General features: G+C 69.7%; 50 protein-coding genes, 1 tRNA gene and 2 pseudogenes. 30 read left to right on the forward strand and 23 right to left on the reverse strand.

Going from position 1 to position 55,883, the window contains the following annotated elements:
* The first annotated feature begins 928 nt into the window (after positions 1–928).
* Positions 929–1,396, forward strand: coding sequence for a hypothetical protein (locus ACZ63D_RS40655; RefSeq protein ID WP_465359666.1), 468 nt, complete (start codon positions 929–931; stop codon positions 1,394–1,396).
* A gap of 706 nt (positions 1,397–2,102) precedes the next feature.
* Complete coding sequence (locus ACZ63D_RS40660) at positions 2,103–2,549, forward strand: hypothetical protein (RefSeq protein ID WP_465359667.1); 447 nt, start codon at positions 2,103–2,105, stop codon at positions 2,547–2,549.
* A 937-nt stretch (positions 2,550–3,486) separates the two neighbouring features.
* On the opposite strand, the gene ACZ63D_RS40665 is transcribed toward ACZ63D_RS40660, so the two are convergent.
* Positions 3,487–4,236 carry an SDR family NAD(P)-dependent oxidoreductase gene (locus ACZ63D_RS40665; protein ID WP_465359668.1) on the reverse strand — a complete coding sequence of 250 codons (750 nt, stop codon included), beginning with the start codon at positions 4,234–4,236 and terminating at the stop codon, positions 3,487–3,489.
* Positions 4,237–4,333: 97 nt separating this feature from the next.
* Between ACZ63D_RS40665 and ACZ63D_RS40670 the strand changes: the two genes are divergently transcribed.
* The 4 genes and pseudogenes from ACZ63D_RS40670 (at position 4,334) to ACZ63D_RS40685 (ending at position 8,144) form a co-directional block, all read left to right on the forward strand.
* Positions 4,334–4,756, forward strand: a complete 423-nt coding sequence (locus tag ACZ63D_RS40670; protein WP_465359669.1) for a winged helix-turn-helix transcriptional regulator — start codon at positions 4,334–4,336, stop codon at positions 4,754–4,756.
* A gap of 650 nt (positions 4,757–5,406) precedes the next feature.
* Positions 5,407–5,679: pseudogene (locus ACZ63D_RS40675) on the forward strand (DNA ligase-like domain-containing protein); the annotation flags it as partial.
* A 133-nt stretch (positions 5,680–5,812) separates the two neighbouring features.
* Positions 5,813–6,016: a site-specific integrase gene (locus ACZ63D_RS40680; RefSeq protein WP_465359731.1), complete on the forward strand. Its 204-nt coding sequence runs from the start codon at positions 5,813–5,815 to the stop codon at positions 6,014–6,016.
* 379 nt (positions 6,017–6,395) lie between these two features.
* Positions 6,396–8,144, forward strand: coding sequence for an ABC transporter substrate-binding protein (locus ACZ63D_RS40685; protein WP_465359670.1), 1,749 nt, complete (start codon positions 6,396–6,398; stop codon positions 8,142–8,144).
* A 9-nt stretch (positions 8,145–8,153) separates the two neighbouring features.
* On the opposite strand, the gene ACZ63D_RS40690 is transcribed toward ACZ63D_RS40685, so the two are convergent.
* On the reverse strand, positions 8,154–10,955 hold the full coding sequence (locus tag ACZ63D_RS40690) for an AfsR/SARP family transcriptional regulator (protein WP_465359671.1): 2,802 nt from the start codon (positions 10,953–10,955) through the stop codon (positions 8,154–8,156).
* Positions 10,956–11,193: 238 nt separating this feature from the next.
* Between ACZ63D_RS40690 and ACZ63D_RS40695 the strand changes: the two genes are divergently transcribed.
* Complete coding sequence (locus ACZ63D_RS40695) at positions 11,194–11,535, forward strand: hypothetical protein (protein WP_465359672.1); 342 nt, start codon at positions 11,194–11,196, stop codon at positions 11,533–11,535.
* Positions 11,536–12,181: 646 nt separating this feature from the next.
* A complete protein-coding gene (locus tag ACZ63D_RS40700; protein ID WP_465359673.1) occupies positions 12,182–12,364 on the forward strand; it encodes a hypothetical protein in 183 nt (60 codons plus the stop codon).
* A 497-nt stretch (positions 12,365–12,861) separates the two neighbouring features.
* On the opposite strand, the gene ACZ63D_RS40705 is transcribed toward ACZ63D_RS40700, so the two are convergent.
* The 5 genes and pseudogenes from ACZ63D_RS40705 to ACZ63D_RS40725 all read right to left on the reverse strand — a co-directional run bounded on the left by ACZ63D_RS40705 (position 12,862) and on the right by ACZ63D_RS40725 (position 17,052).
* Entirely contained in the window at positions 12,862–13,341 is a 480-nt protein-coding gene (locus ACZ63D_RS40705; RefSeq protein ID WP_465359674.1) for a hypothetical protein, read from the reverse strand.
* Between the two features lie 1,435 nt (positions 13,342–14,776).
* Positions 14,777–15,106, reverse strand: a pseudogene (locus ACZ63D_RS40710) (hypothetical protein); the annotation flags it as partial.
* A 48-nt stretch (positions 15,107–15,154) separates the two neighbouring features.
* Positions 15,155–15,228: transfer RNA gene (locus tag ACZ63D_RS40715), tRNA-Pro, on the reverse strand.
* A gap of 166 nt (positions 15,229–15,394) precedes the next feature.
* Positions 15,395–16,165: an enoyl-CoA hydratase/isomerase family protein gene (locus tag ACZ63D_RS40720; RefSeq protein ID WP_465359675.1), complete on the reverse strand. Its 771-nt coding sequence runs from the start codon at positions 16,163–16,165 to the stop codon at positions 15,395–15,397.
* The gene (locus ACZ63D_RS40725; RefSeq protein ID WP_465359676.1) at positions 16,162–17,052 is read right to left on the reverse strand and encodes a PaaX family transcriptional regulator; all 891 of its coding nucleotides are present in this window, start codon (positions 17,050–17,052) and stop codon (positions 16,162–16,164) included. Before ACZ63D_RS40725 ends, ACZ63D_RS40720 begins: the two co-directional genes overlap by 4 nt.
* A gap of 120 nt (positions 17,053–17,172) precedes the next feature.
* Here ACZ63D_RS40725 and ACZ63D_RS40730 point away from each other — a divergent pair, with 120 nt between their 5' ends.
* Entirely contained in the window at positions 17,173–18,810 is a 1,638-nt protein-coding gene (locus ACZ63D_RS40730) for an ABC-F family ATP-binding cassette domain-containing protein (protein WP_465359677.1), read from the forward strand.
* Positions 18,811–18,891: 81 nt separating this feature from the next.
* On the opposite strand, the gene ACZ63D_RS40735 is transcribed toward ACZ63D_RS40730, so the two are convergent.
* Positions 18,892–21,132, reverse strand: coding sequence for an ATP-binding protein (locus ACZ63D_RS40735; protein ID WP_465359678.1), 2,241 nt, complete (start codon positions 21,130–21,132; stop codon positions 18,892–18,894).
* 153 nt (positions 21,133–21,285) lie between these two features.
* On the opposite strand from ACZ63D_RS40735, the gene ACZ63D_RS40740 reads away from it, so the two are divergent.
* Complete coding sequence (locus ACZ63D_RS40740) at positions 21,286–21,768, forward strand: hypothetical protein (protein WP_465359679.1); 483 nt, start codon at positions 21,286–21,288, stop codon at positions 21,766–21,768.
* Between the two features lie 129 nt (positions 21,769–21,897).
* On the opposite strand, the gene ACZ63D_RS40745 is transcribed toward ACZ63D_RS40740, so the two are convergent.
* Complete coding sequence (locus ACZ63D_RS40745; protein ID WP_465359680.1) at positions 21,898–22,845, reverse strand: methionyl-tRNA formyltransferase; 948 nt, start codon at positions 22,843–22,845, stop codon at positions 21,898–21,900.
* A gap of 136 nt (positions 22,846–22,981) precedes the next feature.
* Here ACZ63D_RS40745 and ACZ63D_RS40750 point away from each other — a divergent pair, with 136 nt between their 5' ends.
* Together ACZ63D_RS40750 and ACZ63D_RS40755 are read left to right on the forward strand one after the other, a co-directional pair.
* Positions 22,982–24,319, forward strand: coding sequence for a lysine N(6)-hydroxylase/L-ornithine N(5)-oxygenase family protein (locus ACZ63D_RS40750; RefSeq protein ID WP_465359681.1), 1,338 nt, complete (start codon positions 22,982–22,984; stop codon positions 24,317–24,319).
* Positions 24,320–24,339: 20 nt separating this feature from the next.
* Entirely contained in the window at positions 24,340–24,543 is a 204-nt protein-coding gene (locus ACZ63D_RS40755) for an MbtH family protein (protein ID WP_465359682.1), read from the forward strand.
* Positions 24,544–24,591: 48 nt separating this feature from the next.
* Here the strand turns inward: ACZ63D_RS40755 and ACZ63D_RS40760 are convergent, their stop codons facing one another.
* Positions 24,592–26,355 carry an ABC transporter ATP-binding protein gene (locus tag ACZ63D_RS40760; RefSeq protein ID WP_465359683.1) on the reverse strand — a complete coding sequence of 588 codons (1,764 nt, stop codon included), beginning with the start codon at positions 26,353–26,355 and terminating at the stop codon, positions 24,592–24,594.
* Positions 26,352–28,028 (reverse strand): ABC transporter ATP-binding protein, encoded by a 1,677-nt coding sequence (locus tag ACZ63D_RS40765; RefSeq protein ID WP_465359684.1) that lies wholly within the window; start codon positions 28,026–28,028, stop codon positions 26,352–26,354. The genes ACZ63D_RS40760 and ACZ63D_RS40765 overlap by 4 nt, the downstream gene beginning before the upstream one ends.
* Before the next feature lie 81 nt (positions 28,029–28,109).
* Here ACZ63D_RS40765 and ACZ63D_RS40770 point away from each other — a divergent pair, with 81 nt between their 5' ends.
* Entirely contained in the window at positions 28,110–28,262 is a 153-nt protein-coding gene (locus tag ACZ63D_RS40770) for a hypothetical protein (protein WP_465359685.1), read from the forward strand.
* A 363-nt stretch (positions 28,263–28,625) separates the two neighbouring features.
* Here the strand turns inward: ACZ63D_RS40770 and ACZ63D_RS40775 are convergent, their stop codons facing one another.
* A complete protein-coding gene (locus ACZ63D_RS40775) occupies positions 28,626–29,516 on the reverse strand; it encodes a DMT family transporter (RefSeq protein WP_465359686.1) in 891 nt (296 codons plus the stop codon).
* Positions 29,517–29,559: 43 nt separating this feature from the next.
* Between ACZ63D_RS40775 and ACZ63D_RS40780 the strand changes: the two genes are divergently transcribed.
* The 6 genes from ACZ63D_RS40780 (at position 29,560) to ACZ63D_RS40805 (ending at position 34,923) form a co-directional block, all read left to right on the forward strand.
* The gene (locus ACZ63D_RS40780) at positions 29,560–30,060 is read left to right on the forward strand and encodes a mycothiol transferase (protein WP_465359687.1); all 501 of its coding nucleotides are present in this window, start codon (positions 29,560–29,562) and stop codon (positions 30,058–30,060) included.
* Between the two features lie 24 nt (positions 30,061–30,084).
* Positions 30,085–30,795: an MBL fold metallo-hydrolase gene (locus ACZ63D_RS40785; RefSeq protein WP_465359688.1), complete on the forward strand. Its 711-nt coding sequence runs from the start codon at positions 30,085–30,087 to the stop codon at positions 30,793–30,795.
* A 475-nt stretch (positions 30,796–31,270) separates the two neighbouring features.
* Positions 31,271–32,086, forward strand: a complete 816-nt coding sequence (locus ACZ63D_RS40790; RefSeq protein WP_465359689.1) for an ABC transporter permease — start codon at positions 31,271–31,273, stop codon at positions 32,084–32,086.
* The gene (locus tag ACZ63D_RS40795; protein ID WP_465359690.1) at positions 32,071–32,775 is read left to right on the forward strand and encodes an ABC transporter ATP-binding protein; all 705 of its coding nucleotides are present in this window, start codon (positions 32,071–32,073) and stop codon (positions 32,773–32,775) included. Before ACZ63D_RS40790 ends, ACZ63D_RS40795 begins: the two co-directional genes overlap by 16 nt.
* The gene (locus tag ACZ63D_RS40800) at positions 32,762–33,772 is read left to right on the forward strand and encodes an ABC transporter substrate-binding protein (protein WP_465359691.1); all 1,011 of its coding nucleotides are present in this window, start codon (positions 32,762–32,764) and stop codon (positions 33,770–33,772) included. The genes ACZ63D_RS40795 and ACZ63D_RS40800 overlap by 14 nt, the downstream gene beginning before the upstream one ends.
* Positions 33,769–34,923: an LLM class flavin-dependent oxidoreductase gene (locus tag ACZ63D_RS40805; RefSeq protein ID WP_465359692.1), complete on the forward strand. Its 1,155-nt coding sequence runs from the start codon at positions 33,769–33,771 to the stop codon at positions 34,921–34,923. Before ACZ63D_RS40800 ends, ACZ63D_RS40805 begins: the two co-directional genes overlap by 4 nt.
* 37 nt (positions 34,924–34,960) lie before the next feature.
* On the opposite strand, the gene ACZ63D_RS40810 is transcribed toward ACZ63D_RS40805, so the two are convergent.
* Positions 34,961–35,917 (reverse strand): helix-turn-helix transcriptional regulator, encoded by a 957-nt coding sequence (locus tag ACZ63D_RS40810; RefSeq protein ID WP_465359693.1) that lies wholly within the window; start codon positions 35,915–35,917, stop codon positions 34,961–34,963.
* 153 nt (positions 35,918–36,070) lie between these two features.
* Here ACZ63D_RS40810 and ACZ63D_RS40815 point away from each other — a divergent pair, with 153 nt between their 5' ends.
* Positions 36,071–37,519 (forward strand): amidase, encoded by a 1,449-nt coding sequence (locus ACZ63D_RS40815; RefSeq protein ID WP_465359694.1) that lies wholly within the window; start codon positions 36,071–36,073, stop codon positions 37,517–37,519.
* Here ACZ63D_RS40815 and ACZ63D_RS40820 read toward each other — a convergent pair.
* Both ACZ63D_RS40820 and ACZ63D_RS40825 read right to left on the reverse strand, forming a co-directional pair.
* Entirely contained in the window at positions 37,497–38,351 is an 855-nt protein-coding gene (locus ACZ63D_RS40820; RefSeq protein WP_465359695.1) for an alpha/beta hydrolase, read from the reverse strand. The genes ACZ63D_RS40815 and ACZ63D_RS40820 overlap by 23 nt on opposite strands.
* Complete coding sequence (locus ACZ63D_RS40825; RefSeq protein WP_465359696.1) at positions 38,348–39,574, reverse strand: metal-dependent hydrolase family protein; 1,227 nt, start codon at positions 39,572–39,574, stop codon at positions 38,348–38,350. Before ACZ63D_RS40825 ends, ACZ63D_RS40820 begins: the two co-directional genes overlap by 4 nt.
* A 52-nt stretch (positions 39,575–39,626) precedes the next feature.
* Between ACZ63D_RS40825 and ACZ63D_RS40830 the strand changes: the two genes are divergently transcribed.
* The gene (locus tag ACZ63D_RS40830; RefSeq protein WP_465359697.1) at positions 39,627–40,193 is read left to right on the forward strand and encodes a TetR/AcrR family transcriptional regulator; all 567 of its coding nucleotides are present in this window, start codon (positions 39,627–39,629) and stop codon (positions 40,191–40,193) included.
* Here the strand turns inward: ACZ63D_RS40830 and ACZ63D_RS40835 are convergent, their stop codons facing one another.
* Positions 40,194–40,949, reverse strand: coding sequence for an IclR family transcriptional regulator (locus tag ACZ63D_RS40835; protein ID WP_465359698.1), 756 nt, complete (start codon positions 40,947–40,949; stop codon positions 40,194–40,196). It lies immediately after the preceding gene.
* A 39-nt stretch (positions 40,950–40,988) separates the two neighbouring features.
* Between ACZ63D_RS40835 and ACZ63D_RS40840 the strand changes: the two genes are divergently transcribed.
* The gene (locus ACZ63D_RS40840; protein ID WP_465359699.1) at positions 40,989–41,891 is read left to right on the forward strand and encodes an acetaldehyde dehydrogenase (acetylating); all 903 of its coding nucleotides are present in this window, start codon (positions 40,989–40,991) and stop codon (positions 41,889–41,891) included.
* Positions 41,888–42,913 carry a 4-hydroxy-2-oxovalerate aldolase gene (dmpG, locus tag ACZ63D_RS40845; RefSeq protein WP_465359700.1) on the forward strand — a complete coding sequence of 342 codons (1,026 nt, stop codon included), beginning with the start codon at positions 41,888–41,890 and terminating at the stop codon, positions 42,911–42,913. Before ACZ63D_RS40840 ends, dmpG begins: the two co-directional genes overlap by 4 nt.
* Here the strand turns inward: dmpG and ACZ63D_RS40850 are convergent.
* Positions 42,907–43,512 carry a TetR/AcrR family transcriptional regulator gene (locus ACZ63D_RS40850; RefSeq protein WP_465359701.1) on the reverse strand — a complete coding sequence of 202 codons (606 nt, stop codon included), beginning with the start codon at positions 43,510–43,512 and terminating at the stop codon, positions 42,907–42,909. The genes dmpG and ACZ63D_RS40850 overlap by 7 nt on opposite strands.
* A gap of 91 nt (positions 43,513–43,603) precedes the next feature.
* Here ACZ63D_RS40850 and ACZ63D_RS40855 point away from each other — a divergent pair, with 91 nt between their 5' ends.
* The 6 genes from ACZ63D_RS40855 (at position 43,604) to ACZ63D_RS40880 (ending at position 49,308) form a co-directional block, all read left to right on the forward strand.
* Positions 43,604–44,533, forward strand: coding sequence for an oxygenase MpaB family protein (locus ACZ63D_RS40855; protein WP_465359702.1), 930 nt, complete (start codon positions 43,604–43,606; stop codon positions 44,531–44,533).
* Positions 44,534–44,564: 31 nt separating this feature from the next.
* Positions 44,565–45,590, forward strand: a complete 1,026-nt coding sequence (locus tag ACZ63D_RS40860) for an LLM class F420-dependent oxidoreductase (RefSeq protein WP_465359703.1) — start codon at positions 44,565–44,567, stop codon at positions 45,588–45,590.
* Between the two features lie 191 nt (positions 45,591–45,781).
* Entirely contained in the window at positions 45,782–45,922 is a 141-nt protein-coding gene (locus ACZ63D_RS40865) for a hypothetical protein (protein ID WP_465359704.1), read from the forward strand.
* A 35-nt stretch (positions 45,923–45,957) separates the two neighbouring features.
* Entirely contained in the window at positions 45,958–47,265 is a 1,308-nt protein-coding gene (locus ACZ63D_RS40870; protein ID WP_465359705.1) for an MFS transporter, read from the forward strand.
* On the forward strand, positions 47,262–48,677 hold the full coding sequence (locus tag ACZ63D_RS40875; protein WP_465359706.1) for a pyridoxal phosphate-dependent decarboxylase family protein: 1,416 nt from the start codon (positions 47,262–47,264) through the stop codon (positions 48,675–48,677). The genes ACZ63D_RS40870 and ACZ63D_RS40875 overlap by 4 nt, the downstream gene beginning before the upstream one ends.
* An 82-nt stretch (positions 48,678–48,759) precedes the next feature.
* Entirely contained in the window at positions 48,760–49,308 is a 549-nt protein-coding gene (locus ACZ63D_RS40880) for a hypothetical protein (RefSeq protein WP_465359707.1), read from the forward strand.
* 11 nt (positions 49,309–49,319) lie between these two features.
* On the opposite strand, the gene ACZ63D_RS40885 is transcribed toward ACZ63D_RS40880, so the two are convergent.
* Both ACZ63D_RS40885 and ACZ63D_RS40890 read right to left on the reverse strand, forming a co-directional pair.
* On the reverse strand, positions 49,320–50,054 hold the full coding sequence (locus tag ACZ63D_RS40885; RefSeq protein WP_465359708.1) for a dienelactone hydrolase family protein: 735 nt from the start codon (positions 50,052–50,054) through the stop codon (positions 49,320–49,322).
* Positions 50,055–50,205: 151 nt separating this feature from the next.
* Positions 50,206–51,894 carry an MFS transporter gene (locus ACZ63D_RS40890; RefSeq protein ID WP_465359709.1) on the reverse strand — a complete coding sequence of 563 codons (1,689 nt, stop codon included), beginning with the start codon at positions 51,892–51,894 and terminating at the stop codon, positions 50,206–50,208.
* Positions 51,895–52,033: 139 nt separating this feature from the next.
* Here ACZ63D_RS40890 and ACZ63D_RS40895 point away from each other — a divergent pair, with 139 nt between their 5' ends.
* Positions 52,034–53,098, forward strand: a complete 1,065-nt coding sequence (locus ACZ63D_RS40895) for a zinc-binding dehydrogenase (protein ID WP_465359710.1) — start codon at positions 52,034–52,036, stop codon at positions 53,096–53,098.
* 13 nt (positions 53,099–53,111) lie between these two features.
* On the opposite strand, the gene ACZ63D_RS40900 is transcribed toward ACZ63D_RS40895, so the two are convergent.
* The 4 genes from ACZ63D_RS40900 to mrf are packed head-to-tail and all read right to left on the reverse strand — an operon-like array spanning position 53,112 to position 55,877.
* The gene (locus ACZ63D_RS40900) at positions 53,112–54,221 is read right to left on the reverse strand and encodes a GTP-binding protein (RefSeq protein WP_465359711.1); all 1,110 of its coding nucleotides are present in this window, start codon (positions 54,219–54,221) and stop codon (positions 53,112–53,114) included.
* The gene (rpmF, locus tag ACZ63D_RS40905; protein ID WP_409180170.1) at positions 54,218–54,376 is read right to left on the reverse strand and encodes a 50S ribosomal protein L32; all 159 of its coding nucleotides are present in this window, start codon (positions 54,374–54,376) and stop codon (positions 54,218–54,220) included. The genes ACZ63D_RS40900 and rpmF overlap by 4 nt, the downstream gene beginning before the upstream one ends.
* Positions 54,376–54,639, reverse strand: coding sequence for a type B 50S ribosomal protein L31 (locus ACZ63D_RS40910; protein ID WP_465359712.1), 264 nt, complete (start codon positions 54,637–54,639; stop codon positions 54,376–54,378). The genes rpmF and ACZ63D_RS40910 overlap by 1 nt, the downstream gene beginning before the upstream one ends.
* Positions 54,636–55,877 carry a ribosome hibernation factor-recruiting GTPase MRF gene (gene mrf, locus ACZ63D_RS40915; RefSeq protein WP_465359713.1) on the reverse strand — a complete coding sequence of 414 codons (1,242 nt, stop codon included), beginning with the start codon at positions 55,875–55,877 and terminating at the stop codon, positions 54,636–54,638. The genes ACZ63D_RS40910 and mrf overlap by 4 nt, the downstream gene beginning before the upstream one ends.
* Positions 55,878–55,883: the final 6 nt, after the last annotated feature.

Genomic DNA, 55,883 nt, shown 5'->3' on the forward strand with positions numbered 1-55,883 from the left:
CCCCCCCCCCCCCCCCCCCCCCCCCCCCCCCCCCCCCCCCCCCCCCCCCCCCCCCCCCCCCCCCCCCCCCCCCCCCCCCCCCCCCCCCCCCCGCGCCGACATCCAGGAAAAACCCGAATGCCAGCCGTTCACCTGATCGGCCCGCGCCGCGGCGACCTTCTCGTGCACCAGTCCGTTCGCTGACCGGCCGTCCTTCGCCGCGGCCGGCGTGACGGCGGGCAGTCGCGAGGACGCGCCTGGCCTTCAGTGGGTGTCGGCTGCTGGACGTATGTCCTGGCCGACCTGAAGAACCGCGGCGTCCGGGACGCGCTTTCTCCTGCCTGCGACGGCGTGAAGGGTTTCCGGAGGCGTCAGGGAGCGCATGGCAGCACGCCTTCGTTCAGCCAAGCGCCGTCCACGCCCATCTCGTAGGGAAACGGAGCACGAAGCAGTGGGCAATAATTCGGCCCTGGTGCAACGCCTGGGGTGTGCCTGATCAATTTCTCGTCTGCGGCATCGAAATCCGCGAAATGATCTAGTCGAAAATCGCGATCGAGTCGCTGAGCACCCGCTCCGACGGGCTATCCGCGCAAGCTGGCGTTCCCCGCGGAATCGCACCGGAAGTCATTGATCAGCATATTCGTCATCCCGCCTCGCTCCTGACTATGAGACAATTGCGTGACCGGCGTTTCGATCTTGCTTGGTTGCTCAGCACGACGTTCACTCTTTTGGTTCTGGTGACGGATGCGCGGTCGCGGCAGAGTTGTGGTGCTGCACCCGTCTCGGACGCTCGCAGGCGATTCAGGTCCGGCCGCGCCGCTCCATTCCTTTCCTCTCCCGTCCGGGACCAGGGCGGCGCGGTGCGCAACGCGAAGAAAGCCGATTTCTCGACGCTTTCCCTGAACAGCAAACAGTCGGTTCCGTGATCGGTCTGAACAGGAGGAGTCCTATGTCATTCCCGCGCCGCACCCGATCGTTGCTGGTGTCCGGTCTGCTCGCCTCGGTCGCGGTCGCCATACCGGTCGTGACCGCCTCTGCCGGTGCCGCCCCGGCGACGACGACACCGCAATGCGGCAACGCCACCCTGAAAGGCACCTACACGTTCGCCGAGGACGGCTGGACCGTCTCCGGTACCGGCACCGTGCCCTTCGCCCTGGCCGGAGTCCAAACCTACGACGGAGCCGGCGGAGCCACCGGTGTCGTCACCACCAGCGCGAACGGCGTCATCACCCCCGCCACCCACAACACGGCCACCTACCACGTCAACCCGGACTGCACCGGAACCGTCGCCTACCACAACACCGCCGCCACCCTCCACTTCGATCTCTACCTCGCCCCCAGCGGCGACTCGTTCCACTTCGTCGAAACCGACCCCGGCGCGGTCAGCTCCGGCGTCGAAACCCGGGTTTCGCGATAACGAAACCCCGAAGTGCGCGACCAGACCCCGGGCAGGCGCAGCCGGACGGCATGCGCCCGCCCGGACTCCGCAGTGCTTCGCGTGCTCGCACGCCACAACGCCCGGGAGACGCTCCTGCGACGCGTCGAGAGCGACGACGAGCTGGCGGCAGCCCCGACGGGTGACGCATGGGCCGGGCGACGAAGGATCTCGCGGCCGGTTTTGCTCAGGAGGCCGGCTACCTGGACGGTGATCTTCTCGCTCGATGGCTCCGTCGGTCTGGCCGCCGTGCCTCCTCTCGGGGGATCCCAGCCGCGGCTGCAAGTCGTGGCGTTCGCGGTCGGACATTCCCGTGTCCACGTCCCCGATGTACAGCAGATCCCCGCTGCTGGAATCGTGCGCGCCGAGGAAAAGACCGCCGACCGCCCCGGCGACGCGTCCCTGTCCGGGTGCTGGCAGGCCGAAATGTTCGACTCCGGCGAATGGCCGCCGAAACCCCGCTCCTTGATTGCGGGGTGTCCGCGGTGGGCAAGGTTGCTGCGGCATTCGGCGCATGCGGCGAATGAAGCTGGCGCTTCTTCTTCCGGAAATGTCTGGCACGGTCCTCGCCGCGTAGTCGGGGGTTTCCGCCGAACAGCGGAGAACGATCCGCTGCCTTCACAGCTGTGGTGTTCACTGATGCGGCGATCAGCAGTCTTCATCTGGATCGGGGCGTGGTGGTGCCGCGATGTATGAGATTCCGCCGACCGCGGCGATGCGGCGATGGACAGTCGTGATCGAGGGCGAGTGTGCCGCGTTCCGGTGCTCGCCGAGGAGCGAAGGCCCCTCCGGGCTCAGGATGTTGCCGCGGGTGTGGCCGGGACGGGGACTTGGTGTCGGTGACGCTGAGCTCGGCGGACTCGCGGCTGCGGTGGCCGAGGCGATGAAGACGCCGGGCTACTGGATCGCGCGCTGTCGGGCGGGCCGTCCGTGGGAGGAGCAGCCGTGGGGTGCGGCGCATTGGGACGCTGAGGAAGGGTTCGTCTACGTGCCCGGGCCGTGCGGCACTCCGGGCCGGTCGGCCGGGTACCGTCCCGTGCGCTGCTTTCCGGTGGCGTTGCGGGATTTGCGCGGCCTCCGGATCCGGCTCGCGGCCTACCTGAACGCGTCGGTGCCCGTAGTACCCCAACCCTGAACCGTCCGAAAACCCGACGGGTCGAACGGAGGACCCAGGACTGGAGAAAACCAGCCTCCGGGACACCGCGGCGCGAGCGCAGACCGCATTTGATCCGGTCGCGGCCGACGGCCTTGCCGATACTCGACGCACGAAATTCGCTCTGCCCGAGGTGAATGCCCGGCTTTTCCGCAGCGCTGAGCCTGAGAGGGGAAATTCGGGATCAGATCGCTTTCTGCTCCGATTTGGTTCGTTCGCAAGCTCGGTCACCAGCACATCCTGCCAGTTCAGAGCGCCCCCGCCGGACCGGTCCGCGGCCAGGCATGCGGTGCCGGTTATCGGCCGTTCCCGTTCGGTCACGGTCGCTCCAGAGAGCGCCGCGACGCCGAGTTTCGGCCTCACTGGGTGGCGGACACGGCGGCGATCGGATTTCTTGGACTCATCGGGGTGCTGGCCGGGCAGTTCGCGTCGGCAACAGACTTCGCTGGGTGCCGCATGAACCGCCGAGGGGGTGCGCGATCGCCGTTGAGCCCGGTGATCCGGCGAGACTTGCCGCAGTGCGCGCAGACGGTTCTGTGGGCACTCCGGACATGTTCTCGACTGCGCGGTTCCGGGTGGGCGGCATCGTCAGCTTTTCTTGTCCGCGCTCCAGATGGCAGAGGGGGTCTCAGCATCGGTTTGATTCCGTCAGCCCCGCGCCGGGCACCGGTCCCGCTCCAGGAAGAAATGCGCGGGGAGGGCGGATGATGCAGCCGGTCCCGGCATCGAGCTCGTGACGGGCTGCGGGATCGAGCCGTGGGCGGCGCTTGCCGGTGTCCGAGGCCTATGCGCTGCAGAATTGCCAGCACGAGGCGGTCAGGCGAACAGCCGTCGGCTCGGAGGTAGATCGTGGCCGGGCTAATGTCTTCGGCCCGTACCTCGAAGTCGTCCATGAGCACCGGAAGAATGGCCGCCGAGGTCAGCGCAAGCCGCCCGAGGCGAAGAGGACGTCGCCGGTGATCCAGGCGGCGTCCGTGGAGGCGAGGAAGGCGACCACCTTGCCGATGTCGGCGGGCTGCCCGAGGCGGCCCAGCGGCGTGCTGGTGACGACCCGTGCGACGTTCTCATCGTTGATGAGGCCGAGATTTCGGGCGCCTTCGGTATCGGTGGCGCCCGGTGCGACGGCGTTGACCCGGATGTTCCGCGGTCCGAGTTCGTTGGCCAAAACCTTGGTCAGGCTGGTCAGGGCCCCCTTGGTCGAGGTGTAGAGGGCTGAGCCGGGCGTGTTGCTCGAGACGTCGGAGGTCGAAATGTTTACGATCGACCCGCCGTCATCGGGCGCTTGCCTGGCGAAGGCCTGGCAAGCGAGGAACACGCCGAGCACATTCGTCCGGTACAGCCGGTCGAACTCCTCCGGCGTGATCTCTTCGAGCGGCTGGAAAGAGAAACGCGCGGCGTTCTTCACCAGTGTGTCGACCGGGCCAAGGGCGGCACTGGCTTCGTCGAACAGTCGCTCGACACCGGCGGGGCTGCCGACGTCCCCGGCCCCGGCCACGGCCCTCCCGCCGCTGCCGACGATGTCGGCGACGGTCCGTTCGGCGGTCGAGCGGTCCGTGGCGTAGTTGACCGCGACCGCGGCGCCCGCGGCGGCGAGCGCCGAGGAAATGCCCCGGCCTATGCCCTTGCCGCCTCCCGTCACCAGAGCGGTACGCCCGTGCAGATCGATCATGAAGTCACTCCTCGTCGCGGCATTGATCGGTAACGAAGGCGACAGTAGCCAGCTGGCTTACCACTGGTAAGTACATACCTTGAGGTAAGCTCACGCTGTGGAGCAGCCACTAGAGACGATCTTCGGCGGGCGGAACGTCTTCGCCGCCGATTGCCTGGTTCGGCCGATCTTCGATGACATCACCAGCCGTTGGGCGACCTTGGTTCTCGCCCTGTTGACAACCCGGCCGCACCGCTTCTCGGAACTCGCCTCCAGGATCGGAGGCATCAGCGAAAAAATGCTCTCCCAAACCTTGAAAGCCCTTGCCCGCGACGGGCTCGTCAACCGCATCGTGACCCCGACTGTGCCCATCCAGGTCACCTATTCCCTGACGGCCTTGGGAACAGATCTGGCCGCGCACCTGATCGGCCTGGTCGCCTGGGTCGACCAGCACACCGACAAGATCCAGGCAGCCCAGGCCGCCTACGACGAAGACAGGCCAATCCCTCCCGCTGTGGCGAACCGGAAACTCAAGTTCTGACCGGCGGCACCGGTATCGGCGACCGCGTCCGGCGAACAACCCCTGCGTCGGCGGCCGGGTCATTCGCTGTACTGCGAGAGCCTCCGGGTTGCGACGCGCCATATACCGTCCACGTGACGCACGGGCGTCCGCGTGAAGCGGACTGGATCCGTCGTGCTCGACGACACCCGGACCCCGACCCGGCCGCATTCCTGCTGCACGCGGCCCCGCCGATCTCGCCCTGGCCGAATCGACGCGGGTCAGGTTGCGATCGGGGTGGCTCGGGCCCGGTCACCGACGAGGACTACGGCGAGCCGCCGAAGAATGCGAGGGCGGAGAGCGGAGCGAGCGCGAACAGCGAGTCGACCACGAGCGCCAGCCTGGCAAGGACTGCCAGGCCCGACGGTCTCGGGGCGCGGGAAACAGTCGATCCCGTGGGCCGCCGCTTACCAGCCATCCTGAGGAGCGTGCCAGGAAGGCGGACAGGATGCTGCCCTGCCCGAAGCGGCGCATAATATCCACATTGGACAGTTGCCCGACACGGTGGACTCGATGCTCGGGATCACTGGTTCGCTTCCGAGGCGGGTGACTGCGTCGGGTGGCCGGGTGGGTGACCGCGTTGCGGCCGCCGGTGCCGCTGGCCCTGGCGGTGTCTGTTGCGCGAGGTGCCGGTGTCCAAGCCGGGCCGGATTTGGGCGCTGGAAGCTAAGTTCGACGGCTGGAGGGCAGCGCTGTTCGCGGCGGCAGGCGTCTTGCAGCCGCGTCGGGACAACGACCTGAGCCCGCGGTTCCCGGAGATCGGCTGGGCGGCGGCGCAGTGGGGCGACGTGGTGCTCGACGGAGAGATCGTCGCCCTGCGCGAGGGCCGGTTGGACTTCGGAGCGCTGACCTCGAACCCGCGGACGCGGGCGACGCCGGGCATCGGCGTGTACTTCGTGGCGTTCGACCTGCTCGCCGAAGCGCGGTCGGAATCGAAAGCGTGGTGGCAAAACTTATCGACACGCCCTATCGCACGGGGCCTAGCAGTGCCTGGGTCGCCCTATAGGAGCAGCGGTATCCGCGGCGTTGACAGGGCAGGTGCTGCGCTACCAATTGCCAGTGTTCTTCCGCTGGTTTGCCGGACGTGGCAAACGGTGGAACGGTGCCACCACACAAGATTTCGCCGCGTACGAGGCACACCGAACGCGCGCACAGCGAGTCGCAGAAACGACTTGGAACAGAACCATTGGGCCTTGGCACGGTTCTACAGTTGGGCGGAGCGCGAACAACTGGTCACGGTGAACCCGATCCCTCCTCGGCAGACCCAGAGGATGCGGTCGTCCGCGATTGCAGGGTCGCATCGAAGACGGGGCGGTCTCCGACCCACGCGGCATAAACCTGGTGTCCGGTCCGGGGGACCTCAAGCTGCATTTACGCCGTACCTGCCGATGACGATCCAGTCTATTTGCGCGACAGTTATGGCGTGATCGCCCGCACGCGGCACAAACTCCGGCGTGGGAGATGGTACGGAATCAGACGGTTGCGCGTTCCGGCCATTCTGCGGAACGCTGAGACGCGGTGGCGCCGATGTCGGCCGGGGAACCGCCGACAACCGACTGGGCAACCCGGGGATGTGCGGATGACGAGTTTACGTGCGGCGATGGGTGTTTTGATCTTGGTCATGGCTGCCGGAACGGCGGGTCCGCCTGCCGGAGCGCAGCAGACGCGGGTATTGCGGGTGGCGATGGTGCAGTCCGTTGATTCGCTGAACCCGTTCTTGTCGACCTCGCTCGCGGGTACTGAGATCGGCCGGTTGCTCTACGAAAATCTCACCACGTACGGGGCGCGGGATTTCGGGGTGGGGCCTGGCCTCGCGGAGAGTTGGCGGGTCGATCCCGATGGCCGCACGTGGAGGTTCGTCATCCGGTCTGGCGCGCAGTGGTCGGACGGCGCGCCGATCACGGCGAGGGACCCGGCGTTCACGTTCAACCTGATGCTCGCCAATGAGGTCGCGCGGACCGCGAACGGGAGTTTCGTCGCGAATTTCGAGTCGGTGACCGCGGCGGACGACCGGACGTTCGTGATCAGGACGAAGCGCCCGCAGGCGACGATGCTGGCGCTGGACGTCCCGGTGGTGCCTGAGCACGTGTGGTCGAAGATCGGCGACCTGCAGCATTTCGCGAACGACCAGGCCCCGACGGTGGCGAGCGGTCCTTTCGTGCTCGTGGAGCATCGGGAGGGCCAGTTCGTGCGGTTGCGGGCCAACGATCGGTTCTGGCGGGGCCGCCCGAAGGTCGACGAGGTGCAGTTGCAGCGGTACTACACCGTGGCCGCGGCGGTCGAGGCCGTGCGGCGCGGGGAGGTCGACCTGATCGGCAAAGGGCTTGCTGGTTCGGCGACCCCGGAAATGGTCGACGGCGTACGCGACGAACCCGGTGTGTCGGTGAACTCGGCGCCTGGCAGCCGTTTCTACGAACTGGCGATGAATCCGGGTGCGGCCACCCGGGCCGGGAGGCCCATCGGGGACGGGCATCCCGCGCTCGCCGATGTCCGGGTGCGTCAGGCGATCGCGTTAGCGATAGATCGCAAGAAGCTGGTCGACACCGTTCTCCTCGGGCACGGCGTGCCCGGCGACGCCTATCTGCCTCCGGTGCTGGCCGAGTTCCGGTGGGAGATCCCCGCGGCTGAGCGACGGCCGTTCGACCCCGCGCGGGCGAACCGGATTCTGGACGAAGCCGGGTATGCCCGCGGCGAGGGCGGCATGCGCCGGACTGCCGGGGGACGCCCGTTGACCTTCCGTCTCTACGGTCGAGCGGACCGCTACGTGGACGCACGGGTCGGCGCCTTCGTCAAGGGCTGGCTCGCCGACCTGGGCATCGGTGTGGAGGTATGGAACATGGACGGCGGGCGGCTCGGCGATCTGGTGAGTGCCGGCGAGTTCGATCTGACCTTCAGCAGCTGGGGGGTCAGTCCTGATCCGGATTACGTGCTCGCGATCCAGACGTGCGCACGCCGTCCCGGCGAGAACGGCACCGGTGGCAGCACCGACACGTTCTTCTGTGATCCGCGATTCGACGAGCTCTACGCACAGCAGGCCGCCGAACTGGACCGGGGGCGCCGCGCGGATCTGATCAGGCAGGCTCAGCGTCGCTGGCACGAACTCGCGCCGGCGGTGACGCTTTACTATCCCGATTCGCTGGAGATCTACCGCAGCGACCGATTCCGCCCGTTCCAGACTCAGCCCCAGCCGCGAGGTTCGATCACCGGCCAGAGCGGCTACTGGGGCTACCTCAGCGCCGACCCTCTCCCGCCGCCCGCGCCACGGGAGACCTACGTCGGGTACGTCGCCGCGTTCATCGCGATCGCAGCCGCGGCCGCGGGGTGGGTGTTCATTTACCGTCGCCGCCGGGGAATCGACTCACGGGAGTGACGCCGGGGATCAGGTGTTCAGCAGGATGACCTCGGGAGTGTCCGGGTGTTCCTGGCCCAGCAGCCGCTCGGCCTCGTCCTCGTCGAGCGACTGGATGTCGCGGAGCATCACGATCGCGGTGTCCCAGTTGCGGCGTGCGCCTGCGTGATCGCCGAGGGCATGCGCGGCTTCCCCTAGTCCCCAGTACTGCTCGGCTTCGTTGTAGGCGTCCCCGAGCTCGTGGAAGATTTGCCGGCTCCGCTGGTGGTAGGCGATCGCGTCCCGCGGCTGACCCGAGCGTTGGTGCGCCCAGGCCAGATTGGCCAGGGCGATGCCTTCGCCAAGCCGGCTGCCCACTTCGCGGCTGAGGTGGGCACTGCGCTCGAGGTGGCCGATGGCCGCCGCGAAGTCGCCGCGATCCTGGCAGACCAGCCCGAGGAAATTGCGCGCAGATGCCTCACCGGCCCTGTTGCCGCGCTCGGCAGCGAGCGCCAGGCTTCGGGTCAGGTAGCCGGTCGCCGCGTCGTAGTCGCGGTGCTGGCGGGAAAGGTTGCCCAGGTCGATCAGGCAGGCCTGCTGACCGACCGCATCACCCAGCTCTCGCCAGAGCGTCAGTGCTCGGCGGCTGTTGCCGGCGGCCTCGTCGAACTGGCCGGCCTGGCAGCGCAGCGTGCCGAGATCTTCGTAAGCTTGCGCCTCCGCTCGGCGGTCGCCGAGCCGATGCGCCACCCGCGCGGCGAGTTCGTTGAGCTCGATGCGATCGGCGGTGTGGCCCCGGTTGGCCAGCGGCCGGTACAGCGCGGCTACGAACCTGACCGCCAGCGTCGCTCCCGCACCTGGCACATCGGCGATTCGGTGCGCGGTGGCGACCAGGTTCTCGTACTCGTCCTCCGCCCACGACACCGCCTCGACGGCGGAGGGCCACGGACATTCCCCGACCGAGCCTGAGACCCGCCTGGTCTCAGCGGGATGAATGATCAGCGTCGCGTGCTCAGCGAGACGGAGATAGTGGCGAGACAGCCGCACGAGCGCGGCGTTTCGCTCGGTCTCGGAGTCGTGCCGGACAGCTTGCTCACGGGCGAAGGCCCGGACAAGGTCGTGCATGCGGTATCGGCCCGTGGCGGTCTGCGACAGCAGATGTTCGTCGAGTAGCACGTCCAGCCCTTCCTGGGAGTCCGGCTCGGCAAGCCCGGTCAGCGCCGCTGCCGATGCGGCAGCGAAATCCTGTCCGGGATGCACAGCGAGCAGCCGGAAGAGGCGCTGGTGCGCCGGTTGTAGCGATCGGCAGGAAAGCTCGAAGGTCATCCGCACAGCGCGAGCATGCGGAGCGAGCTGGCTGAGATGCTGCCCGGCGGTATCGAGACGGCTGGCCAGGTCGCTGAGCCGCGAGCGGGGGCGAGCGCGCAGGTGGCGAGCGGTCAGCGCGACGGCGATCGGCAAACGCCCGCACAGCTCGGCGATGCGTTGCGCGGCTGCGGGTTCGGCGGCGACGCGGCCCTCACCCGCGTGCCGGCCGAGCAATCTGACGGCTTCCGCGGGCTGGAAAGGCTCCAGGAGCAGGGAGTGGGTCCCGTCGATCCCGGTGAGAGCGCGTCGGCTGGTAGCCACGACGAGGCAGTTGGGCATGCCGGGCAGCAATGGCCGGAGTTGCGTCTCGTCCGCGGCGTCGTCCAGCAGGACCAGAGCCCGGCGCTTGCTGAGCCGGTCGCGGTAGAGCGCGGCGCAGGCGTCCAGATCATCGGGCACCTGCTGGGCAGGAACCTCGAGCAGTCGGAGAAAGTTCCGCAGCACAGTGGCCGGCCGGGCGGGCGGCTGATCAGGGTGGAAGCCGCGCAGGTCCGCCCACAGCTGGATCTCGTCGAACAGCCGGCGTCGCCGCAGCTGGTGCGCGAACCGCACGGCCAGGCGCGTCTTCCCGACACCGGCCATGCCTTCGATCGCGCAGAAGGTGACAGCGGTGTCCGCAGGGTGTTTCCCCGCTTGGGATGCGAGCTCATGCAGGCGGCACAACTCCGTGTCGCGGCCGGTGAAGTCCGCGACATCGGCGGGAAGCTGGTGATGGGACACGAAGCGAGCGACGGCCGTCTCGCGGGGCGTTAGCGCGGGATCGGCGATGAGGATCCGCTGGTGCAGTTGTTGCAGGGCGGGGCCGGGGTCGACGCCCAGTTCTTCGGCCAGCCGGGTGCGCAGTTGCCGGTAGCGGTCCAGGGCGTCGGCCTGGCGGCCGCTTCGGTACAACGCGACCATGTACTGGCCCGCGACCTGCTCGTCCAGCGGGTGCTGCGTCGTCAGGGCTGAAAGCCGTGCCACCAGTTCCTCGCCTTGGCCGGCGCGCAGCTGGGCGTCAACCAGGTCGTGCTCGACAGCCGTTCGCTCCTGCTGCCACCGGTCGCGCTCGCTTTCCGCCCACTCTCCCCTCAGCCCGGTCAACGGCTCCCCGCGCCACAGCGCCAACGCCTCGGTAAGTAACGCCACCTGGCGAGTGTCGTCGCCGTCGCGGGCGCGGTCGCGCAGACCGCGAAACCGCAACAGGTCCACCGCTTGGTCCGTCTGGGCCACCGTCAGTGTGTAGCCGCCGGAGCGGTGCGCGATGCCCACCGAGCGACCCAACGCCGAGCGCAGCCGTGAGATGTGGCTGTGCAGGGTGGCGCGTCCACGCCGGGGTGTGTCCGCTCCCCAGACTCGTTCAACCAGGCAGTCTGCCGGCACGAGACGGCCGGCGTCCACCGCGAGCGCGGCCAGCACACACCGCTGCCGGGCGGGCCCGAGCTCCACTGGCCGCCCGTCGATATGCGCAGTCACCTCTCCCAGCAGTGCGATCGCCACCGCCACGTCCGCTCTCCCCGTGCTCGATGCCTCCCTAAGGACAGGAATAGCGCGATGAGCAGGGCAATGCAGAAATCTGGCAAGAAATTCACACGGACAGCCGTCCATCGTGGCATTCGAGGCGGTCCAGGAAGACCGCTCAGGGATGGAACCCACCGCCGCGTCGGCCTGCGAAACGCGGACCGAGGCTTTACCGCGGCGAATGGCGACCGTCTCGCCAAGCGAGAACAGGAAGGAAACACAGATGACTAGGATGGCGCAGCGTTCGGCGATGATCCTCGCCGGATTCGCGATCGTTGGTGGTGCGTCCCTCGCCGGGGCGTCCACCGCTGCCGCCCAAATCGGTACATCCGACCACTCGGCCACCACGCGAAGTGTGGACTCCGAAACCGTCCTGAGGAACTGCTCGGCATGGAAGGCCAGCAAAACGTTGGGCGCGGGTTGGTGCCAGGGCGGCAAGTGGTGGCGGGTGGGTGTGCAGTGCACCGACGGGCAGCACTACTACAGCCCCTGGTCGCGGGACACCGGCACGATGTATGCCAAGTGCGGCAAGGGCACGATCACTAACGTGTGGGTGGACAACTGAGGTGTTCGCGTCAGCGACACCCGCCCCTGCGGTATGAAGCGGTGAATCTCCAAGGCGGGCGGCATCGTCGGACATCCTGGCGATGCCGCCGGCTTTTCACCGAGATGCCAACCTGCGTGGGAGCGCTGCCGCGCCCGGCAGGCGTTCTCGCACGCTGTGCGTGCTCTAACGTGGTGGCGCGTGCCGGACAGTCGAGCCGGGGCGGTATGCGGACATGCCCAGGCCCGGGGGAGGGGGCGGACGACTGCAGCTCAATGCCGACGACTGCCCGCCGCGCGCGTTCACCGGCAAGCGATTGCTGTCACTTCGGCAACAGGGCCGAGGCTGGGACTCGTCGGGTGCCGCACAGTGCTTCGCCGTCATCTGTTCATGCTCCGGCGTGCTGGCCGAACGCCAGTAAGCCCACCGTGCGCGAGGCGGAACTGGGAACCGTCGCGACGCGCTGCTCGCGCCATCCTCGGGCCTCCCGTCCACTCGGACACTGAATGCCGTCGGTTCCATGGTGACCCGAACGTTCGCGCCCTGCTCGGTGACTGTCCACAACCGACAGATGAGCGCCGTAACTTGATCGCGCCGGTCGACAGGGAGCCCGTTGACGGGAATTGTCGGCGACTTGCGCGGCGAGGACATCGGATCGAGTTAGGCCATGTTGGCGGCGCATGAACTGTCGGCTCGGGATTCTCCGCTCACTTTCGGGCTGAAGCCGACCGCCAGCGTCGTATCCCTCCGGGACTGGTACCGGCTGCTCGGCGTCGACGACGCCACCCGCGCGTCCTCTTGGGTAAGCAACGGCGCCGCCGTCGAAATCGGCAACGGATTCACCTTCTGACGGCCATCCGGCGTCCGGTCTGGCAAGACTGTTGAGGACGCTATCGTAGGGGGAGCTCGTAGTGAAAGTCGCTGACCACGAATAAATAATTCTGCGAGACGACGTTGGCGGAACGGCGGCGGGCGTGTCCGACGCCTTGTCGTCGCGAGCTGACGGCCGGAATGGTACTACCGATCCGGCGGTGGATGAAACGCCTGTGCTCTTCACTGGTCGCCAGCGTGCAGCGTGCCAGCACGACCGGGCGCAACGCGGTGAGGATCACCGCGGCGCGACCCTCGATCAGGACAGTCAGGCTGTCGCTCCAGCCTTCTATTGTCGAAGGCTCGGTTCAGGAGACAGGGGAGCTTCCCTGGCCGGTGCCGCCAGCGGTGACCACGGGGTCTCCGGCATCCATCGATTGTCTTGGTCGAGAACCGATCTGCCGGAGACCCCGCCTATTCAACCAACGGCATGCCGCGATCCGGGCTACACGTCAGCCTTTGGCAGTGGAACACGGTCTAGTAGAGGCTGCATCCGTACGGCACTCCGTTCAGCCAGCCCTGGTCGACGATGCGAATCTTCGACCAGGAGAAATGGTAATTGTCGAACGTGGCCGGGCTGGTGATCCACATCTTGACGCCGTTGCTGACCAGGAAGATGGCGTCGGTGTTGGGGCCTTTCACCAGAGCGGCGCCGTCGGACAGGTCGACGTCACGCGGGATGTCGTTCACATTGGTGGTCACTATTCCATTCCAGTCGACGAAAAGAGCCTCGTAGGTGGCCGGCCCCGGAATCCATCTCCGTGAACCGCACAGCACCAGGTACACTGCCGGATCGTCGGCCGCTTTGACTCGATATCCGTCCCATCCCGAGTAAACTCCAGGCGACGAGTGACCGGATGCTGCTGCGCCTTGTGCTGGTCCGGTGGATACGGCGATCGCGCCGAGCAGCGTCAATGCGAGTGCGCCGAAACGAACTATTCGACCAAATGTGACCATGATACTCCTTTGAATCATCTTACTGGGACCGAAATTGATCTGATTGGTCCACGCCCCGCGTAGACAGGTCCTGGACGTTGGCGCCAGATCGGCCGATGGTCTTGTGCAAATGCGAAACACGGGTGCTGGCTGAGTGAAGATCTTGCTTTGCGGTGTCGACGCTGTTTCACCTGCGATGGCCTTTGCCCAGCGCGCGGCCACCGCTGTGCCTGGCGTCAAAAATCCCGGACGCCAAACGCGCCGGTCACCGCGACCAGATCCACGGGCACTGGAGGTCGACGCAGTGGTTGTAGTACGCCCTGCCTGAAGGGCCGTCCGGGTCCCAGCGGACGCCACCGCTGGTGCGACGACCGCGGGAGAGTGGCGACCGAGAGCGTTGCCGCTCCCAGCAAGGCACGCATGCCGACCTTTGACATGTTTCCTTCCCTTGCTGGCGATTTCTCGTAGTGTTCGGATCTTGTGCACGGCAGACGGAGACCCGGCTGGCAACAGCACGTGCGCAATCTGGCGAGCGTTACGTTTCGGTAGGGGTTCTTCGTTCTCTGGCGCCCTTCACCCCTTGATCCCCGATTTTCTGGACGTGGCCTCCATGTATCTCGGGTGTAGCGCATCCGGGTTGTTCACCGTCGAGCGCTGGACGTTTGAACAACAACGTCTGAACAATGACTTGCCCGGGGAGGGGATGAGTCGTGCCGAGTCCGGAACGTCCGCTGTCTGGCGACGACACACCGCTGCTGCGGCTCGTCGCCGATTTACGGCGGTTGCGGCCGAGTACGGGAGCCTGACCTACCGCGAACTGGGTGCCCAGACGCGCTATTCGGCGGCCAGCCTGGCCGCGGCGGCGGCAGGCCGGAAGCTGGGCGGGTCTGGCGGCTGGGGGACGGGTTCAGACGCGGCCGGGTGTCGCGGGGCGCGCAGGTGGACAGTGAGCCGGATGCGAAGCCCTCAGAGGTCGGGGAGCACGATCGGCAAGCGGTAGGCGGGCCGGTGTCCGGCGGTGCGGTCGGGCTGTCCGCAGAGGTCGGCGAAGTAAAGAAACCGGTCGTCGGGATCGAAGCGGGGGTGGTGCCCACGGCTGGTCCTGCCACGGGCGGTCAGTCCGGTGGCTGGCGTTCCAGCAAGCCGGGGTCTTCATCGTTTCGGCGACCACGCGCGGGCGGAAAGTCGTGGGTGGATGGCCTTCTGGAGTACAGCGTGCGGCCTGGTGTGCCTGGCGAATTTGGTCCGGTGCAGCCGCAAGAGACGGGTATAGCAGGAGAAGTGCCAGTGGCCGAGGTCAGCTGGTGCAGGGCGGTCGGTAGTCGACGTTGGGCAGGTAGTGCGACCATTCCGCTTCGGTGATCGATGGTGACGTGTGGGCGCAGATTTTTGCCGCGGCGCGTTCGGAGTTCATGTCCCAAAGTCTGGCGGTTCCGTCGCAGCCCGCGGTCGCCAGTCTTGCGCTATCTGGGCTGAAGGCGACGGCGAGGACGCCCTTGGCGTGTCGTCGGTGGCGTCCCTCCCGGCCTCGGCGAGGAACCGGGGGAGGTCCTCGCCGCCGAGGAAGTCGGCGAACTGGGCGACGGCGAGTTCGTAGTTGTAGCGGGTGGTGTGGAGTTTGTTGTCGGCGCGGAGGCTGTGGCCCCACTCCTCGACGTAGGAGCGCCACAGGTCGCTGGCCGGGCGGGGCAGACCCTGTTTGGTCAAAGTGGTCGGCATGAGGAGAGCCTCCAGTCAAGGTGTCACCGAGCGCTGTGCTAGACCGGAAGGACACCTGCGACCACATGAAAAAACGGGCTCCCGCTGCTCTGAGCTGCGGAAACCCGTCGTCCGGTCGGGCTGACAGGATTTGAACCTGCGACCCCTTGACCCCCAGTCAAGTGCGCTACCAAACTGCGCCACAGCCCGGACTCCTCACTCCCCGAGGAACCCCTCGTGGAGTGCGATGCGACTACTCTAGCGGGTCCCCCAACCGGCCCTGCAACGAGGTCTCCATTACCCCCTGACCTGCACAAACCCCGCAAAACAAGGCAACCCCGCCCCATCCCGGATCAGGGCCCGGCCGGAAACCCGTTCAGCGGCCGGTAAACCGGGCCTTTCCCGGTCCCTCGGCCAGGAACGACTTCACCGCACCCCGCAGATCCTCGGTGTTGTACAGCTCCGCGGCGATAGCCGTGACGTGTTCGTTCGCCTCCGGTACCCCGCCGTGCTCGAAGTGGGCCAAGATCCGCTTCGTCGCGGCATGAGCCTGTGTGGGGCCCTCGGCCAGCTCGCGGGTGAACTCCCGGGCAGCCGCGTCGAAGTCCTCGTCCGGGAGGACCCGGTTCACGACGTTCCATCGTTCGAGCGTGGCGGCGTCGAAGGGAGTTCCGGTGAAGACGAACTCCTTCGCGCGAGCGACCCCGGCCCGCGCGGCTAGGCGCTGGGTTCCGCCCATCGTGGGCGTCAGGCCGACGACCTTCTCGACCAACCCGAACTTCGCGCGCGAGGAAGCCAGCAGCAGATCGCACGCCAGCGCGACCTCGAACGCCCACGTCAGGCACAGGCCGTGCGCGGCGAAAACCGTCGGAAACGGCAGGGCGGCAAGGCGATCCGGGATTGTCAGCAGCTCGTCGAAGAGCACCTTGGCCTCGGCCGCGGACGACTGCGCGTCGAACAGCGCCACGTCGACGCCCCCGCTCACCACCCGGCCTTCGGCGCGGATCAGCAGGGCTCGGGCGGGGGTTTCCTCCAGCGCGGAAATCGCGTCCGCGAGCGCGTCCTGCAACGGCTTCGTGTACAGGTTGAGCGGCGGCTCGTCGATGGTGAGGACGGCGAGGCCGCCGTCGCGTTCCAGTTTCGTCATGCTTGCTCCTCGTTCGCGGTGAGCTGGTCCCAGTACGCCTGCGCGGCCGGCCGCCATTCCACGTGCTTGCGGTGGAACAGTTCGGCCGCCTTGGCTCCGCTCCAGCCCGGCGGCAGCAACTCGGCGGGCAGCTGCGGGTCGAGGAACGGGAACCGGCGCCATTCGTGCACCAGTTCGGTCTGCGCGCGCAGCACCGCCTGCGCGCCGGAGGGCGAGACGCCGGTGAACCGGTCGATGAAGTCCTCGTACCGGTCGGTCAGCTCGGACAGGTCCCACGACCGCGCGACCATGCTTTCCTGGTCGCCGATCGCGCCGTACTCCGCGGTGAACGACATCGCCTGCGCTTCGAGGCCGAGTTCGGCGACGATCTTCTGCGCCTCGGGTTCGCGCCGCGGGTCGGGGCTCACCCAGACGCCCGCCACCGGCGAGCCGAAACCGGCCCAGGTCAGCCTGGTGCGCAGGCGGTGCCGCAGGTCGCGTTTCGCTTCCGGCACCGAGACGATCAGCATCAGCCAGCGGTTCTCCCAGACGTGCGCGTCGCGGCCGAAGGCGTATATGCGCTCGGCGCCCTCGGTGAGCAGCCGCCTGCCCGGAGGGGTCAGCGACCACCGGACGCGGCGGCCGACGCGTTCCGACACCAGCCAGCCCTCGCCCGCGGACCGGGCCAGCGCCTGCCGCGCGGACTTCTCCTCGATGTCGAGCATGCCGAGGGATTCGACCAGCATCGACGTCCACACCGGACGGTCGCGGGGCAGCACGTATTCGCCCAGCACGGTCATCAGCAGCGACCGCGCGCTCGCGTGGCTCACCTCGCGCCGTCTGCTGACGGTCGGCCGGGGAGCCCGCTGCTTCCCCCGTCCGAACGGGACCGGGGCGGGTTCCGCCATGCCTTTCACCGACCTCACTGCTCTTGTTGGACCCGGCAACCCGCCCAGAGTACCCACTCGGAGTGACGGAGCCGACACGCGGCACGCGGCGCGCGGGCTCCCCGTAAACTCGGCTCCGATATGAGCGCCACACTCGTCGCGAAGGACCTGGCCGCCGGCCACGGTGACCGCGTCCTCTTCTCCGGTCTCGATCTCGTCGTCGCCCCGGGGGAGGTGATCGGACTGGTCGGCGTCAACGGCGCCGGGAAGTCCACCCTGCTGCGCACGCTGGCCGGGCTGGCCCGCCCGGAATCCGGCGAGGTCCGGCTGAACCCGCCGGCCGCCACCGTCGGGCATCTGCCACAGGAGCCGGAGCGGCGCGGGGGAGAGTCGGTGCGCGCGTTCCTCGCGCGACGCACCGGAGTCGCGGCCGCGCAAACCGCGCTCGATGCGGCGACCGATGCGCTTGCCGCGGGCGAGGACGGCGCCGACGACGCATACGCCACCGCGCTGGACCGCTGGCTCGCGCTCGGCGGAGCGGACCTGGACGACCGGGCCGGGGAGGTCGCCGCGGATCTCGGGCTGGCTGTCGACCTCGACCAGCCGATGGTTTCGCTGTCGGGCGGGCAGGCCGCGCGCGCCGGGCTGGCGTCGCTGCTGCTCAGCCGCTACGACATCTTCCTGCTCGACGAGCCGACGAACGACCTCGACCTCGACGGGCTCGCCCGGCTGGAGCGGTTCGTCACCGGGCTGCGCGCGGGCACCGTGCTGGTGAGCCACGACCGCGAGTTCCTGGCCCGCACCGTCGACCGCGTCGTGGAACTGGACCTCGCGCAGCAGCAGGTGAAGACGTACGGCGGCGGGTATGAGTCCTATTTGGAGGAACGGGCGGTCGCGCGGCGGCACGCGCGCGAGGACTACGAGGAATACGCCAATACCCGCGCGGCGCTCGAAGCCCGGGCGGGCATGCAGCGCGCGTGGATGGAGAAGGGCGTCAAGAACGCCCGCCGCAAGGCGACCGACAACGACAAGGTCGGCCGCAAATTCCGCAGCGAGGCCACCGAAAAGCAGGCCTCGAAGGCGCGTCAGACAGACCGGATGATCGAGCGGCTCGAGGTCGTCGAGGAGCCCCGCAAGGAGTGGGAGCTGCGGATGGAGATCGCCGCCGCCCCGCGCGCGGGAGCGGTGGTGGCGACGCTGCGGGGTGCGGTCGTGCGGCGCGGCGGCTTCACGCTCGGGCCGGTGGACCTGCAGATCGACTGGGCCGACAAGGTCGCCATCACCGGCGCGAACGGCGCGGGCAAATCCACGCTGCTGGCGGCGCTGCTCGGCCGGATCCCGCTGGACGAGGGCGCCGCCGCGCTCGGGCCGGGCGTGGTGGTCGGCGAGGTCGACCAGGCCCGCCGGCTGTTCCTCGGCGACCTCCCGCTGGCGGACGCGTTCGCGCGGGAGGTGCCGTCGTTCGCCGACGCGGAAGTCCGTACCCTGCTGGCGAAATTCGGGCTCAAGGCCGCGCACGTGCTGCGCCCGGCGGCGACGCTTTCGCCCGGCGAGCGCACCCGCGCGGCGCTGGCGCTGCTGCAGGCGCGCGGGGTGAACCTGCTGGTGCTGGACGAGCCGACCAACCACCTGGACCTGCCCGCGATCGAACAGCTCGAGTCCGCTTTGGACGATTACCCCGGCACGCTGCTGCTGGTGACGCACGACCGCCGGATGCTGGACGCGGTTGCGGTGACGCGGCGGCTGGAAGTGGACGGGGGCAAGGTTTCCGAGCGCTAGCCGGTTGTCAGTGCCGCCGATTGGAGCCAGCCCGCGGCACTGACACCGCCCGGCAGCTCGCGCGGCGGACGGGGCTCGCGTTCAGGCGAGAGCGCTGAGGAAGGCGCGAACGGCCGCCGCCGGTTCCTTCCGATGCTGGGCTTCCAGCATCGCCAGCGAATGTCTCCAGCTGCGCCGCGCGCCGCGGACGTCGCCCAAAGCCCGGTAGCTGCGTCCCAGGTGGTCCCACATCTCGGCTTCCAGGTAGGCGTTGCCGAGAAGCTGGCAGAGTTCCACGGTTTCGCGGCAATACCCGGCGGACTCCTCGAAATTCCCGGTGTGGAAGGCGATGTAGCTCAGGACGCCGAGGTTCTCGGCCTGGCCCGCGACGTCGCCCTGCGCGCGGAACCGCGCCAGCGCGCGTTCGCAGGCCTCCCGGGCCGGTGCGAATTCGCCTGCTTGAGCGCGGGCCCAGCCGATCAGGGTGAGCGCTCGGGCGTGCCACGCCGGGTTGCCCAGTTCGGCGAAGAGGGCGGCGGCCCGCTCGGCGTGCGGGCGGACCAGACCGGCGTCGCCGAGCTGGTGCCGCGTCCAGCCGAGCACGTAATGAGCCATGGCCAGGCCGTGCCGGTCCCCGTGCGCCTCGGCGATCGCCCGGGCTCGTTCGAGATAGCGCAGGGCTTCTTCCGGCTCGCCGAGGTGCGCGGACGCACGGCCGAGCCGGCGCAGGGCCTGTGCCTCGTGTTCCGGGTCGCCCAGCCGCCCGGCGGCGGTCAGGGCCAGCCGCCAGGTCTGGGCTTCGTCGGCGAAGCGGCCGCGCAGTTCGTGGAACGGGAAGAGCAGCCGGGCGATCCCGAACACCGGCAGCCAGGATTCCTGGTCGGCGGCGAAGTGCTGGAGGGCGAGCAGGTTGTGCCGCTCGGTCTCGAACCACTCGGCCGCCGCCGCGGCGTCCGGGAAGGTCAGCGGGCGGGCGTCCGGGACGCAGGCGTCCAGGGCCAGCGCGGGAAGATGCGGGGTGAACAACCGCTCGCCCGCGTACGCGCTGTGCAGGAAATGGTCCACCAGACGGCGATCCGCCGCGGCTCGCCCGCCCGGCACGCGGCGGGTCGAGGCGTATTCGGTGCCGTACAACCGGACCAGGTCGTGCATCCGGTAGCGGCCGGGGGTCGAGATGACTACCAGGTGCGCGGCTTCCAGCGCGTTCACGGCGGCGACGGTCCGGGGCAGGGGCCACCCGGCCAGTGCGGCGGCGGCCGGAATCGAGGCGTCGTCCAGCGGCGCGGGGCTCAGCAGGGCGAACAGATCCGCCGCATCGGCGGGCAAGGCCGCCACTGAGGAACCGAAAACCGCGCGCAGATCGGTCAGCTGGTCGCCGGTGGCCAGCCCGTCGAGCCGGGTTTCCCGGTCGCGCAGTTCCTTGGCCAGCGCGGCGATCGGGAAATGCGGGACGACGTGCGCGCGGGCGGTCACGATCGACAGCGCGAGCGGGAGGCCCGCGCACTGCCGGACGATTTCCCGCACCGCCGCCGGTTCGGCGTCGGCTCGTTCCGGCCCGATCCGGTCGCGCACGATCACGCCGGCCGTCGCCTCGTCGAGCGGCTGAACGGTGATCAGCCGCGCCTCCCGGGCCACCGCGAGACCGGTGAGGCGATGCCTGCTGGTGATCAGCACCAGGCTGCCCGCGCCGTCCGGAAGCAGGGGAAGCACCTGCGCCGCGTCGCGGACGTTGTCCAGCACGATCAGCATCCGGCGATCCGCCAGGAGACTGCGGAACAGCACGGTTTGCGAGTCCAGGTGATGGGGGATGGCCCGCAGGTCGACTCCGAGCGCCTCGAGGAATCCGCTGAGCACCGCACCGGGTTCCGAGGGAGCCGCGCTCGGGTCGAAGCTGTGCAGGTCCCGGTAGAGCTGGCCGTCGGGGAACCGGTCGCGGCGGGTGCCCGCCCAGCGCAGCGCCAGCGCGGTCTTGCCGATCCCGCCCGCCCCGCACAGCACGACCACCGACATCCGGCTGCCGCGGCTCGCTACGAGATCCAGTTCGGCGAGCTCCGCGTCGCGGCCGGTGAACTGCTCCGGCACGGCGGGCAGCTGCCGCGGCAGCACCCGGGGACCGGCCGCGGGCGCCGGGTCGAGAAGCTGCTCGCGTTCCCCGGGATCCAGTCCGAGGACCTCGGCCAACCGCCGGACCGAGGTCAGCTGCGGATTGCGGCGCTTGCCGGTTTCCAGGCCGCGGATGGTGGACACCGAAATCCCCGACCGCTCGGCGAGTTCCTCCTGCGTCAGCCCGGCCCGGAGCCGAAACGCGCGCAGGGCGGCCACGACGTCGGCTTTCTCCGGCACGCGCTGCTCCCCCCGGAACCCGGCACCGGTCACAGGTGGCCGGTCGATGCACTGTTTCCCATATTACCGGCGGACGAGACTTCGAGTACGCGTCGTCCGCCACAAGTGTTCCGGGACGAGGCATTCACACTGGTTATGACGTGGGGAGAAACAATGCGATTCAACCGCGTGGTCTCGGCGGCCCTGTGCGCCGGGATCCTGGGAGCCGGCTCGCTGGCCCTGACCGCACCGGCCCAGGCGGCCCCGGCCGCTCCGGCGGCCCATTCCGTGTCCGCCAAGTCGATCCTCGGCGAGGCCTACATCTACCGTCCGGCCGCTTGGCGGCCCGGCTCCACCGTGGGCACCAGCGACAAGATCAACTGGATCTTCCAGGATGACGGCAACCTGGTGGCCTACGACGAGCACCGCAATGCCCCGTGGTCGACCGGGACCGACCACAAAGGGGCACAGGAACTGCGTTTCCAGGCCGACGGGAACCTGGTGATCTACGGGCAGGGCGGCGTCGTGCTCTGGGCGTCCAACACGACCGGGCACAACGACCCTTACATCATCGTCCAGGACGACGGCAACATCGTGATGTACAACCAGCGCGCCTGGCCGCGGTACGCGGTCTGGTCCACCGGCACCAACCACTGATCCCCGGCGCTGATTCCGTGCGGAACCGGGGCGTTGCTTCCCGGTTCCGCACGGACGCCGTTCCGGGCGCCGCAGTTCATTCCGCGAATTCCGCCGGAAGAATTGCGGTGCCCGGAATCCGGATATCGCCTACGGGCGGTCGGTGAGATATCCGCCCATGGTCGTGAAGTACTCCGCCGCGGGCAATTCCCGGTCGTCAGCCGTGCGGACGCGTTCGATGCGCAGTCCCGGCGACTGACCTTGTCGTGCCTCGCGACCCGCGACGACCACCACCCCCTCGCCTTCGCGGATGAAGATGCGGCCCGGCGTTCCGCCGTAGTGCCCCTCCGAGACCGAAGCACGCACGATGCGCAGCTGCTCGCCGCGGTGGTAGGTGAACGCGTTGGGGTACGGGTCCGATTGGGCGCGCACCAGACGGTCCAGTTCCTCCGCCGACCACGTCCAGTCGATGAGGCTGTCGCGCGGGGCGCGCTTGTGGAAGAAACTCGCCTTCGTCCGGTCCTGCGGGATCGGGACCACGGTGCCGGATTCGATGCGGCGCAAGGCTTCCGTGACGAGCGGTTCGATGAGGTCCACGGTGCGGTGGAACAGATCCGTGGCGGTGTCGCGCGGGCCGACCTCGACCGCGCGCTGCGCGACGATGTCGCCGGCGTCGAGTTCGTCGTTCATCATGTGCGCGGTGACGCCGACCTCCGGCTCGCCGTTGATCAGCGCCCAGATGATGGGGGAGAAGCCGGCGTAGGCGGGCAGCAGCGAGTCGTGCACGTTGAGCGTGCCGTGGCGCGGGAGGGCGAAGATCTCCGGCGGCAGCCAGGTGCGCCAGTTGTTCGCGACGATCAGGTCCAGGTCCGCGGTTTTGAGCTCGGCGAGCAGCTCCCCGTCGTCCGGGCGCGTGCGCAGCAGCGTGCGGATCCCGTTCTCCTGCGCCAGCTCGGCGACCGAATCGCTCCAGATCCGTTCGTAGGCGTGGTCGCTCGGCGGGTGGGTGACCACCAGCCGCACGTCGTGGCCCGCGTCGAGGAGGGCTTTGAGGGTGCGGTGTCCCCAGGTCTGGTAGCCGAACATGGCCACGCGCATCGGCGGTGCACCTTTCGTGGTCGGGACGAACATCACTCCGACAGTACTAGTTGAGGCTTACCTAAGTTAGGTTAGGGTTCCTTGAGCATGGTCAGTCGGGAACGGTGATGCGGCAGTGCCGCGCTAGGGGACTTTCATGTCACGAGCAGGGGCCGAGGACAGCCAGGTGCCGGTGTACGACGTGGTCGGAGTCGGGTTCGGGCCGTCCAACCTCGCGCTCGCGATCGCCCTCGCCGAGCACAACGCGGGCTCGGGGGAGACGGTCACGGCGCACTTCCTGGAGCGCCAGCCCCGTTTCGGCTGGCATCGCGGGATGCTGATCGACACCGCGACCATGCAGGTGTCGTTCCTCAAGGACCTGGTGACGATGCGGAACCCGGCCAGCGCGTTCACTTTCCTGAACTACCTGCACGAGAAGGGCAGGCTGGTCGATTTCATCAACCACAAGACCCTGTTCCCGCTGCGCGTCGAGTTCCACGACTACTTCGAATGGGCCGCGGCGAAGGTCGACGACCTGGTGTCCTACGGCAGCGAGGTCGTCTCGATCGAACCGGTGCGCGACGGCGGGGAGATCGCGTTCTTCGACGTGCGCGCCGAGGTCGACGGCGAGGTCGCCGAGCTGCGGGCGCGGAACCTGGTGCTGGGCACCGGATTGCGCGCGAAACTGCCGGACGGGGTCGTCGCCGGGGAACGGATCTGGCACAACAGCGAGCTGCTGCATCGCGTGGAATCGTTGCGCGGCACGGACCCGCGCCGGTTCGTGGTGATCGGCGCCGGGCAGAGCGCGGCCGAGGTCGCCGCGTTGCTGCACGAGGAGTTCCCGCGAGCCGAAGTGTGCGTGGTGTTCGCTCGCTACGGCTACAGCCCCGCTGACGACAGTGCGTTCGCCAACCGGATTTTCGACCCAGAGGCGGTCGATTCCTTCTACGCGGCAAGCGAACCGGTCAAAGACCGCCTGATGCGTTACCACGGCGCGACGAACTACTCGGCTGTCGACCTGGACCTCATCGATGAGCTTTACCGGCGGCGGTACCAGGAAAAGGTGCTTGGCGTGGAACGGTTGCGGCTGTTCAACGTTTCGCGCCCGGTCGAGGTCGACGATCAAGGCGCCTGCGTGCGCGCGACCGTCGAATCGCTGGCGACCGGCGAACGTTCGGTGCTGGAGGCCGACGCGGTCGTTTACGCGACCGGCTACCTGCCCGCGGATCCGACGCCTCTGCTCGGCGGGCTGGCCAGCCAGTGCCGCCGCGACGCCGAAGGCCGGTTGAAGGTCGAACGCGACTACCGGATCACCACCGGCCCGGCCGTGCGCGGCGGCCTCTACCTGCAGGGCGGCACCGAACATACGCACGGGATCACGTCCTCGCTGCTGTCGAACACCGCGGTGCGGGTGGGCGAGATCCTGCAGTCCATTGTGGACCGGCGGGCGGCCGCGGCCGACCCGGCGGAGTACGCGGTGAGCGGGATCCGCTGAGCGAGGGAAAGGACCGAGCTGTGACGAATCCGTTCGAGGACGCCGACGGCGTTTACCGGGTGCTGGTGAACGACGAGGGCCAGCACAGCCTGTGGCCGGACTTCGTCGCCGTGCCGGAAGGCTGGCGGACGACCTTCGGCCCGGACGCGCGCCAAGCCTGCCTGGACCACATCGAGCGAACCTGGACCGATCTGCGCCCGCTGTCGCTGATCAAGGAATCCTGAGATCCGTGAGGGGAACTTTGAGGGAATCTGATTCCCTCAAAGTTCCCCTCACGGACGGTGGCTGCGCAGGCCGGACCAGGCGCTCCAGAGCGTGGCGTACCGGCCGCCAGCGGCGACCAGTTCCTCGTGCGTGCCGGATTCGACGATCGCTCCAGCGTCCAGGACGATGATGCGGTCCGAAGCGGCCGCTTGGGTCAGGCGGTGCGCCACGATCAGGCCGGTGCGCCCGTCGAGCGCGGCGGCCGCGGCGGCTTCCAGCGTTTTCGCCCCAGCGCTGCCCGCTTCGGCCGTGGCCTCGTCGAGGATCGCGACCGGCGGATCGGCAAGCACCAACCGGACGAGCGCCAGCTGCTGAGCCTGCGTGACGGTCAGCCGATGCCCGCCCTCGCCGACGACCGTCGCGAGCCCGTCCGGCAGCGCGGCCACCCATTCGGCGGCGCCGGCTTTGGCCAGTGCGGCGTGGAGATCGGCGTCGCTGGCCTCGGGAGCGGCCAGCCGGAGATCGTCGGCCAGCGGGCCGCTGAAAACGTGCACTTCCTGGCTGATCAACGCCACCGCGCGCCGGGTGGCGGCCGGGCCGAGCTGGTCCAGCGGAACGCCGCCGATCGACACCGTGCCGATGCCGGCCTGGTGGATCCCGGCGATCAGCTTCGCCAAGGTCGTCTTCCCGGCCCCGCTCGCGCCGACCAGCGCGACGCGCTCGCCCGGCGCGACTTCGAGATCGACGTCGCGCAGTACCGGATGGCCGTCCACATAGGAGTGTCCAAGGCCGGCCGCCTTCACTGACGCGTCGACGGGACGGCCGACCCGCGTCGGTTCGGCAGGTGCCGGAAGATCCGCGACACCGATCAGCCGGGACAGGCTGGCGGTCGCCGCCTGAGCGTCGTCCACGAGCGCGAGTGCGGTGTTGATCGGGCCGAAGAGGCTGTGGAAGTACAACGCGGCGGCGGTCGCGACCCCGACTGTCGCGAGATTCGCGCCCACCAAGAGGAAACCGGCCGCGAGCACCGCCGACAGACCGACGAACTCGGCGAGATTCAGCCGCCCGTAGAACCGGGTGGCGAGGCGGACCCCGCGCAACGCCAGGTCCACCGCCCCCTTCGACCGTTCGCGCACGCGCTCGACGTGTGCGTCCCCGAGACGGAACGCGCGGACGGTCTTGGCGCCGCCGATGGTGCCGAGAAGTTGTTGCTGCTGAGCGCCGACGGCGGTGCGCTGGGCGGCGTAAAGCGGGGTCGCGCGGCGGACGTACCAGCGGACGGTGTGCAGCTGGATCGGGACGGCCAGCAGGGCCGCGGCGAGGAAACGCCAGTCGAGGATCGCCATCGCGACCAGAGTCAGCACGATCGTCAGCACCGAACGGGCCAGCGCGGGCAGCGCTTGCCGGACCGCTTCGGCGACGACCGAGACGTCGTTGGTGACGCGGGTGGTCAAGTCGCCGGAACCGGCCTTTTCGACCTGCTCCAGCGGCAGGCCGAGAGCCCGGTCGATGAACCGTTCGCGCAGGTCGGCCAGCATCGTTTCGCCGAGCGCGGCGAGCATCGAGACCCCGATGGCGGTGGCGATCGCGGACGTCGCGGCGACCAGCACGAGGCCGGCCACCGGGAAGACGAGGGCGGAGGCGGCCTGCCGGGTGGCGACGAGGTCGACGACCCGGCCGAGCAGGGGAGCGGCGAGCAGGCTGATCGCGGTCGCGCCGACCACGAAGGCGAACGCCCCGGTCGCGCGGCCTTTCGCTTGCCGCAGCAGGTCGGCCAGGACAGCCCTGATGCGCGGGCCGCTGGCGGCGGGCAGGAGTTCGCGTTCGGTCATGAGAGCACCGCCGCTCGGTAAGCCGCTTCGGTGCGGACCAGGTCGGCGTGGCTGCCTTCGGCGACGACCCGGCCGTCTTCGAGCAGCACGACCCGGTCGGTCGCGGTGAGCAGCGCTGGGCTGGTGGTGACCACGATCGTGGTCCGGTTCCGGCGAAGCTCCGCGACTCCGGCGGCGACGCGGGCTTCGGTGACCGTGTCCACGGCGGTGGTCGGATCGTGCAGCACCAGGACCGGTGCCTCGGTGGCGAGGGCGCGGGCCAAGGCGACCCGTTGCCGTTGCCCGCCGGACAGCGATCGCCCGCGTTCGGTGACGGCGGTGGCGGTGCCGGACGGGAGAGTCGCGGCGACCTCGTCGGCGGCGGAGGCGGCGAGCACTCCGTCGGGGACGGCGGGCATTCCGCCGCGAACATTGTCTTCCACCGTGCCCTCGAACAGATCTGTGTCGTGTGCGGCGACGAGTACGACCGCACGGACGAGCTCCGGATCCACAGTGGACAGATCCACCGCGTCGACGCGAACGGTCCCCTCGCTAGGGTCGGCGAACCGGCCGAGGCAGTCGAGAAGATCGGTGGCCGCGGCGGGGTCGGCGGCGACGACGCCGAGCAGTTCGCCGGGCGGGACGGTGAGGTCGAGTTCCCGGAGTTTTCCGTGCGATACCGCGGAAAACTCCACGCTTCCGCGCGCCGGAGCAGGCAGCTCGCCGGTGCCTTCCGGGACCGCGGGCGGGGCGCTGAGCACCGCGGCGACGCGCCCGGCGGAGGCCCGGCCCTGGGCGAGCTGGCCGTTGACCCAGGCGAAAATGGCGAACGGAGTCTGCAGGAACTGGGCCAGCCCGACCGCCGCGACGAGGTCGCCGACGGAGATGTCGCCGCTCGCCGCGAGCGACCCGCCGACGAGGGCGACGATCGCGATGAAGACCCCGGTGAGCGCGAGCAGCGCGCCGTTGTGCCACGCCTGGGCGCGAGCCGCGCGGATGGTCGCCCGCAGCGAATCCCGGCTGGTGCGCCGATACCGCGCCGTCGCCACCGGTTCCGCGCCGATGCCTTTGAGCACGCGCAGCCCGCTGACGAGGTCGGCCGCGACACCGGAAGCGTGCGCGGCGCGTTCCTGTTCCAATTCGCTGCGCTTCTCCAGCGGCTTGCCGATCAGGTGGGCGAGGAACAGCAGCGGCGGGGTGCCGAGGAGGACGAGCAGGCCGAGCGGGACAGACATCCGGAGCAGCACGACGGCGCTGACCAGCAGCCCGGCGAGCGCGGCGATGCCGAACGGAAGGACCGCGTTGACCATCCCGACGCGGCGGGCGTCCGAGGACCCGACGCTCGCCAGCTCCCCGGCGAGGGCTCCGTTCTCCGCGCCGCCGCGAGGATGCAGGACGCGCCGGCTGACCGCGAGCCGGATCTCGTGCGCGGCCCGTTCGGAAGCGCGCTCGGCGGCTCGTGCGCCGAAGCGGTAGCTGGTGGAGAGCACGAGGAAGACGGCGGCGAGGACGGCGAGCCAGCCGAGGAGGGTGAGGGCTGAACTGTCGGCGACGGCGCGGTCTAGGACTACGCCGATCACTACCGGCACGAGCGCTTCGCCGCCTTGGTGGCCCGCGGCGAGGACGGACGCGGCGAGGACGGATTTCCGCTGTCCGGCGATCGCGGCGCGCAGGACGTTCCGGCCGGTGGTCATCGGGGCCTCGGTGCCGGGGGAGTGGGGGCTGGGTGTTGTCGCGTGGCTCGCGTGGTGGCGGCTTGTCGGGCTAGGAGTGCGGTGATTGTTGGCGGGGACTGGGTGCTGGGGTTGCGGAAGGCGGGCGAGGAAAGCGGGCGAGTGGTCGTGGCGGGGATGGTGTTTTCTTTGGCTGGGGGTTTGCCGGTGGGCTCCGGCATCTGCGTGCCGGGTGCGTGGAAGATCGGCGGGTAACGCGGCTGAGCGGTCGCACCGGGCAGCGTGTTCTCTCCGGCTGCTAGCGCGAGGGTCCGCGGTGTGCCGGGTGCGCGGAGGTCGGGATGGCAGTACGACCTCGTGGTCGGGGCGGATAGCAGGACTTCTCCGTCTGGGGGCCAGACTGTGGCCGTCGGTGCCTCAGCGCGGGGTGCGTGAACGTTGGGTGGGCAATACCGCCCTGTGGCCGCGCCGCCCGGTGCGTCCTCTCCGGCCGTGGGTGCGAGTGTCTTCACCGGCGCCTCCGTTCGCGGGGACGAGCCGGTTCGTTCGCCGGTTCCTCCCCTTCGTCCCACTGGGGAAGGTTAGCCTAACCTCGCCGCGACGGAGCCCGGGGACGGTCTACCTGCGGGCGTCGCGGCCTGCGTGCTCGGCCTCCGGCGGCTCGGATGCGGCCGCGATCGCGACCGGTTCGGGTTCGCCGAAGCGGGCCAGTGCCAGTGCGGCGGCTACGGCTAGGACGAAGCCGATCAGTGCGACCGCGGCGAAACCTGGGCGGGTGCGGTCGCCGAGGAGCAGGACGCCGATCAGTGACGGCATGACGGTTTCGCCGAGCACCATCATCGCGGTGGCGGTTGTGACGCTGCCGCGTTGCAGTGCGGTGGCGAAGAACAGCATCGCCAGCGCGCCCGCGACGGCGACGACGTACAGCGCTGGGTCGCGCAGCAGGTCGAGCGGCGCGAGGCTCGGGATGACCCGGCCCGCTACCGCGACGAGTCCGAAGCACAGGCCGGCTACCAGCCCGAGCCCGGCGGTGCGGACGCGGTCGCCGGCGCGTCCGACGAGAAGCCCGGCGAGGCCGAGTGCCACGGCGGCACCGGCCAGCGTCAGCCGGAAACCCAGTCCTACCTCACTGGAGCCCTCGCTTTCCGCCGACGAGCCGAGCAGCGCGAGGCCGGCGCACACGACGCCCACGGCGGTCCATTCCCGCGCGCCCAGCCGGACGCCGAAAACCCGAGCCGCGACGGCTGTCACCGCGAGGCTCGCGGCCTGCGTCGCCTGCACGAGAAACAGCGGCAGGACGTGCAGGGCGGCGATCTGCGCGACGAATCCGACGCCGTCGAGCAGCAGGCCGACGACGAACTTCCACTGCCGCAGCACTCGCAGCAGCAGGCGCGGGTCGACCCCGGCGCCGCCCTTGTCGGGGGCGGCCTTCGCGGCCACCGCCTGCATCACCGAAGCGACGCCGTAGGCCACCGCGGACAGCAGCGCGCACAGAAATCCCCACACCATGACGCTGAGCGTATTCCTCGCCGGCACTAGTAGGGTCGGGGCCATGGCTGAGGCTGAGCGCGTCTGGCCGGATCCGCTCGACGGAGACGAACTGACCGTGCAGACCCGGTTCCTGGACTTCCTCCGGGCGACCGCGGTGCAGAAGGTGACCGGGCTGAGCCGCGAGCAGGCGGTCGCGGCTCCGTTGCCGAGTTCGCCGCGGACCAGCGCGCTGGGCGTGCTCAAGCACCTGACCGCTGTCGAGCGGTGGTGGCTGGTGATCGAGGCGGGCGGCTCCGACGCGCCTTCGCTGTGGCCGGGCTCGCCGGACCCGAGCTGGGACCTGACGCCCGAGGACGACGTCGCCGGGGTCGTCGCGGCCTATCGCGCCGAAGCGGAACGGGCGGCAGAGGCGCTGGCCGGGCTCACGCCGGAGGACCGGACGCGGCGGTCCGGGGAATTCACCGTCCGCTGGGTGCTGGCGCACGTCGTGCAGGAGACCGCGCGGCACGTCGGGCATCTCGACGCGCTGCGGGAACTCGCCGACGGCTCCGTGGGGGAGTGACCGGCGACCGTTAGGCTGCGGGGCATGGCAGACCAGCTCTACTTCCGCCAGTTGCTCGCCGGCCGCGATTTCGCTGTCGGGGACCCGGTCGCGACCCAGATGGTGAATTTCGCTTACCTGATCGGGGACCGCGAAGCGGGCGAGGCGGTGCTGGTCGACCCGGCGTACGCGGTCGGCGACCTGGTCGAGACGCTCGAAGCCGACGGGATGCGGCTGACCGGCGTGCTCGCCACCCACCACCACCCCGACCACGTCGGCGGCGACATGATGGGCTTCTCGCTGCCCGGCATCGCCGAACTGCTCGCGCTGCGGCCGGTGCCGATCCACGTCAACGCCCAGGAAAGCGAGTGGGTGCGCCGGGTGACCGGCGTGTCGGACACCGATCTGCGCGCCCACGCGCACGACGACGTGGTGACGGTCGGCTCGATCGACATCCGGCTGCTCCACACGCCCGGCCACACCCCGGGAAGCCAGTGCTTCCTGGTGGGCGACCGGCTCGTTTCCGGGGACACGCTGTTTCTCGAAGGCTGCGGCCGGACCGATTTCCCCGGCGGCGACGCGGACGCGATTTTCCGCAGCCTGCAGTGGCTCGCGACACTGCCGGGCGATCCAGTGGTGTATCCGGGACACCAGTATTCGCCCGAATCTTCGGCGGCGCTGTCGCGGGTGAAGAGCACGAATTTCGTGTTCCGGCCCCGGTCTCTCGACGAATGGCGGCGCATGTTCGGCGCCTGAGCCGGGTTTCGGTTCGAGCCGCGGGCGGTTCGGTCTTGCGGCCGCAGCGGTGGCGCGATGCGTTGCCCGCGATAGGGGCTCGAGGCGGCTGTGCGGACGCGGGGCCGGGGCGAAGAAGGCGTGCTGTGCCTTGAAGAAGAACATAGTGATCTTGTACCGCACAGCACCGACAATTCCGGGCGGCCGGTCGCCGGTGTTCGGCAGCGGAGCGGGAAACCCGTCCCGCATCCCGGGCATCCGCCTACCCGAGCGGTGAACAAACCCCGTACACCGCCGCACTGATTCCAGTGCGTGAGAGCCGCCCGGCCCGTCATTGACTTCACCCGTCCGGGGATCGAAGCTCGGGGGCATGAAGCGCGGCGTCCTCCTCGTCTGCCGCCTGCACGTCGACCTCCGGCAGCAGGCGAGCGCGGTCTGTCTGTCCCGCCGCTGAATCCTGGTCCCCTGAACCGAAAACCCCACCCGGGAGAAATCCGTGTCGATTTCCACCACGGGCGTGCTGTCGCGCGCCGAAACGGCCGCGCCGAAGCGCGCGCCGCGCCGGCGATTGCCGTCGCTGCGCCGCTGGATCAGCCCGGTCGCGCTGGTCGCGGCGTGGCAGATCGCCAGCTCGACCGGCGCGTTGCCGCCCGACAAGCTCAGTTCCCCGTGGACTGTCCTGCAAGCCGCGGCCGAGGTCGCCCGCAGCGGCGAGCTCGGCAGCGCTTTCGCGGTTTCGCTGGGCCGCGTCGGCGCGGGGTTCGCGCTCGGCGCGGCCGCCGGGCTGCTGCTCGGAGCAGTCGCCGGATTGTCCCGCTGGGGCGAGGCGTTGGTCGACCCGCCGGTGCAGATGCTGCGCACGCTGCCGTTTCTCGGGCTGATCCCGTTGTTCATCCTGTGGTTCGGGATCGGCGAGGAGACCAAGATCTTCCTGGTCGCGCTGGGCGTCGCGTTTCCGCTGTACCTGAATGTCCACTCGGGAATCCGCTCCGCCGATCCATTGCTCGGGGAAGCCGCGCGGGCCTTGGGATTCACCCGTTCGGAGCGGCTGTGGCACGTCGTGCTGCCGGGTGCGCTGCCGCAGGCGCTGGTCGGGCTGCGGCAGTCGCTCGGGGTCGCGTGGCTGGCGCTGATCGTCGGCGAGACGGTCAACGCGGACGCCGGGATCGGTTATCTCATCAACAATGCCCGCGAATTCCTGCGCACCGACGTCGTGGTGGTCGGGCTTGTCGTCTACGCCGTGCTGGGCCTCCTCACCGACGCGCTCGTCCGGCTGCTGGAAAGGAGGGCCTTGCGATGGCGAGCCCGGTAGCCGAGGTCCGCGACCTCACGAAGAAGTTCGGCGAACGGACTGTCCTCACCAGACTCCACCTGGACATCGCTCGCGGCGAGTTCGTCGCGCTGCTCGGGCGGAGCGGGTCCGGGAAGTCGACCCTGCTGAAGGTCCTCGCCGGGCTGGACCAGGAGATCGAGGGCTCCGCGAGCGTCGACGGGACGGTTTCGGTCGCGTTCCAGCAGCCGCGATTGCTGCCGTGGCGCAAGGTCTGGCGCAACATCGTGCTCGGCCTGCAGCGGGACAACGACCGCTCTGTCGCGGAGAAAGCGCTGGCCGAGGTGCGGCTGACGGAGCATGCCGACAAATGGCCGCTCACGCTCTCCGGCGGCGAGGCGCAACGAGTTTCGCTCGCGCGGGCGTTGGTCCGCGAGCCGGATCTGCTGCTCCTGGACGAACCGTTCGGCGCCCTCGACGCGCTGACCCGGCTGGCGATGCACCGTCTCGTCGAGGATCTGTGGCGCACGCACCAGCCCGCGGTGCTGCTGGTGACCCACGACGTCGACGAAGCCCTCGTGCTCGCCGACCGGATTCTCGTCCTGGGCGACGGCCGCATCGTCGCCGAACACGTTCTCGGCCAGCCGCGTCCGCGGAAGGCCGCCGACAATGCCGAGGTGCGCAGCCGCGTCCTGGCCGATCTGGGAGTGACCGAAGGTGCACCTGCGTAACGTCCTGGCCGCGGCCCTTCTGCTGACCGGGCTGGCGGCCTGCTCGTCGTCCACATCGGACGGCCGCGCGCCGGTGCCCGCGGCGGTGTCGCCCGCCGAGCTGCACCAGGTCACGCTGCGCGTCGGAGACCAGAAGGGCGGGGTGAAATCCCTGCTCACCGCGGCGAATCAGCTGAGCGGCACGCCGTACCGGATCGAATGGTCCACGTTCACGTCCGGGCCGCCGTTGCTGGAAGCGGCCTCGGCGGGCGCGATCGACATCGGCCGGGTGGGCAACACGCCGCCGATTTTCGCCGCGGCGTCGAAGGCGAAGATCTCCGTGGTGAGCGTGGCGAAGAGCAATGTGGAGCGGGAAACCATCCTGGTGCCGCCGGATTCTCCGCTGACGGACGTCGCGTCCTTGCGGGGCAAGACGGTTGGCGTCGCGAAGGGGAGTTCGGCGCACGGGCAGCTGCTCAACACCTTGAAGAAGGCCGGTCTGTCCACAAAGGACATCAAACTCTCGTTCCTGCAGCCGTCGGAGGCGTTCGCCGCGTTCACCCAGCATCAGATCGACGCGTGGACGATCTGGGATCCCTATACCGCGCAGGCGGAGATCGACGCCCACGCCCGAGTGCTCGCGGACGGTCGCGGGGCGTCGAACGGCCTCGCCTTCGAAACCGCCAGCACTACCGCGCTGGCGGATCCGGGCAAGAACTCGGCGATCCGGGATTTCGTGCAGCGCGTGGTGAAAGCCCAGCTGTGGTCGAATACGCATCCAGGCGAATGGGCGCGCGCGTGGGCGGCGGAAACCGGATTGAAGCCGGAAGTGGCGAAGAAGGCCGTTTCCGCCGGACGGGACCGGCCGATCCCGCTGGACGACGCCGTTGTCGCGTCCGAGCAACAGCTCGCCGACGCGTTCACGAACGAGGGCACCCTGCCCGGGAAGGTCGACTTCGCGGCGTTCGTCGACCATCGTTACGGGCCCGACATCGAGGCCGCGAGGAGGAACGGATGAGCCTGAAACTGCACTGGTTCCTGCCGACCACCGGGGACGGCCGGACGATCGTGGAACGCTTCCACGCGAACAAATCGCAGGGCCCGAGCGCGCAGCGGCCCGCCGATCTCGACTACCTCGCGCAGGTCGCCCGCGCGGCCGAGCAGCTCGGGTTCGAGGGCGTGCTGACCCCTACCGGCACCTGGTGCGAGGACGCCTGGCTGACCACCGCCGCGCTGATCCGCGAGACGCGCAGGCTGAAATTCCTGGTCGCGTTCCGGCCGGGCGTCATTTCGCCGACGCTCGCCGCCCAGATGGCGGGCACGTTCCAGCGGTTGTCCGGCGGCCGGGTCCTGCTGAACATCGTGACCGGCGGCGACGCGATCGAACAGCGCCGGTTCGGCGACTGGCACGACCACGACGCCCGCTACGCCCGGACCGACGAGTTCCTCTCCATCGTGCGCGGCGTCTGGTCCGGACGGCCGTTCGACTTCGCCGGCGACCATCTGCGGGTCGAGGGGGCCACGACGCTCGCCGCGCCGGATCCGGTGCCGCCGCTGTACTTCGGCGGTTCCTCGGCGGCGGCGCTCCCGGTCGCCGCGCGGCACGCCGACGTCTACCTGACCTGGGGCGAGCCGCCCGCGCAGGTCGCGGAGAAGATCGGGAAGGTGCGGGAGCTGGCGGAGCGGGAGGGCCGCACGGTGCGGTTCGGGGTCCGGCTGCACACGATCGCGCGCGACACCTCGGCGGAGGCTTGGGCCGAGGCGCAGAAACTGCTCGACGCGTTGAGCCCGGAGCAGATCGCCAAAGCCCAGGCGCAGCTGGCGGCGAGCGAGTCGGTGGGACAGCAGCGGATGGTCGCGCTGCACGGCGGCAAGACCGGGACGACGGCGCGGGACCTGGAGATCCATCCGGGTCTGTGGGCCGGGATCGGCCTCGTGCGCGGCGGTGCGGGGACCGCGCTGGTCGGGAATTACGCGGAGATCGCGGATCTGCTCGAGGAATATCACGACGCCGGGGTCTCGGAGTTCGTCCTGTCCGGGTACCCGCATCTGGAGGAAGCGTACTGGTTCGGCGAGGGGGTGCGGCCGGAGCTGGCCCGGCGGGGGTTGCTGGACGAGGTGCCGGTGCTGCGGGCGGTGCCGGGGGAGCGGGCGGTGGCTGCCCTGTAGCGGAGCTCGTGAGTGGTGATGCCGGTCGGAACCGGCATCACCGCGAACGACTCGACGCCTCCAGCGCACCGAGAGTGTCGAGGTCGTGTTCGAGCGCGTGGCGGGCCAGCGCGGTCCGATTCGGACAGTCGAGCTTCACCAGTGAAGACTCGACATGGCTGCGCACGGTCCGGACCGCGATTCCCAGCGCCGCCGAAATCCGCTCGTTCGGCCACCCGCGCGCCACCAGCCCGACCACGTCCAGCTCGCGCCCGGTCAACGGCCCGGGTTCGGGCTCGCGGCAGATCCGCAGCAGCACTCCGCCCGGACGGCGCGCCCGCGCCAGCACCCGCCACCAGACGCCGTCCGCGTCCCGGTGGCGGAATCCGGTCCGTCCGGCTGTCGCGCACCGCGCGGCGAGCCGGACCTCGTGCTCGCTCAGCGGCAGCCGGGCGACCCTGGCCGACCGCACCTCGATCCGGGCCGGTGAAACGAACAGCACGGCATCGGCCGCGGGATCGCCCGGTTCGGCGCCGGGGTCGGCCAGCGCGGCGAAATCGTGCGACAGCATGGTCAGCGCGAGGACGGAGCGATCGTCCAGCGGCCGGTCGTGCGTCGAACTCAGCGCTACGAAACTCCGCTCCGGACCGGTGCCGGGCGCGAGCGGCAGCGTCACCCCTTCCCGGAAACCGTAGGGCTGGATGCCTTCCCGGTACGTCCTGGTCTCGTGGACGTCCGGGACGTCGGCGAACCGCAGCGGCAGGCCCAGCCGGGCCGCGCGCTGGTGGATGGGGCATTTCCAGCGGTAGGTCGTGGTGAGGTAGCCGAGCATGTCCGGCGGGTAGCCGAGGTTGACCGTCGCGGTGCGCTGCTTGCTGCCGCTCACCAACGCGGCGCAGGCGAAACCGAGTTTGTCCCGCACTGCCCGGAGCGGGGCTTCCACCGGCAGTTCGCCGCGGCTCGCCGCGCGCACGTCCCGGGCGAGCCGAGCCCACCACTGCACATCTGCGGTCATGTCCGAACCTCCGCTGCCGGACGGAGCATGAACGCCCGGCGTCCGGAGTGTCAACGGGGCGCACACACGCGGCGGGAGCGGAACGGCTTTCCGGCCGATGCGGAAGTTCCCGCCCATTCGTAGCGTGCTGGGTCCCCGGCCGAAGGAGACCCGATGAACCTCGACGAATACGCAGCCCTCGACGCGACCGCGCTCGCCGCCGTCCTCGCGTCCGGCGAGGTCACCGCCGAGGAGGTCGCCGCGCTGGCGGTCGAAGCCATCCGGAAGGTGAACCCGGAACTGAACGCGGTCGCCGACGGCCCATTCGAGCGTCCCCTCGACTACGCGCGGGACGGCCGGTTCGCCGGGGTCCCGTTCGCGATCAAGGACCTCGTCCTGCACGCCGCCGGAGTCCCGACCCGGATGGGCACGCGGCTGCTCGGCAAGGGCATCGTGCCGCCGGAGGACACCCACCTGATGGAGCGCTTCCGCGCGGCGGGCCTGGCGACGCTGGCGGTCACCACCACGCCGGAGCTCGGGTTCAACGGCAACTCCGAAGCGCTGGCCTACGGTTCGACGCGCAACCCGTGGAACACCGGGCACAGCGCCGGCGGGTCCAGCGGCGGTTCGGCGGCCCTCGTCGCGGCCGGGGCGCTGCCGATCGCGCACGCCAACGACGGCGGCGGGTCGATCCGCGTGCCCGCCGCGTGCACCGGACTGGTCGGACTCAAACCGACCCGCGGCCGGGTGCCCGCCGGTCCGGACTTCGCCGATCCGTTGTACGGCATGGGGGTCGAGCTGGCGGTGTCGCGGACGGTCCGCGACACCGCCGCCCTGCTCGACGAGGTCGCGGTGGGGTACCCGGGCGACCCTTACGTCCTTGCCCCGCCCGCGCGCCCGTGGCTCGCCGAAGTCGGCGCCGACCCGGGGCGGCTGCGGATCGCGCTGCACACCGAATCCTGGGCGGGCAGCTACGTCGACCCGGAGGTGGCGCGCGCAGTCGAAGCCGCGGCCGAGGTGCTCGAAGCGGCGGGCCACCACGTCGAACGCGCGACACCGGTCTTCGACTGGGATACCTTCCTGCACGCGAACCAGGTGCTGTGGTCGGGATTTCTGGCCGGTTCGGTCGCCGGGATCGAAGCGCTGGCCGGGGTCGCGGCGAGCCCGGAGAACCTCGAACGCACCACCTGGGCGTGCGTCGAATACGGCCGCTCGCTGAGCGCGATGGAATTGACCGCGGCGCTGGGCGCGATGAACGTCGTTTCCCGTGCGGCGGGCGAGTTCTTCACCGGATACGACCTGTTGCTGACCCCGACGACGAACACCCCGGCCTTGCCGCTCGGCCGCCTCGACGCGAACGCCGATCTCACCGCGGCCGAGTGGACGAGGCAGCTTTTCGACGCGTGTTCGTTCACGCCGTTGTACAACCAGACCGGCGCTCCGGCGATCAGCCTTCCGCTCGGCCAGTCCTCGCGGGGCTTGCCGATCGGGGTGCAGCTCGGCGGTCCGGTGTGTTCGGAATCGGTGCTGCTGCGGGTCGCGGCGTTCTTGGAGGAAGCGATGCCGTGGGCGGAGCGGCGGCCCGCGGTGCACGTCGCGGCTACTGGGCCCGGCAAGTCCTGAGGTAGCTGAGGAACGAGGCTTGCAACCCGGTCACGTGCGTTTCGCGCAGGACCGCGCTGGTGACGGCTCCATCTCGAGACTTGAGGCGGTGCAGGAAAGCGGCTGTGTTCCTCGCGAGGCTTCGGTAGACGGCCAGATCCCCGAGCAGCTCTTGGTCGTTGACGGTCACGTGAAGCTTGGCTGCGGGCAGGTTGTCGCCAAGCTCGTCGAGCTGGGCGAAGATCCGGCTGTCTTCACCGACGAGGCCGGGGCTGCCCGCTCCGATGCTCTCGAAGTGCGTGCCGCTGTTGAGCCAGGCGTAGAGGCTGAAAAGCCCGCCGTAGGAATAGCCGAAGAGGCCGTGCCCGCTCTCGGCCGCGTGGTAGGCGCGTTCGATTCGCGGGTGCAGTTCGCCGGTGAGGAAGGCCAGGAATTCGTCGGCGCGGGTGTCGCGCAGTTCGGCGAGGTAGGCGTCGGCTTCCTCTTGGGTCATCCGGCCCGTTCGGACTCCCGTTTCCACGGCGTCGACGAACTCCTGGGCGACGGGCTCTCCAGGCGGCACCAGGTCCCGGTTGCGCAGCCGCGCCCAGTCCGGCGCTTCCTCGCCCGCGTAGCCGACGCTGACCTGGAGGTAGGGCTGGATCTGCTGCATGGGATCGGCCTGGGTGACGATGAGCGGGGCCGTCATGCCCACGGCCCAGTTGCCGTCGAGCACATACACGACCGGCACTCGCGTCTTGGCGGGTTCGTAGCCCGGCGGCGTGGTGACCCAGATGCCGTAGGCGTGCCCGCTGCGGGAACGCATTTCGAAATAGTCGGTGCCGGCGAGGCAGCCCTGCCACATAGTGCTCATCGGAGGTCCTTTGCTACGCGTCCGCCTTGGACGACCACGACCGCGTTCGCTGGGTCGGCGAACAGGGCGGGAGTTTCGAGCGGGTTGCCGTTCCAGAGAACGAAATCTGCTTGCTGGCCAGGAGCGAGCATTCCCACCTCGCCGGACAGGCCGAGGATCTCGGCGTTGGTCTTCGTGGCCGCTACGAGGGCTTCCATCGGCGTCTCCAGATCTGCGCGCAAGGCGAGCTCTTCCCCTCGGCGGTCCTGCGCCGGACCGATCAGATCAGATCCGAGCCCGATCCGCACTCCGGCCGCCTTGGCGGCAGCGAGCGCCTCGGCCATCCGCTCGCGAACGCCCAGCGCCCGCTCGCGGATCGACTCGCCGAGACCTGCCCCGGCGGTATCGCGCAGCAGTTGCTCGACGACAGCGAACGTGGGCACGAGCGCGACATCGCGAGCAACCATCAGCGCGGCTGTGGGCTCGTCGATATCGGTGCCGTGCTCGACGCAGCGCACTCCGGCTTCGATTGCGTTCCGGATGCCTTCGTTGTTGTGCGCGTGCACCGTCACGTACGTGCCCCGGGCCGCGGCTTCTTGCACCGCGACGGCGATTTCCTCGACGGTGAACTGGGTGTCGGTCAGCTGGTCGTGCGCGCTGACCACCCCGCCGGTGACGCAAAGCTTCAGGAACGAGGCTCCGCGGCGGAAGGCCTCGCGCACGTTGCTTCGCAGCTCGTTCGCGTTGCCCGACATCATCGACAGAGCGGCCAGGCCGGGAATGTGGTGGCTGCTCCACAGCTCGGTGGGCTCCCAGTCGGCTCCGTAGTAGCCGTGCCCGCCGGTCTGGCACTGAACCGGTCCGCACGACAGCACGCGCGGTCCCCGGACCTTGCCCTTGGCGATCGCGGTGACGACGCCGCCGTCGATCCCGCCGGTGTCCCGGACGGTCGTGAACCCGGCGTCGAGCGCCGCGCCGGCCGCGGCGAAGATGTCCGCCGCCAGCTCGGCGGCGCTGAGCCGGAACGAAAACTGCGGCTCGATCGGGCTCGACAAGCCCAGGTGGACATGCGCGTCGATCAGGCCGGGCGTCATCGTCAGCCTGTCGGCGTCGAGACGCTCGCCGGACGCGGCGGGCGGGCCGAGTTCGGTAATTCTCCCGTCCTCGACGGTGACGCCGACGGCCGCGGGATCGCGTCCCGACCCGTCGGCGACCGTCGCGCCGACTACCTGAAAACGTCCCACGGGCCGTCCCTTCGCCGTTGCAGCTCTCTTTTCCAATGGATAAACTGCGGGAGTGAGCCTGTCAAGCACGGAACCCCCCGGCGACGCCCGCGAACGGCTGCTGGCCCGGCTCCTCGACGCCTTCGACGGGACCCTTCCCTCTCCGGACGTGTCCCTGCGGGAGGTCGCCGCGCGGGCCGACACCAGCCATGCCCTGCTGCGGTACCACTTCGGGTCGCTGCCCGGGGTCTTGGCGGCGATGCTCAAGGCGCAGCGGGCCCGCGACAACGAGGTTCTTTTCGAGACGGCGAAGCAGGGCACCTTCCACGACTTCGTCGTGGCGATTTGGCGGACCTACACTCGTCCGGAGCAACTGTCACGGGTCCGCGGGTTCTTTCACGTCGCGGGGCTGGCGGCGTACCGGCCGGAGGACTTTCGCGAATTAGTCGATTCGCTGGACGACCTGACGACCATGCTGGCCTCGCTAGCGGAACGCGAAGGGCGCGGTGCCAAGGAAGCGCGGACCATGGCGACCGTCGCCGTCGCCGCGATCCGCGGTCTGTTGCTTCAGGAAGTGCTCACTCCGGAGGGGCATTCGGAGGACGCGGTCGCGTTGCTCCTGCGGCTGAGCAAGGGCTGATCAGGTCTCGGAAACCGTCCGGGACAAGGCCAGCGCCACTGTCCGCACCGCGGGCGCGACTCGCTCGGTCCGCATCCGCGTCGCCCATCCCGAGATCGACACCGCGGCCACCGCGAGCCCGTTCGCGTCCACGAGCGGACTCGCCGCGCACACCACGCCGACCCCGGATTCTTCGCGCTCGAAGGCGATTCCGTCCTCGCGGATCCGCGCCAGCTGACGCCGCAGCAACCCGGGCGCGGTGATCGTCCGCGGACTGACCCGGGGCAGCCCGGCCTCGATCACGCGGTCCACGACGTCGTCGGGGGAGCAGGCCAGAATCGCCTTGCCGACGCCGGTCGCGTGCGCCGGGAACCGGCCGCCGGTGCGCGACGGCAGATCCGGCGCGTCCGGTCCGCGCAGCACGTCCAGGTACACCACCTCGGTGCCTTCCAGGACCGCGAGGTGCACGGTGTTCCGCGTGGCCTCCCGCAGGTCCGCCAGGTACGGCCGCGCCGCTTCCACCAGGCCGCGGCGGCGCACCGCGAGCTGGCCGATCTCGAACAGCCGCAGCCCGAGCCGGACCGAGGTGCCGTCGCGTTCCAGCAGGCCGGTGTCGGCCAGATGCCCGGCGAGCCGGTGCACGGTCGTCTTCGCCAGCCCGGTCCGCCGCGCCAGTTCGGAGACGCCCAGCGCGTCGTCGCCGGGGCGGAAGGCTTCCAGCACGGCGGCGACCCGAGCGGTCACGAGCCCGTCGCCGTTCCGTCCAGTGGTACGCATGGGTTGAGTGTGCCCCATCCCGGCGAGCACCGTGGCCGCATGGCGGAACGCAAGGTGACGGCCGCGATCGTCGGCCCCGGCAACATCGGCACGGACCTGCTGGCAAAACTCCAGCGCAGCGAGCACGTGGAAGTGCGCTACATGGTGGGCGTCGACCCGGCGTCGGACGGGCTCGCCCGCGCGGCGAAGCTCGGCCTCGAAACGTCCGCCGAGGGCGTGGACTGGCTGCTATCGCGCGCGGAACTGCCGCAGTTGGTCTTCGAATCCACTTCGGCGAAAGCGCACAAAGCCAACGCGCCGCGGTACGCCGAGGCCGGGATCCGCGCGATCGACCTGACGCCCGCCGCGGTCGGGCCGCTCACCTGCCCGGCGGTGAATCCGCCCGATCAGCTGACCGACCGCAACGTCAACATGATCACCTGCGGCGGCCAGGCGACCATCCCGATCGTGCACGCGGTTTCGCGGGTGACTCCGGTGTCCTACGCGGAGATCGTCGCGTCGGTGTCGTCGCGGTCGGCCGGTCCCGGCACGCGCGCGAACATCGACGAGTTCACCGAAACCACCGCGCACGCGATCGAGAAGGTCGGCGGCGCGGGCAAGGGCCGCGCGATCATCATCATCAACCCGATGGACCCGCCGATGATCATGCGGGACACGGTGTTCTGCGCGGTCGACCCGGACGCCGACTTCGACGCGATCAGCGAATCCGTGCACCGCATGGTGAAAGACGTCCAGCAGTACGTGCCGGGCTACACGCTCAAGGCCGATCCGCAGTTCGACCCGCCGCGGCCGGACTGGAGCGGCAAGGCCCGCGTGGGCGTCTTCCTGGAAGTCGCGGGCAACGGCGACTACCTGCCCAAGTACGCGGGCAACCTCGACATCATGACCGCCGCCGCCGCGCGCGTCGGCGATCTCTTCGCCGCTCAGGAGGTGGCCGCGTGAACAACACCGACGTCCGGCTGGTCGACACCACTCTGCGCGACGGCAGCCACGCAATGGCGCACCAGTTCACCGAAAAGCAGGTGCGCGACACTGTCCGCGCGCTCGACGACGCGGGCATCTCGCTGATCGAGGTGACCCACGGCGACGGCCTCGGCGGCTCCACCTTCAACTACGGATTTTCCTTGGTGGACGAGCGAAAGCTCATCGCCGCCGCAGTTGACGAAGCGAACCAGGCCAAGATCGCCGTGCTCCTTCTGCCCGGCCTCGGCACCGTCACCGACCTGCGCGCGGCGGCCGACCTCGGCGCGGGCGCGGTGCGGATCGCGACGCACTGCACCGAGGCCGACGTGTCCATCCAGCACTTCGGCGCGGCTCGCGAGCTCGGTCTCGAAACCGTCGGATTCCTGATGCTGGCGCACATGTCGTCGCCGGAGGACTTGGCGAAGCAGGCCCGGATCATGGCAGACGCGGGCTGCCAATGCGTGTACGTCGTGGACTCCGCGGGCGCGTTGATCCTGGACGACGCCTCTGAACGCGTCGAAGCGCTCGTCGCGGAACTCGGCGACGACGCGCAGGTCGGCTACCACGGGCACCAGAACCTCAGCTTCGGCGTCGCCAACTCGGTGCTCGCCTACCGCGCGGGAGCCCGGCAGATCGACGGTTCGCTCGCCGCTCTCGGCGCTGGCGCGGGCAACTCGCCGACGGAAGTCCTCGCGGCGACTTTCGAACGGCTCGGCGTCAAAACCGGGGTGGACAAAGACGTTCTGATGGAAGCCGCGGAAAACGTGGTCAAGAAGTACCTGACCCGGCTGCCGGTGATGGACCGGTCTTCGATCATCCAGGGCTACGCCGGGGTGTACTCCAGCTTCCTGCTGCACGCCGAACGCGCCGCCGAGCGTTACGGCGTCCCAGCGCACGAAATCCTCTACAAGGTCGGCGAAGAACGCTACGTCGGCGGCCAGGAGGACATGATCATCGACATCGCGCTGCGGTTGCGCGACGAGCGGGCAGCCGCTCAGTGAGCGCCCGGGTCGAAAGCGTCCGCGCCGAGCACGAGCTGCACGCAGTGCTCGACGAGACGCTCGCGGCTCACCTTCAGCGTGCCGTCGAGATAAGCGATGAACACGTTGCTGAGCGCGCCGACGAGACCGATCGCCACGAGTTGGCGGCTGGTTTCGTCGCCGCGCGACAGCTGTTCGCCCACCAGAGCGGTGAACGCCGGGAGGAGGTGCAGGCCGCGACTGGTCAGGGCCGGATCGGTCAGCGGCGCGAGCAGCAGCACGCGGCCCTTGCGCGGGTCGTCCACCATCAGCTCCACGAACGCGGTGACGGCGCGTTCGGCGCGGCGGCTCGGCTCGGCCTCGCCGGAAACCGCCTCGGCCAGCGCTTGCCTCGCCTGGTCCCCGACGTCCTCGTAGACAGCGGCGACGAGGCTTTCCCGGTCGGCGAAGTTCTCGTAGAAGTACCGCTCGGTCAGCTTCGCCGACCGGCACACCGCGCGGACGCTCACCGCCGCGCCGCCCTGCGCGCCGAGCAGGTCCAGCCCGGCGGCCAGCAGCTGCGCACGGCGCTGGGCCTTGCGGTCGTCCAGCGTCGTGCCCGCCCACGTGCGGCCCGGCATACCCGCTCCCGTCCAGAGTTGACTACGGTTGTTGTCACATTTTAACCTGACAACAGCTGTAGTCACTTCGCCGACCCGCCAAGGAGCCGCGATGAGCAGGGACGCCCCGGAGCCGCTGGGACCGGACTCGCTGACCTGGAAGTACTTCGGCGACTGGCGCGGATTGCTGATCGCGCTGTGGGCCGGGTCGATGCAGAACATGCACCCGGGGCTCGGCGCGGGCGTCGAGGAGCACTCCAAGTTCTTCGAAGAACGCTGGCAGCGGCTTTTCCGTTCGCTGTACCCGATCGGCGGCGTGGTCTACGACGGCCCGCTCGCGCACCGCACGGCGCTGGAAGTGCGCGGCTACCACGACCGGATCAAGGGCGTGGACAAGAAAGGCCGCCGCTACCACGCGCTCGACCCGGACACGTATTACTGGGCGCATTCGACGTTCTTCGTCAGCACCATCCTGATCGCCGACAATTTCATGGGCGGAATCGGCGAAGAGGAAAAACGCACGCTGTTCGACGAACACGTGCGCTGGTGGCGGATGTACGACATGACGATGCGCCCGGTGCCGGAATCGTGGGAGGACTTCCAGCGGTACTGGAAGCACATGTGCGCGGAAGTGCTGGAAGACAACAAGGCCACCCGCGACGTGCTCGACCTCCGCGGCCTCGCGAAGCCGCCGTTCCTGCCGTGGCTGCCGGATCCGCTGTGGAAACCGGTCGCGAAGCTCGTCGCGAAACAGTTCGTGTGGCTGACCGTCGGCTTGTACGACCCGGAAGTGCGCGATCTGCTCGGCTTCCGCTGGACCGAACGGGACGCCCGCCGGCACCGCCGCGTCGGCAAGCTGATCAACGCCGTGTTCTCGCTGCTTCCGCACGACCGCCGCTACCATCCGCGGGCACGGGCGGGCTGGCGGCGCGCCCGCGGCGAACTGGCCCCGGGGACGCCGCCGGTCGAAACCCCGCGCCGCAATCTTCCCCCGCTCGCCGAGCGCGGGAAACCGGAGCACTACTCGCCGGACGTGCCGTGAGCCGCGCGGACGCGGAGATCAGGAGGGCTTGATGAAGCTGGGCTTTCACCTCGGGTATTGGGGGAGCGGGCCGATCCCGGGCGCGCAGGAATCCGTGCTCGAAGCCGAACGGCTCGGGTTCGACTCGGTGTGGTCGGCCGAGGCGTACGGGTCGGACGCGTTCACGCCGCTGGCCTGGGTCGGCGCGGCGACCAGCCGGATCAAACTCGGCACCAACATCGTCCAGATGTCCGCGCGCACCCCGACCGCCACGGCGATGAGCGCGCTGACCATGGACCACCTGTCCGGCGGCCGGTTCGTGCTCGGGCTGGGCGCGTCCGGGCCGCAGGTGGTGGAAGGCTGGTACGGCCAGCCGTATCCGAAGCCGCTGGCGCGCACCCGCGAGTACGTCGAGATCGTGCGCAAGGTGCTGGCCCGCGAAGAACCGGTGACGATCGACGGGCAGTTCTTCCAGTTGCCGCTGAAAGGCGGGACCGGACTGGGCAAACCGCTCAAGCCGACCGTGCATCCGCTGCGCGCCGACCTGCCGATCTACCTCGCCGCCGAAGGCCCCAAGAACGTCGCGCTGGCCGCGGAGATCTGCGACGGCTGGCTGCCGCTGTTCTTCTCGCCCAAGTCGGACGCCTTCTACCGGTCCGCGCTGGAGGAAGGATTCGCCCGCCCGGGCGCGCGCCGGAGCCTCGCCGATTTCGAGGTCGCCGCGTCGGTGCCGGTGATCGTGCACGACGACGTCGAGGAGGCGGCGAGCTTCATCAAACCCGCGCTGGCGCTGTACATCGGCGGAATGGGCGCGAAGAGCGTGAACTTCCACCACGACGTCTTCGCCCGGCTCGGCTACGCGGACGTCGCGGACAAGGTGCAGGAGCTTTACCTGGCGGGGCGCAAGGAAGAAGCGGTCAAGGAGATTCCGACTTCGCTGGTCGAGGACACTTCGCTGATCGGACCGGCGGAGAAGATCCGCGAGGAACTGGCGGCTTGGGAAGCCACGGTGGTGACGACTTTGCTGCTGCGCGGGGACGCGGGTTCGTTGGCCAGGGCGGCTAAAGCGCTGTCCTGATCCTTCTCGAAGAGTCTTCGCGGAGGGCGGCGGCACCGCAGGCTGCTCGGTGGAAGCCGAGGATGCCGCGCGGGCGGCGAAGTACCGGGGCACGGTCGCGACGCTGCCGCACGTGACCAGCGTCGAGAGCCGATACCGGACGCACGTCGGCATGGGGCGAGGCAGCGAAAGCACTGTCTGGAAAGCGAAGCGTGAGCGTCTCGTGTGCGGCGAATCCGCCGAGCCCCGGCATCGCCGCGCACGAGGGCGTAGTCGGCCCGGTACGGCCAGTGCATCACGACGGTGGCACGATTCCTCCCGACCACTACCCGGAACCGGCGAAGATCCATTAGGCATGCGTTCGTCGTTCCGCCCTCGAGGAGGACCTTTGGCGTCGCTGTCCCGCCGCACGAGATTCCGCTACTCGCTCGGCTCCTTCGTCACCGGCGGGTTCGGCACCGTGCCGGGGCTGCTCCTGCTGCCGTACCTCACCGACACGATGGCGGTGCCCGCCGCGGCGGCCGGGGTGATCGTGTTCGTGCCCAAGGCGTGGGACGTGGTCTTCAACCCGGTCGCCGGCCGGCTGTCCGACGCCGACCTCGCGCGCACCGGCAGCAGGCGGCGGTTCCTGCTGCGCGGTGGGATCGGCGTCGCGATCCTCTTCTTCGCGCTGTTCGCGCATCCCGGCTTCGGCACGCCGGTGTGGGACGCGACGTACGTCGTGGTGATGTTCTTCCTGTGCGCCACCGCGTACGCGTTCTTCCAGGTGCCGTTCAACGCGCTTCCGGCCGAGCTGACCGATTCCGCCGAGGAACGCACGAAACTCACCAGCGTCCGGATCGGCGTGCTGGCGGTCGCGGTGCTGGTGTCCGGCGGCGGCGCCCCGGCGATCACCGACCTGCTGCCCGGCGTGGCCGGATACCGGGTGATGGGCCTGGTGATGGCGGTGATCATTTTGGCCGCCACGCTCGGCGTCTACTTCGGCCTGAAGGGCGCGCCGGTCGGCTCGCTGCGGCCGAACACTGTGCGGCTCAAGGAATTGGCGCGCACCATCGCGCGCTGGCGGTCGTTCCGGTGGCTGCTGGGTGTCTACTTCATCCAGGCGCTCGGCATCGGGACCGTGCTGGCCGCGATCCCGTACTTCGCGCAGCACGTGCTGGGCGACCCGAGCTACCGCACCTACCTGTTCGTCGGGTTCGTCGGGCCGGCGCTGGTCACCATGCCGGTGTGGCCGCGGCTGGGCGCGCGCTGGGGCAAGCTGGCCGGGTTCCGGGTGGCCACGACGTCGTTCTTCGTCGGCCTGGTCGCGATGTACTTCGCCGACCGGCTCCCGTTCGCCGCGACGCTGGTGTTCGTCGCGCTCGCCGGCGTCGGCTACGCGGGCATTTCGGTGTTCCCGCTGGCGATCCTGCCGGACCTGATCAGCGCGGAGGAGGAGCGGACCGGCGAGACCCGGGCGGGTGTCACGGCCGGGGTGTGGACCGCGTCCGAGACCCTCGGGCTCGCGCTCGGGCCAGGGCTGTTCGGGCTGGTGCTGCAGGCCGGGAGCTACGTGTCGAGCACTGGCACGACCGCTGTCCCGCAGCCGCCGTCGGCGATCACCGCGATCGTGCTCGGCGCTTCGGTGCTGCCCGCCGTGCTGATCGCGCTCGGCATCCCGCTGCTGCGCCGTTCGGTGCTGGAGCCGCGGCCGTGAACGACGTCCTGGCGCGGCTGCGCGAACTCCGCTCCGGCGACCTGCCGACGCACGGCGGCCGCACGCTGGCCTACGTGTACGACAGCGGACTGTCCGAAGTGGACGAAATCGCCGCCGCCGCGCACGCGCTGGCCAGTTCGGCCAACGGACTCGACCCGACCGCATTCCCCAGCCTGCTGCGGATGGAGAACGACCTGGTCGCCCGCGCGGCCGGACTGCTCGGCGGCACGCCGGACACCGTCGGCACGGTGACGTCCGGCGGCACCGAATCGTGCCTGCTGGCAGTCCTCGCCGCCCGCGACGCACGACCGGACATCGCGGCGCCCTCGGTCGTGCTCCCGGAAACCGCGCACGCGGCGTTCCACAAGGCCGCGCACCTGTTCGGCGTGCGGAAGATCGTGGTGCCGGTCGATCCGGACACCTTCCGCGCGGACCCGGCGGCGATGACCGCGGCGATCGACGACTCGACCGTGCTGGTCGTGGCGAGCGCGCCTTCGTACGCGCACGGCGTGGTCGATCCGATCGAGGAGATCGCCGCCGCGGCTTCGGCCCGCAGGGTGCGCATGCACGTCGACGCGTGCATCGGCGGCTGGGTGCTTCCGTACTTCGCGAAACTCGGCGTGGACCTGCCTCCGTTCGACTTTCGCGTTCCGGGAGTCACCAGCATCTCGGTCGACCTGCACAAATACGCCTACTGCGCCAAAGGCGTCTCGGTGCTGCTGCACGCTTCCGCGGAACTCCGGCGGACGCATTTCTTCGCGAGCGCGGCCTGGCCCGGGTACACGATGCTCAACCCCACCCTGCAGAGCACCCGCTCCGGAGGTCCGCTCGCCGCCGCGTGGGCCGTCGTGCACCACCTCGGCGAGGACGGCTACCGGAAACTGGCCTCGCGCGCCCGGGAAGCGGTGGAGCGCATTCGTGCCGGGGTGGCTTCGATTCCGGGCTTGCGGGTGCTGGGCGACCCGGTGTCGACGCTGGTCGCGTTCACCGGCTCGGACGGTTTCGATCTCTTCACCGTCGCCGACGAGATGAAGGCGCGCGGCTGGTACGTCCAGCCGCAGTTCGCGCACGGGGCTTCTCCGCTGAACCTGCACCTCACCGTCACCGCCGCGAACCACGGCAGCGAACCCGAATTCCTGGCCGATCTGGCGGCTTCCGTCGAGGCGGCGCGCGCGGAAGGCCCGGTGCGGGTCGATCCGGACGTCGCCGCGTTCGTGGCCGCGCTGGACCCGGAAACGCTGACGCCCGAACAGTTCGGCGGCCTGCTCGCGGCGGCGGGCCTGACCGGCGGCGACGGGCTGCCGGAGCGGATGGCGCCGATCAACGCTTTGCTGGCCGCCGCACCGGAACCGTTGCGGGAGCGGCTGCTCGTGGAGTTCCTGGGGGCGCTGTACACGCCGTCTCCGGAGTAGCGCAACCGAACGGCCGGCGGGCCGTCTACGGATCATGGGGAGCGCTGCGGAAAATCGAAAACCGCGTTTGGCGTCGGCCGTCGTGGTTTTCTTGCTGGGCTGGCTTGTCGTCGCGGTGGTGAATTACTTCGCGCTGTATTTCAGCTGGGTAATGCCGGTCTCGGTCGCCCTGGGCGGAGCGTGGCTGATCGCCGCGGCGGCGACCGCGCTCAGCGCCTGGCTGCTGTGGCGGCGGCTGCGCTGGGCTGGTTTGGCCGGATGCGCGGCCGTCACCGCGGCGTTGGCTTTGCTGGTCGTCGGCACCGACTGGACGCACTTCTACGCCAAGACCTGGTACGCGACGCACCGGTCGGACTTCGCCGACGCGCTGCGCGTGATCGGCGAGAGAGACCAGCGCACGGGGTTGCCCGAGTTCGTGGCGAGAATCGACACCAATCGCGACCAGCCGGTGTGGTTCGTCGCTTTCTGGTACGGATCTCCGGCCTGTGCCGCGGGGTACGCCCACTTCGACCGGCCGCCCGAGCGGTACCTCCCCGGCCGTCCAGTCGACGCGAACGACCACTTGGAGGCCGGGGGCTGCACCGTCCATCCAACCGTCGAGGCAGGCGACGGTTGGTGGTGGGTCGAATAGCGGCCTGAGCCTCAACCGTCGCCGAGAGTGCGCTCCAGGAGCGGCAGCAACCGGTCCCAGTGGCGGCGCAGCCCGGCGGGATCGAAGGTGTCGGTGTCGGCCATGGTGAAACCGTGCACCGTGCCGGGGTAGATCTCCGAGGTGTAGCTGACTCCTGCGGCGTCGAGTGCCTGGTTGAGTTCGCCCAGGGCCTCCGGGGTCAGATCGGATCCGGCATGCCCGAAGTGGGCTTGCGCGGCGAGCCGGGAGAAGGCGTCCGGCCCGGCCGCGCCCACCGGCGCGTGGAATCCGGCGACCGCTGCCACCCGGTCCGGATGCGCCGCGGCGGTGCGGACCGCGAAAAGGCCGCCGATGCAGTAGCCGGTCACCCCGACCGGTCCAGTGCTGACTTCGGGCTGTGCGGTCAGGAATTCGAGATAAGCACCGGCGTCGCGCAGGACCAGCTCAGGGGTGTGCGCTTCGATCATCGGCAGCACGCGAGCGAAAAGCCCGGGACGCTCGTCCGCCCCGATGAACTCGGGAAGGTCGAGCACCGGCGCGGGGCCGTGCCGGTAGAAGTAGTGGGGCACGAGCACGTAATAGCCGTGTCCGGCCAGTTCGCGGGCCATCTCCCGGATTACCGGCCGGATGCCGAAGCCGTCGGCGTACATCAGCACGCCGGGGTGTTGCCTGCCGTCTCCGGGGAACGCGGCGAAGGCGTCGGCGATTCCGTCGGCGGTCGGGATCCGCAAAGTCTTGTCGGGCATGAAATTCTCCTGTCGTCGTTGAGGTGCCTGTGGTCACGACGAAGGAGGCGGAGCCCGCGCGGCGCTCAGAAGAGCACCGGGTAGCCGATCCGTGAGTGGCGCGAAGCCGTCCCGGTAGTCATCGTTGATCAACCTACCCCATCGGACTGACCTACTCCTGGTGGAAGTACCGCTTCCCCCGTGCCGCCGACGCCAGCGCGGCCACCAGCGCCATCGCCGCGGCCGCGACGAATACCGTGACCAGTCCGTCGTGGAACGGGCCGGAGATGAGGTCCGGGAAGAATTCCTTGCCGGTCAGCGCCGCCGAATCGGCGGGGGAGAGCTGGGCGAGCACGCCCGGCCCGACCAGATGCGCGACCGGATTGCTGCCCAGGAACGCGGCGAAGAGCGTGCTCACCGGCGGCAGCTGGGCGATGTGCGCGGCGACGTCCGCCGGGACGCCGTGCGCTCGCAGCCCGCCGGTGAGCGTCGCGGGCAGCGAACCGGCCAGCCCGGCGATCATCAGCGAGAAGAACACGCCGATGGACAGCGACGTCCCGGAATTCTGGAACGTCGAGCGCATCCCGGACGCGACGCCGCGCTGGCTGTCCGGCACGCTGCTCATGATCGCCGAGGTGTTGGGCGCGGAGAACATGCCCTGCCCGATCCCGCTCAGCAGGAGCAGCAGTGCGAACGCGGGATAGCTGAAATCCACTGGAAGCGCGAGCAGCCCGAGGAAGGCCCCGGCGACCAGCAGCAGCCCGCCGGTCGAGAACAGCCGCGCGCCGAAGCGGTCGGAGAGGAATCCGGACACCGGGCCGGCGATCAGGAACCCGGCGGTGAGCGGAAGCAGGTAGATCCCGGCCCACAGCGGGGTTTGCTCGTAGTCGTAGCCGTGCAGCGGAAGCCAGATCCCCTGCAGCCAGATGATGAGCATGAACTGCATCCCGCCGCGCGCGATCGCGGTGAGCAGCGCGGCGAGGTTCCCGGCGGTGAACGCGCGGACGCGGAACAGCGAAAGCTGGAACATCGGCGCCGGCACCCGGGTTTCGATCACGCAGAACCCGGCCAGCAGCACGATCCCGGCGCCGAGCCCGCCGAGCACCCACGGATTGCCCCAGCCGGTCGCCGCGCCGCCGTAAGGCTGGATGCCGTAGGTGATCGAGGCGAGGACGACCGCGGTGCCGAGGGCGAAGGTGATGTTGCCGCCCCAGTCGATCCGCGACCGTTGCGGACGGCTGATCTCCCGAAGGCTGCGAATCGACCAGACCGTGCCGAAAACGCCGAACGGCACGCTCACCCAGAACACCGCGCGCCAGTCGAGTTCGGCCAGCAGACCGCCCGCGACCAGCCCGAGGAACTGCCCGGCCAGCGCGGTGATCTGGTTGACGCCCAACGCCATTCCGCGTTGTTCGCGCGGGAAGGCGTCGGTGAGGATCGCCGCGGAGTTCGCGGTGAGCATCGCGCCGCCGACGGCCTGCACCACCCGCCAGCCGATCAGCCACAGCGCCCCGCCGCCCGCGTGGAACGGATCGAACGACAAGGCTACCGAGGCGACGCTGAACACCACGAACCCGACGTTGTACATCCGGACGCGGCCGAACATGTCGCCCAGCCGCCCGAGCGTCACCACCAGGACCGCGGACACCAGCAGGTAGCCGAGGATCATCCACAGCAGATAGCCGATGTTGGCCGGGGCCAGCGGGTCCAAACCGATGCCGCGGAAGATCGCGGGCAGCGAGATGATCACGATCGACCCGTCCAGCGCCGACATCAGCACGCCGAGCGTGGTGTTGGAGAGGGCGACCCATTTGTAGCGCCCGCTGTGCCGCGTCGAGGTTTCGCTCGTCCGGTCCGCCACGATCGACAGCCTAGACTGATAAACCTAGCCTGTTCAACTCGTGCGAAACGGGTATCCCGGACGAACCATCCTGGTAGCGGCGCACTCCTGGTTGCCGTCTCCCTTTCCCGCGACGCTGGAACGGAAGAAGGAGGATTCGGTGAAAGCTGCTGTGCTCAAGGAGTTCGGGCGCCCGTTGGCGGTCGAGGACGTCGAGGCGCCGGTGCCGGGCACCGGGGAGGTGGTCGTGGACGTCGTCGCGGCGCCCGTGCTGCACTACACCGCGGAGGTGGTCAGCGGAGCGCGGCGGTACTCGCTGGACCTGCCGGCGATCCTGGGCACCGGCGCGGTCGGCCGGGTGCGCTCGGTCGGGCCGGACGCGACGAAGCTCCGGCCGGGCGACTGGGTCCGCTGCGATCCGACGGTCCGCTCCCGCGACGACGCGGTGACGCCGGACGTCGTCCTGCAGGGCTTGACCGCGCGCGGCGACGGGGGATTGGCCTTGCAGCGCCACTTCCGGCACGGCGGGTTCGCCGAGCAGATCATGGTCCCGACCGAGAACGCGGCTCCGCTGAGCGAGATCGACGAAGCGGACGCCGGCCGGTGGGCCGCGCTCGGGATTTGCCTGGTGCCCTACGGCGGTCTGCTCGACGGCGGACTACAGCCGGGGGAGACGGTACTGGTCAGCGGTGCGACCGGCACGTACGGCGGCGCGGCGGTGGCCGTGGCGCTCGCGATGGGCGCGGGCCGGGTGATCGCGCCGGGCCGGAACCGAGCCGCGCTGGCCGATCTGGAGCGGCGCTTCGGCGACCGAGTCCGGACAGTCGTGGTGTGCGGCAAGGAAGACGAGGACCGGGCGGCCATGCTGTCGGTGGCAGGGCCGGTCGATCTGGTGCTGGATCTGCTGCCGCCGTCCGCTTCGGCAGCTTCCGTGCGCGCGGCCGCGATGACCGTGCGGGAGTTCGGCCGCGTGGTGCTGATGGGCGGGGTCGGGAACGAGCTGGCGTTGCCGTATCCATGGCTGATGCTGAACAGCGTGACGGTGCGGGGGCGGTGGATGTATCCGCGCGACGCGGTGCCGAGGCTGATCGCGCTGGCCCGGTGCGGGCTGCTGGACCTGGGCCAGTTCGAAGTGGACGAATTCGCGCTGTCCGCGGTCGGCGAAGCGGTGGAGCACGCGGCTGAGGTGGGCGGGCGGTTCCGGCTCACGGTGCTGCGGCCGTGAGCCGGAACCGTCCTTAATGGACGTGGACCGGTTCCCATTTGGGGAACGGGTCTTGGCTGGCGAGGGAATCGGATAGGCAGCTTTCGAGCGCGTCGAGCAATGCGGCGTGCTCAAGCCCGACGCCGATGAACACCAGCTCCTGGCGGGGTTCATCGGCGACCCCTTGCGGTTCGAACCGGGCGACGCTGCCCGCCTGCGACCACAGGCCGAGCGTGCCCGGACGGGTGCTGAGGCTGAAAAACCCCTTCGACCGCAGCACGGTGCCGAACTCGCCGGAGTCCAGCCGCGACGTCACGAACTCCCACAGCCGCACCGGATCGAACGCGCGCGCGGAGCGGAACACGACGCTGGAAATGCCGTACTCCTCGGTTTCCGGCACGTGGTCGCCGTTCAGCTCCGCCACCCAGCCCGGCGCTTGCTGCGCGCGTTCGGCGTCGTAGCGGCCGGTGCCGAAGACCCGCTCCAGCGGCACCCGGCCGAACTCGGCGGACACGACGTCGGCGGCCGGGTTGAGCCGGCGCAGCGAGGCGAGCAGCCGGTCCTTTTCGGACGGTGTGACCAGGTCGGTTTTGTTCAGCAGCAGCACATCGGCGAACTCGACCTGGTCCATCAGCAGGTCGCTGACCGTCCGCTCGTCGCCGTCGTACTGGTCCAGCCGGCGCTCGGCCAGGCTGTCGCCCCGGGCGAGTTCCCGGGCGAAGTTCGCCGCGTCCACCACGGTGACCATGGTGTCCAGCCGCGCCGACGACAGCACCGGGGAGCCGTCGCCGGCGGGGAAGGAGAACGTCGCGGCCACCGGCATCGGCTCGGAGATCCCGCTCGATTCGATGAGCAGATGGTCGAACCGGCCGTCCTCGCAGAGCCGGGCGATCTCGTCGAGCAGATCCTCGCGCAAGGTGCAGCAAATGCACCCGTTGGTCATTTCGACCAGCCGTTCCTCGGTCCGCGACACGCTGTCCCGCACGAGCGCGGCGTCGATGTTGACCTCGCTCATGTCGTTCACGATCACCGCGACGCGCAGGCCCTCGCGGTTGGCCAGGATCCGGTTGAGCAGCGTGGTTTTCCCGGCTCCGAGGAATCCGGAAAGGACAGTGACCGGAACTGAGCTGACCGGGACGCTCACTTTTCGAGCCGCTGGAAGTGCTTGATCAGCTTGCGCGGCACCAGTTTCCGCTCGCCGTCCACCACGATCGGCACCAGATCCGGCGCCGCGGCCTTCCACTGCGAGCGCCGGGACCGGGTGTTGCTGCGCGACATCTTCCTCTTCGGGACGGCCATCAGCGCGCACCCCCGCTCCGGCGCTGCCCGTAGCGGCGGTGGAACTTCTCGACCTGGCCCGCCGAGTCGAGGATCCGCTGGGTGCCGGTCCAGAACGGATGCGACCACGCGCTGATATCCACCACCACGAGCGGGTAGGTGTTCCCGTCGGACCATGCGATGGTCCGGTCGGAGGTGGCGGTGGAGCGGGTCAGGAACGCGTCGCCGGTCGACGAGTCCTTGAAGACCACCGGGTGGTAGTCGGGGTGGATGCCGGGTTTCACAGGGTTTCGTCCTTCTGGTTGGCGGCGCTGGCGTGCCGGTCGGGTTCTTCGGTTTCTTCGCAGGGGTCCTCGTGCCAGTTCCCGAACGGGTCGGGGTACTCGCGCCAGGCCGCTTCGCCCTCGGCGAGTTCGGCGTCGGTGAGCAAAGCGGCTCGCAACGCGCTCTCGATCTCCGCGGGCGCGGCCTGATCGGTGACGATCACCAGCTCTTGGGCGCGGTCGCCGTGCACCGGGTCCCAGCGCAGCGAGGCGAGCGTGCGGCGTTCGGGGGAGACGTCGGCCCAGTCCGGCCCGTCCGGCGAGGCGAGCCACGGCCCGGCGTGCCCGATGCCGAGCCCGCCGCCCGCCGATTCGATCCAGAACGCGACGTCCGGCTGGCTCGCCACCCAGGCCCGGCCACGCGTGCGGACCACGCCGTCGAGCAACAGGTCGATGGCCTCGTGCAGTCGCTCCGGATGGAACGGGCGCTGCGCGGTGAACCGCAGCAGCTCGATGCCGCAGTCCGGGTGCAGCGGCGGCGCGCCGCGCAGCAACGCGCCATGCAGGTCAGTTACCTCGCCGCGGCGGGCGTCGGCCGGGATCGCGGCGAACAGCCCGGCGGCGTCGGTGCGCGCCAGCTCGACGCGCGGCACGGACGGCGCGACCCGGTCCAGCACGGCTGAGGATTTGGCCGCGCACCAGGCGTCGGGCGCCGCTCCGGCGAGCACGAGCACGTCCGCGGATTCCACTTGGGACAGTGCCACCTGCGCGACCGTCCGCTCGTCTTCCGGGCTGCCCCGCAGGCCGCGCTCGGCGAGCAGGTCGTCGCCGGTGACGTCGGCGAGCCAGGTCGCGCAGTCCAGCACGGTGAACACCGCTTCGAGGTCGACGTCGTCGCTCACCGGGCGGTCGCCGACCAGGACGTTGCGGATCGCCCAGCTCACCGGCTCCGGCTCCATCGCCTCGTCCAGCCGCACCACGATGCGGTCCACCTGCGGCATCCGGGCCAGCCGGCGCAGCAGCGGCAGCAGGTCCTCGCGCAGCGTGCAGTTGACGCAGCCGTGCGCGAGTTCGAGCGGCGTCAGCTCGTCGCGGCCGCGGAACCGGATCCGGCGGCGGACGACGCCGGATCCGATGTCGCGCAGATCGTGGTGGACGACGGCGGTGCCGGGGCTCGCGCGGAGCAGGAGCGAGGCGAGGGCGTCGGTGCGGGCGATCCCGCTGCAGAGCACGAGCGGGACACGCGGACGTGGGGGCACTGGATC

It is taken from the genome of Amycolatopsis sp. NPDC104775 (genome assembly GCF_055583325.1).

Coding starts and splice junctions, on each gene's coding strand:
- ACZ63D_RS40655 (WP_465359666.1), top strand. CDS start 929: ATGTCATTCCCGCGCCGCACCCGATCGTTGCTGGTGTCCGGTCTGCTC.
- ACZ63D_RS40660 (WP_465359667.1), top strand. CDS start 2,103: ATGTATGAGATTCCGCCGACCGCGGCGATGCGGCGATGGACAGTCGTG.
- ACZ63D_RS40665 (WP_465359668.1), bottom strand. CDS start 4,236: ATGATCGATCTGCACGGGCGTACCGCTCTGGTGACGGGAGGCGGCAAG.
- ACZ63D_RS40685 (WP_465359670.1), top strand. CDS start 6,396: ATGGCTGCCGGAACGGCGGGTCCGCCTGCCGGAGCGCAGCAGACGCGG.
- ACZ63D_RS40695 (WP_465359672.1), top strand. CDS start 11,194: ATGACTAGGATGGCGCAGCGTTCGGCGATGATCCTCGCCGGATTCGCG.
- ACZ63D_RS40700 (WP_465359673.1), top strand. CDS start 12,182: ATGTTGGCGGCGCATGAACTGTCGGCTCGGGATTCTCCGCTCACTTTC.
- ACZ63D_RS40705 (WP_465359674.1), bottom strand. CDS start 13,341: ATGGTCACATTTGGTCGAATAGTTCGTTTCGGCGCACTCGCATTGACG.
- ACZ63D_RS40720 (WP_465359675.1), bottom strand. CDS start 16,165: ATGACGAAACTGGAACGCGACGGCGGCCTCGCCGTCCTCACCATCGAC.
- ACZ63D_RS40725 (WP_465359676.1), bottom strand. CDS start 17,052: ATGGCGGAACCCGCCCCGGTCCCGTTCGGACGGGGGAAGCAGCGGGCT.
- ACZ63D_RS40730 (WP_465359677.1), top strand. CDS start 17,173: ATGAGCGCCACACTCGTCGCGAAGGACCTGGCCGCCGGCCACGGTGAC.
- ACZ63D_RS40740 (WP_465359679.1), top strand. CDS start 21,286: ATGCGATTCAACCGCGTGGTCTCGGCGGCCCTGTGCGCCGGGATCCTG.
- ACZ63D_RS40745 (WP_465359680.1), bottom strand. CDS start 22,845: ATGCGCGTGGCCATGTTCGGCTACCAGACCTGGGGACACCGCACCCTC.
- ACZ63D_RS40750 (WP_465359681.1), top strand. CDS start 22,982: ATGTCACGAGCAGGGGCCGAGGACAGCCAGGTGCCGGTGTACGACGTG.
- ACZ63D_RS40760 (WP_465359683.1), bottom strand. CDS start 26,355: ATGACCGAACGCGAACTCCTGCCCGCCGCCAGCGGCCCGCGCATCAGG.
- ACZ63D_RS40765 (WP_465359684.1), bottom strand. CDS start 28,028: ATGACCACCGGCCGGAACGTCCTGCGCGCCGCGATCGCCGGACAGCGG.
- ACZ63D_RS40775 (WP_465359686.1), bottom strand. CDS start 29,516: ATGGTGTGGGGATTTCTGTGCGCGCTGCTGTCCGCGGTGGCCTACGGC.
- ACZ63D_RS40780 (WP_465359687.1), top strand. CDS start 29,560: ATGGCTGAGGCTGAGCGCGTCTGGCCGGATCCGCTCGACGGAGACGAA.
- ACZ63D_RS40785 (WP_465359688.1), top strand. CDS start 30,085: ATGGCAGACCAGCTCTACTTCCGCCAGTTGCTCGCCGGCCGCGATTTC.
- ACZ63D_RS40795 (WP_465359690.1), top strand. CDS start 32,071: ATGGCGAGCCCGGTAGCCGAGGTCCGCGACCTCACGAAGAAGTTCGGC.
- ACZ63D_RS40805 (WP_465359692.1), top strand. CDS start 33,769: ATGAGCCTGAAACTGCACTGGTTCCTGCCGACCACCGGGGACGGCCGG.
- ACZ63D_RS40810 (WP_465359693.1), bottom strand. CDS start 35,917: ATGACCGCAGATGTGCAGTGGTGGGCTCGGCTCGCCCGGGACGTGCGC.
- ACZ63D_RS40815 (WP_465359694.1), top strand. CDS start 36,071: ATGAACCTCGACGAATACGCAGCCCTCGACGCGACCGCGCTCGCCGCC.
- ACZ63D_RS40820 (WP_465359695.1), bottom strand. CDS start 38,351: ATGAGCACTATGTGGCAGGGCTGCCTCGCCGGCACCGACTATTTCGAA.
- ACZ63D_RS40835 (WP_465359698.1), bottom strand. CDS start 40,949: ATGCGTACCACTGGACGGAACGGCGACGGGCTCGTGACCGCTCGGGTC.
- ACZ63D_RS40840 (WP_465359699.1), top strand. CDS start 40,989: ATGGCGGAACGCAAGGTGACGGCCGCGATCGTCGGCCCCGGCAACATC.
- ACZ63D_RS40850 (WP_465359701.1), bottom strand. CDS start 43,512: ATGCCGGGCCGCACGTGGGCGGGCACGACGCTGGACGACCGCAAGGCC.
- ACZ63D_RS40855 (WP_465359702.1), top strand. CDS start 43,604: ATGAGCAGGGACGCCCCGGAGCCGCTGGGACCGGACTCGCTGACCTGG.
- ACZ63D_RS40860 (WP_465359703.1), top strand. CDS start 44,565: ATGAAGCTGGGCTTTCACCTCGGGTATTGGGGGAGCGGGCCGATCCCG.
- ACZ63D_RS40885 (WP_465359708.1), bottom strand. CDS start 50,054: ATGCCCGACAAGACTTTGCGGATCCCGACCGCCGACGGAATCGCCGAC.
- rpmF (WP_409180170.1), bottom strand. CDS start 54,376: ATGGCCGTCCCGAAGAGGAAGATGTCGCGCAGCAACACCCGGTCCCGG.